Origin of the sequence: Pseudomonas sp. ATCC 43928, from assembly GCF_005938665.2 — a bacterium.
GTDB lineage: Bacteria > Pseudomonadota > Gammaproteobacteria > Pseudomonadales > Pseudomonadaceae > Aquipseudomonas.
This window is the reverse complement of sequence record NZ_CP041753.1, coordinates 6,405,527-6,462,244: the sequence shown is the minus strand read 5'-3', so window position 1 is coordinate 6,462,244 and position 56,718 is coordinate 6,405,527. Positions and strand designations below refer to the sequence as shown.

52 protein-coding genes and 2 pseudogenes (1 of these 54 running past the window's edge) are annotated in these 56,718 nt (G+C 57.6%); 29 read left to right on the top strand and 25 right to left on the bottom strand.

The annotated features are described in order from the left end of the window. Positions 1-7: 7 nt before the first annotated feature. Both FFH90_RS29870 and FFH90_RS29865 read left to right on the top strand, forming a co-directional pair. Positions 8-1,984 (top strand): methyl-accepting chemotaxis protein, encoded by a 1,977-nt coding sequence (locus tag FFH90_RS29870; protein WP_064621097.1) that lies wholly within the window; start codon positions 8-10, stop codon positions 1,982-1,984. 182 nt (positions 1,985-2,166) lie between these two features. Further along, positions 2,167-3,381 carry an aldose 1-epimerase family protein gene (locus FFH90_RS29865; protein WP_138866505.1) on the top strand — a complete coding sequence of 405 codons (1,215 nt, stop codon included), beginning with the start codon at positions 2,167-2,169 and terminating at the stop codon, positions 3,379-3,381. 6 nt (positions 3,382-3,387) lie between these two features. On the opposite strand, the pseudogene FFH90_RS29860 reads toward FFH90_RS29865, so the two are convergent. Beyond that, positions 3,388-4,038, bottom strand: a pseudogene (locus FFH90_RS29860) (ATP-binding protein); the annotation flags it as partial. A 114-nt stretch (positions 4,039-4,152) separates the two neighbouring features. Here FFH90_RS29860 and FFH90_RS29855 point away from each other — a divergent pair. From FFH90_RS29855 to FFH90_RS29835, 5 genes are all read left to right on the top strand, one after another. Next, on the top strand, positions 4,153-4,839 hold the full coding sequence (locus FFH90_RS29855; protein ID WP_138866504.1) for a TnsA endonuclease N-terminal domain-containing protein: 687 nt from the start codon (positions 4,153-4,155) through the stop codon (positions 4,837-4,839). Beyond that, positions 4,836-6,758, top strand: a complete 1,923-nt coding sequence (locus FFH90_RS29850; protein ID WP_138866503.1) for a Mu transposase C-terminal domain-containing protein — start codon at positions 4,836-4,838, stop codon at positions 6,756-6,758. The genes FFH90_RS29855 and FFH90_RS29850 overlap by 4 nt, the downstream gene beginning before the upstream one ends. After that, entirely contained in the window at positions 6,755-7,645 is an 891-nt protein-coding gene (locus FFH90_RS29845) for a TniB family NTP-binding protein (RefSeq protein WP_138866502.1), read from the top strand. Before FFH90_RS29850 ends, FFH90_RS29845 begins: the two co-directional genes overlap by 4 nt. Then, entirely contained in the window at positions 7,537-8,712 is a 1,176-nt protein-coding gene (locus tag FFH90_RS30810; protein ID WP_138866501.1) for a TniQ family protein, read from the top strand. The genes FFH90_RS29845 and FFH90_RS30810 overlap by 109 nt, the downstream gene beginning before the upstream one ends. Before the next feature lie 508 nt (positions 8,713-9,220). Then, positions 9,221-10,183: a hypothetical protein gene (locus tag FFH90_RS29835; RefSeq protein WP_138866500.1), complete on the top strand. Its 963-nt coding sequence runs from the start codon at positions 9,221-9,223 to the stop codon at positions 10,181-10,183. Here FFH90_RS29835 and FFH90_RS29830 read toward each other — a convergent pair. From FFH90_RS29830 to FFH90_RS29815, 4 genes are all read right to left on the bottom strand, one after another. After that, entirely contained in the window at positions 10,177-10,584 is a 408-nt protein-coding gene (locus FFH90_RS29830; RefSeq protein ID WP_138866499.1) for a hypothetical protein, read from the bottom strand. The two genes, FFH90_RS29835 and FFH90_RS29830, sit on opposite strands and share 7 nt — an antisense overlap. A 24-nt stretch (positions 10,585-10,608) precedes the next feature. Then, entirely contained in the window at positions 10,609-12,345 is a 1,737-nt protein-coding gene (locus FFH90_RS29825; RefSeq protein ID WP_138866498.1) for a hypothetical protein, read from the bottom strand. Positions 12,346-12,945: 600 nt separating this feature from the next. After that, positions 12,946-15,159 carry a S8 family peptidase gene (locus tag FFH90_RS29820; RefSeq protein WP_138866497.1) on the bottom strand — a complete coding sequence of 738 codons (2,214 nt, stop codon included), beginning with the start codon at positions 15,157-15,159 and terminating at the stop codon, positions 12,946-12,948. Then, entirely contained in the window at positions 15,156-16,328 is a 1,173-nt protein-coding gene (locus tag FFH90_RS29815; RefSeq protein WP_256663650.1) for an AAA family ATPase, read from the bottom strand. The genes FFH90_RS29820 and FFH90_RS29815 overlap by 4 nt, the downstream gene beginning before the upstream one ends. 347 nt (positions 16,329-16,675) lie before the next feature. Here FFH90_RS29815 and FFH90_RS30490 point away from each other — a divergent pair, with 347 nt between their 5' ends. After that, positions 16,676-16,897, top strand: a complete 222-nt coding sequence (locus FFH90_RS30490; protein WP_256663649.1) for a hypothetical protein — start codon at positions 16,676-16,678, stop codon at positions 16,895-16,897. A gap of 418 nt (positions 16,898-17,315) precedes the next feature. On the opposite strand, the gene FFH90_RS29805 is transcribed toward FFH90_RS30490, so the two are convergent. From FFH90_RS29805 to FFH90_RS29780, 6 genes are all read right to left on the bottom strand, one after another. After that, positions 17,316-18,185 (bottom strand): hypothetical protein, encoded by an 870-nt coding sequence (locus FFH90_RS29805; protein ID WP_218573879.1) that lies wholly within the window; start codon positions 18,183-18,185, stop codon positions 17,316-17,318. 185 nt (positions 18,186-18,370) lie between these two features. Next, complete coding sequence (locus FFH90_RS29800) at positions 18,371-19,633, bottom strand: HEPN domain-containing protein (RefSeq protein WP_138866496.1); 1,263 nt, start codon at positions 19,631-19,633, stop codon at positions 18,371-18,373. Between the two features lie 384 nt (positions 19,634-20,017). Further along, positions 20,018-21,055, bottom strand: a complete 1,038-nt coding sequence (locus FFH90_RS29795) for a ComEC/Rec2 family competence protein (RefSeq protein ID WP_138866495.1) — start codon at positions 21,053-21,055, stop codon at positions 20,018-20,020. After that, on the bottom strand, positions 21,055-22,317 hold the full coding sequence (locus tag FFH90_RS29790; RefSeq protein WP_138866494.1) for a hypothetical protein: 1,263 nt from the start codon (positions 22,315-22,317) through the stop codon (positions 21,055-21,057). Before FFH90_RS29790 ends, FFH90_RS29795 begins: the two co-directional genes overlap by 1 nt. A 200-nt stretch (positions 22,318-22,517) precedes the next feature. After that, positions 22,518-23,693 (bottom strand): caspase family protein, encoded by a 1,176-nt coding sequence (locus FFH90_RS29785; RefSeq protein ID WP_168206191.1) that lies wholly within the window; start codon positions 23,691-23,693, stop codon positions 22,518-22,520. Between the two features lie 235 nt (positions 23,694-23,928). Then, the gene (locus FFH90_RS29780) at positions 23,929-24,135 is read right to left on the bottom strand and encodes a hypothetical protein (protein ID WP_138866492.1); all 207 of its coding nucleotides are present in this window, start codon (positions 24,133-24,135) and stop codon (positions 23,929-23,931) included. Positions 24,136-24,358: 223 nt separating this feature from the next. Here FFH90_RS29780 and FFH90_RS29775 point away from each other — a divergent pair, with 223 nt between their 5' ends. From FFH90_RS29775 to FFH90_RS29765, 3 genes are read left to right on the top strand one after another with little or no spacing between them, the layout of a single operon-like run. After that, positions 24,359-26,032 (top strand): caspase family protein, encoded by a 1,674-nt coding sequence (locus tag FFH90_RS29775; protein ID WP_138866491.1) that lies wholly within the window; start codon positions 24,359-24,361, stop codon positions 26,030-26,032. Continuing rightward, positions 26,029-27,021 carry a serine protease gene (locus FFH90_RS29770; protein WP_138866490.1) on the top strand — a complete coding sequence of 331 codons (993 nt, stop codon included), beginning with the start codon at positions 26,029-26,031 and terminating at the stop codon, positions 27,019-27,021. The genes FFH90_RS29775 and FFH90_RS29770 overlap by 4 nt, the downstream gene beginning before the upstream one ends. Continuing rightward, positions 27,018-28,232, top strand: a complete 1,215-nt coding sequence (locus tag FFH90_RS29765) for a hypothetical protein (RefSeq protein WP_138866489.1) — start codon at positions 27,018-27,020, stop codon at positions 28,230-28,232. The genes FFH90_RS29770 and FFH90_RS29765 overlap by 4 nt, the downstream gene beginning before the upstream one ends. A gap of 200 nt (positions 28,233-28,432) precedes the next feature. On the opposite strand, the pseudogene FFH90_RS29760 reads toward FFH90_RS29765, so the two are convergent. Next, positions 28,433-29,278 (bottom strand): annotated as a pseudogene (locus FFH90_RS29760) (YifB family Mg chelatase-like AAA ATPase); the annotation flags it as partial. Positions 29,279-29,618: 340 nt separating this feature from the next. On the opposite strand from FFH90_RS29760, the gene FFH90_RS29755 reads away from it, so the two are divergent. Continuing rightward, a complete protein-coding gene (locus tag FFH90_RS29755) occupies positions 29,619-29,882 on the top strand; it encodes a HigA family addiction module antitoxin (RefSeq protein WP_018927527.1) in 264 nt (87 codons plus the stop codon). Positions 29,883-30,115: 233 nt separating this feature from the next. Here the strand turns inward: FFH90_RS29755 and FFH90_RS29750 are convergent, their stop codons facing one another. After that, positions 30,116-30,376: an accessory factor UbiK family protein gene (locus tag FFH90_RS29750; protein ID WP_008007559.1), complete on the bottom strand. Its 261-nt coding sequence runs from the start codon at positions 30,374-30,376 to the stop codon at positions 30,116-30,118. Positions 30,377-30,792: 416 nt separating this feature from the next. Here FFH90_RS29750 and glnK point away from each other — a divergent pair, with 416 nt between their 5' ends. The 4 genes from glnK to sutA all read left to right on the top strand — a co-directional run bounded on the left by glnK (position 30,793) and on the right by sutA (position 33,568). Beyond that, the gene (glnK, locus tag FFH90_RS29745) at positions 30,793-31,131 is read left to right on the top strand and encodes a P-II family nitrogen regulator (RefSeq protein ID WP_002555808.1); all 339 of its coding nucleotides are present in this window, start codon (positions 30,793-30,795) and stop codon (positions 31,129-31,131) included. 35 nt (positions 31,132-31,166) lie between these two features. Next, positions 31,167-32,504, top strand: a complete 1,338-nt coding sequence (locus FFH90_RS29740; protein WP_018927528.1) for an ammonium transporter — start codon at positions 31,167-31,169, stop codon at positions 32,502-32,504. Between the two features lie 212 nt (positions 32,505-32,716). Then, entirely contained in the window at positions 32,717-33,142 is a 426-nt protein-coding gene (locus tag FFH90_RS29735; RefSeq protein ID WP_018927529.1) for a secondary thiamine-phosphate synthase enzyme YjbQ, read from the top strand. Positions 33,143-33,244: 102 nt separating this feature from the next. Continuing rightward, entirely contained in the window at positions 33,245-33,568 is a 324-nt protein-coding gene (sutA, locus tag FFH90_RS29730; RefSeq protein ID WP_018927530.1) for a transcriptional regulator SutA, read from the top strand. Between the two features lie 81 nt (positions 33,569-33,649). Here the strand turns inward: sutA and FFH90_RS29725 are convergent, their stop codons facing one another. Genes FFH90_RS29725 through FFH90_RS29700 form a run of 6 tightly spaced genes read right to left on the bottom strand, consistent with a single transcriptional unit; the run spans position 33,650 to position 38,260 of the window. Then, positions 33,650-34,357, bottom strand: a complete 708-nt coding sequence (locus FFH90_RS29725) for an HAD family hydrolase (protein WP_019650117.1) — start codon at positions 34,355-34,357, stop codon at positions 33,650-33,652. Continuing rightward, on the bottom strand, positions 34,354-35,253 hold the full coding sequence (gene xerC / locus FFH90_RS29720) for a tyrosine recombinase XerC (protein ID WP_018927532.1): 900 nt from the start codon (positions 35,251-35,253) through the stop codon (positions 34,354-34,356). The genes FFH90_RS29725 and xerC overlap by 4 nt, the downstream gene beginning before the upstream one ends. 2 nt (positions 35,254-35,255) lie before the next feature. Then, positions 35,256-35,981, bottom strand: a complete 726-nt coding sequence (locus FFH90_RS29715) for a DUF484 family protein (protein ID WP_007941280.1) — start codon at positions 35,979-35,981, stop codon at positions 35,256-35,258. A 13-nt stretch (positions 35,982-35,994) separates the two neighbouring features. Further along, positions 35,995-36,825, bottom strand: coding sequence for a diaminopimelate epimerase (gene dapF / locus FFH90_RS29710; RefSeq protein WP_018927533.1), 831 nt, complete (start codon positions 36,823-36,825; stop codon positions 35,995-35,997). Between the two features lie 4 nt (positions 36,826-36,829). Further along, positions 36,830-38,077, bottom strand: a complete 1,248-nt coding sequence (lysA, locus tag FFH90_RS29705; RefSeq protein ID WP_018927534.1) for a diaminopimelate decarboxylase — start codon at positions 38,075-38,077, stop codon at positions 36,830-36,832. A gap of 9 nt (positions 38,078-38,086) precedes the next feature. Beyond that, entirely contained in the window at positions 38,087-38,260 is a 174-nt protein-coding gene (locus FFH90_RS29700; protein ID WP_007941283.1) for a lipoprotein, read from the bottom strand. Between the two features lie 238 nt (positions 38,261-38,498). Here FFH90_RS29700 and cyaY point away from each other — a divergent pair, with 238 nt between their 5' ends. From cyaY to rnk, 3 genes are all read left to right on the top strand, one after another. Continuing rightward, positions 38,499-38,831: an iron donor protein CyaY gene (gene cyaY, locus FFH90_RS29695; RefSeq protein ID WP_019580500.1), complete on the top strand. Its 333-nt coding sequence runs from the start codon at positions 38,499-38,501 to the stop codon at positions 38,829-38,831. Positions 38,832-38,835: 4 nt separating this feature from the next. Beyond that, a complete protein-coding gene (locus FFH90_RS29690) occupies positions 38,836-39,054 on the top strand; it encodes a DUF1289 domain-containing protein (RefSeq protein WP_081625749.1) in 219 nt (72 codons plus the stop codon). 244 nt (positions 39,055-39,298) lie between these two features. After that, complete coding sequence (rnk, locus tag FFH90_RS29685; protein ID WP_007941285.1) at positions 39,299-39,709, top strand: nucleoside diphosphate kinase regulator; 411 nt, start codon at positions 39,299-39,301, stop codon at positions 39,707-39,709. 5 nt (positions 39,710-39,714) lie between these two features. On the opposite strand, the gene FFH90_RS29680 is transcribed toward rnk, so the two are convergent. The 3 genes from FFH90_RS29680 to FFH90_RS29670 form a co-directional block, all read right to left on the bottom strand. Continuing rightward, positions 39,715-42,561: a class I adenylate cyclase gene (locus FFH90_RS29680; RefSeq protein WP_138866488.1), complete on the bottom strand. Its 2,847-nt coding sequence runs from the start codon at positions 42,559-42,561 to the stop codon at positions 39,715-39,717. A gap of 207 nt (positions 42,562-42,768) precedes the next feature. Further along, entirely contained in the window at positions 42,769-43,014 is a 246-nt protein-coding gene (locus FFH90_RS29675; RefSeq protein ID WP_007894898.1) for a TIGR02647 family protein, read from the bottom strand. A 179-nt stretch (positions 43,015-43,193) separates the two neighbouring features. Further along, on the bottom strand, positions 43,194-43,478 hold the full coding sequence (locus FFH90_RS29670; RefSeq protein ID WP_018927538.1) for a hypothetical protein: 285 nt from the start codon (positions 43,476-43,478) through the stop codon (positions 43,194-43,196). Positions 43,479-43,603: 125 nt separating this feature from the next. Here FFH90_RS29670 and FFH90_RS29665 point away from each other — a divergent pair, with 125 nt between their 5' ends. Beyond that, positions 43,604-44,263, top strand: a complete 660-nt coding sequence (locus tag FFH90_RS29665; protein WP_064621064.1) for a glutathione S-transferase family protein — start codon at positions 43,604-43,606, stop codon at positions 44,261-44,263. Positions 44,264-44,370: 107 nt separating this feature from the next. Here FFH90_RS29665 and argH read toward each other — a convergent pair whose 3' ends face one another. Then, entirely contained in the window at positions 44,371-45,765 is a 1,395-nt protein-coding gene (argH, locus tag FFH90_RS29660; protein ID WP_019580504.1) for an argininosuccinate lyase, read from the bottom strand. Positions 45,766-46,227: 462 nt separating this feature from the next. Here argH and FFH90_RS29655 point away from each other — a divergent pair, with 462 nt between their 5' ends. The 7 genes from FFH90_RS29655 to FFH90_RS29625 all read left to right on the top strand — a co-directional run bounded on the left by FFH90_RS29655 (position 46,228) and on the right by FFH90_RS29625 (position 52,784). Then, positions 46,228-46,974, top strand: coding sequence for a LytTR family DNA-binding domain-containing protein (locus FFH90_RS29655; RefSeq protein WP_086944358.1), 747 nt, complete (start codon positions 46,228-46,230; stop codon positions 46,972-46,974). A 136-nt stretch (positions 46,975-47,110) separates the two neighbouring features. Further along, on the top strand, positions 47,111-48,052 hold the full coding sequence (gene hemC, locus FFH90_RS29650) for a hydroxymethylbilane synthase (RefSeq protein ID WP_111453033.1): 942 nt from the start codon (positions 47,111-47,113) through the stop codon (positions 48,050-48,052). Then, positions 48,049-48,816, top strand: a complete 768-nt coding sequence (locus FFH90_RS29645; RefSeq protein ID WP_111453032.1) for a uroporphyrinogen-III synthase — start codon at positions 48,049-48,051, stop codon at positions 48,814-48,816. The genes hemC and FFH90_RS29645 overlap by 4 nt, the downstream gene beginning before the upstream one ends. A 16-nt stretch (positions 48,817-48,832) precedes the next feature. After that, a complete protein-coding gene (locus tag FFH90_RS29640) occupies positions 48,833-49,987 on the top strand; it encodes a uroporphyrinogen-III C-methyltransferase (protein ID WP_018927544.1) in 1,155 nt (384 codons plus the stop codon). Beyond that, positions 49,984-51,222 (top strand): heme biosynthesis protein HemY, encoded by a 1,239-nt coding sequence (locus FFH90_RS29635; RefSeq protein WP_111453030.1) that lies wholly within the window; start codon positions 49,984-49,986, stop codon positions 51,220-51,222. Before FFH90_RS29640 ends, FFH90_RS29635 begins: the two co-directional genes overlap by 4 nt. Positions 51,223-51,583: 361 nt before the next feature. Then, positions 51,584-52,135: a disulfide bond formation protein B gene (locus FFH90_RS29630; protein ID WP_018927546.1), complete on the top strand. Its 552-nt coding sequence runs from the start codon at positions 51,584-51,586 to the stop codon at positions 52,133-52,135. 178 nt (positions 52,136-52,313) lie between these two features. Then, the gene (locus FFH90_RS29625) at positions 52,314-52,784 is read left to right on the top strand and encodes an Rsd/AlgQ family anti-sigma factor (protein WP_018927547.1); all 471 of its coding nucleotides are present in this window, start codon (positions 52,314-52,316) and stop codon (positions 52,782-52,784) included. Between the two features lie 61 nt (positions 52,785-52,845). Here FFH90_RS29625 and FFH90_RS29620 read toward each other — a convergent pair whose 3' ends face one another. Next, complete coding sequence (locus FFH90_RS29620) at positions 52,846-53,511, bottom strand: FKBP-type peptidyl-prolyl cis-trans isomerase (RefSeq protein WP_018927548.1); 666 nt, start codon at positions 53,509-53,511, stop codon at positions 52,846-52,848. A gap of 192 nt (positions 53,512-53,703) precedes the next feature. On the opposite strand from FFH90_RS29620, the gene FFH90_RS29615 reads away from it, so the two are divergent. Further along, positions 53,704-54,897: an AlgP family protein gene (locus FFH90_RS29615; RefSeq protein ID WP_138866487.1), complete on the top strand. Its 1,194-nt coding sequence runs from the start codon at positions 53,704-53,706 to the stop codon at positions 54,895-54,897. On the opposite strand, the gene FFH90_RS29610 is transcribed toward FFH90_RS29615, so the two are convergent. Continuing rightward, positions 54,894-55,358 carry a TIGR02444 family protein gene (locus FFH90_RS29610; protein ID WP_111453027.1) on the bottom strand — a complete coding sequence of 155 codons (465 nt, stop codon included), beginning with the start codon at positions 55,356-55,358 and terminating at the stop codon, positions 54,894-54,896. The genes FFH90_RS29615 and FFH90_RS29610 overlap by 4 nt on opposite strands. A 50-nt stretch (positions 55,359-55,408) precedes the next feature. Between FFH90_RS29610 and FFH90_RS29605 the strand changes: the two genes are divergently transcribed. Further along, positions 55,409-56,718 carry the 5' portion of an ATP-binding cassette domain-containing protein gene (locus FFH90_RS29605; RefSeq protein WP_064621055.1) on the top strand. It continues 601 nt past the right edge of the window, so 1,310 of the gene's 1,911 nt are visible here — the first part of the coding sequence; it begins with the start codon at positions 55,409-55,411; its stop codon lies off the right edge, out of view.

Sequence of the window (56,718 nt, the reverse complement as noted above, 5' to 3'; positions counted from 1 at the left end):
AGCTGTCATGTCTCAACCTCGTGCTCGGATTGCCTCACAGCTGGGTCTTGCGCTTGCCGTGATACTGGCGATTGTCATCAGCGGCAGCACCGTGTTTGCCCTGCGCTCGCTGGACGCCGCCAACCTCGCCACCCGCGAAGAGCACCTGGCCAGCGAGGCGAGGCTGCTGGCCGATCAACTGAGTACGTTCCACGGCACGTTGCGTGAGAGTACCCAGCGCCTCAGCGGCCTGTTCGAGAAGCGCTTCAGCGCCGGTTTGAGCGTGCATCCGGATGAGCCGGTGACCGTGGCGGGCGTGCAGACCCCGGGCCTGCACCTGGGTGGCGAAGTGTTGAACAACAACTTCAAGGAAGTGGATGAGTTCAAGCAAATGACTGCCGGCGTTGCGACGCTGTTCGTGCGCAGTGGCGAAGACTTCATCCGGGTCAGCACGTCCCTGAGCAAACAGGACGGCACCCGGGCCATCGGCACATTGCTGGATCACGCTCACCCGGCTTATGCGCGCTTGATGGCCGGGCAGAGCTACGTCGGTCGCGCCTTGCTCTTCGAACGGTCCTACATGACTCAGTACACCCCCGTACGCGACAGCGGCGGTAAGGTGATTGCCGTGCTGTTCGTAGGATTCGATTACACCGACGCCCAGAACGCCCAGTTCGAAAACCTCAAGCGCTTCCGCATCGGCCAGACCGGCTCCCTGGCGCTGCTCGATGAGCAGAACAAATGGCTGGTGCCGATCGCCGGTGTGCAAGCGTTGGACGTGGCAGCACCGGCCATCGTCGGTCTGGCCAAGACACCGGGCAAGGGCGATTTCTGGAGCGACACGTCGCAAGACTTCTACAGCATTGCCGTGCCGTTCGAAGGCGGCCCATGGTCGGTGGTGGCGAGCATGCCGAAAGCGGAAATCCGCGCGGTGACCTGGAGCGTCGGCATTCGTCTGGCCATCGGCAGCCTGTTGGCGATGTTGCTGGCGGTGGGTTCGGCGGTCTGGTTGTTGCGCAGCAAACTGGCGCCGCTGGGGGATCTGGTGCGTCAGGCCGAAGCCTTGGGGGCCGGTGATTTGAGCGTGCGCCTGAACGTGTCGAGCAACGACGAAATCGGTCAGTTGGCCCGCGCTTTCAACCAGATGAGCCAGGCTTTGTCGACCATGGTCGAGCACATTCGTAGAGCCTCGGAAGAGGTCAACAGCCGCGCCCAGGCGTTGTCTGGCTTGTCCGGCGGTGCCTATGAAGGGATGGAGCAGCAGTCCGGCGAAATCACCAGCATGGCCGGCGCCGTGGAAGAATTCAGCGCCACCTCGCTGAACATCGCCGACAACATGGGCAACACCCAGCGCCTGGCGCAGGAAAACGCACAGCAAACCCAGATCGGTCGTACGTCGATGGACGAAGCGTCCTCATCCCTGGAGCAAATCGCCGGTGCGCTGAACAGCACCGCGACGGTAATCAACACCTTGGGTCAGCGCTCCCAGGAAATCGGCGGCATCGTCGGGGTGATCACCGCGATCGCCGAGCAAACCAATTTGCTGGCGCTCAACGCTGCCATCGAAGCCGCCCGTGCCGGTGAACAAGGTCGTGGGTTTGCGGTGGTGGCCGATGAGGTGCGCAACCTGGCTTCACGCACTCGCCAGGCCACTGACGAAATTTCCGGGATGATCCAAAGTATCCAGCAGGAAACCGGCAACGCGATCAGCACCATGGAGCAGGGTAACGTGCTGATGCAGGAAGGCTTGTCGCGCAACGCCAACGTCGCCTCAGCCCTGGCGCGAATCGATGAGCAAAGTCGCTCGGCCGGTCAGCAATTCGCCGCCATCACCACCGCGACCCAGGAGCAAAGCAGCACCGCGACCTTGCTCAGCAGCAACCTGCAAAGCATTGCCTTGGCGAACAGTGAGCAGCGGGAAGTGGTGTCGAACCTGGCGGTGACTGCCAAAGAGCTGGAGAAGCTCGCGGCGGACTTGCGGCATGAGGTTGACCGGTTCCGCTGAGGCACCTCCGAAACAGCCATCGCGAGCAGGCTCGCGATGGCATCAACTCGATTCTGCGCGTTATCCACAAGCCCCGTATCGACGATCATTTGGCATTTGCCGTCGTGATCTCGATTTTTATGCTTGCTGAAACGTTTCTTCAAGTTTATAAAAATGGCACAACTCCAAGAAAGGCTGCTGCCATGACCCCGCTCAAACTCTTCGTTGCCCTCAGCGCACTGTCCGCTGCTTCCCACGCCATGGCCTGGGATTACGTCCTGCTCGATACCGACAAAGCCGCCCAGAACTGGCAGATCACCAGCCAGCAACTCGGTGTGAAAACCGACAAGCCCTTCTCCGTGACCCTGCGCACCTTGCATGGCGGTCGGCAGGAGGGCGTCAGCATTGTCGACATCGATAATGGCGCGATGAAACTCTCGGTGGTGCCGACTCGCGGCATGAACGTGCTGCAAGCTTCGGTCGGCAATGTGCGCATGGGCTGGGATTCGCCGGTCAAGGAAATGGTCAACCCGTCCTTCATCGAACTCAACGGTCGCGGTGGCCTGGGCTGGCTGGAAGGTTTCAATGAACTGGTCACCCGCTGCGGCTACGAATGGGTCGGCCATCCCGGCATGGACAATGGCGAGCTGCTGACCCTGCACGGTCGCGCCGCCAACATCCCGGCCAACAAAGTCACCCTGCACATTGATGAAAAACCGCCATACGCCATCAGCCTGCGCGGTGAACTGAAAGAGCAGGCATTCAAGAAAGTCGACTTCTCCGTCGCGACCGAACTGGTTACCGAGCCCGGCAGCGTCGTGTTCGCCCTCAACGACACCCTGACCAACAACGGTGATTATCCGAAGGAATACCAGGCGCTGTATCACAGCAACTTCAGCACACCGTTCCTGGAGCAGGGCGCCCGCTTCGCCGCGCCGGTGAAGCAGGTCTCGCCGTTCAACGACAAAGCCAAGGGCGATCTGGCGGATTGGCAAACCTACCGCGCACCGACCAAGGACTACGACGAGACGGTTTACAACGTGGTGCCATATGCCGATGCCAAGGGCGATACGTTGACCGTGCTGCATGACAAGGCCGGCAGCCTGGGTGTCTCGGTCGGCTTTAACACTCAAACATTGCCGGTGTTCTCCCTGTGGAAAAACACCGATACCCAGGGCCAGGGCTATGTTACGGGGCTGGAGCCGGGAACGAGCTTTTCCTATAACCGCCGGTATCAGCGGCCACTGAACCTGGTGCCGACAATTGCGCCGAAGGAACAGAAGCAGTTCCGTATCAGCTACAGCTTGTTGGCGGATAAGGCGGCTGTGGATAAGGCGTTGAAACGGGTGAGCGAGATTCAGGGCGGGCGCGAGACTGAAGTGCGGCAGACGCCGTTGGTTGATCTGACCAAGGGGTGACACGGACTAGAGCGTTGTTGGCCGATATTGCAGCGCTTCGGCCAAGTGTTCGCGTCTGATCCCGTCGGCTTGTTCAAGGTCCGCCAGCGTGCGCGCGACCTTGAGCAGTCGATGGGCCGCTCGCAACGACAGCGTTAAACGCTCGCAGGCGGATTCCAGCCAGTTTTCATCGGCTGTGGATAACTTACAGTGCCGGCGTAGGCCTGGCAGGTCGAGGAAGGCATTGGCGCAACCCTGGCGTTTGTGTTGCCGCTCTCTTGCATCAGCAACCAACTCGGCGGCGGTGGCTGTATCGTCGCCGGGTTTCAACGCAGGATTCAACGCCGTGGCCTCACGAGCAACCGTCAGGTGCAGATCGATGCGGTCCAGCAGCGGCCCCGACAGTTTGTTGCGATAGCGCTGCACCATGTCCGGCGTGCAGGAACAACGACCACTTGGCTCGCCAAGATATCCACAGGGGCAGGGGTTCATCGCTGCGACCAGTTGAAAGCGCGCCGGAAAGCGTACGCGGTCCTTGGCACGGGAAATCACGATGTGGCCGGATTCCAGTGGCTCTCTCAACACCTCCAATACCTTGCGATCAAACTCTGGAAGCTCATCGAGGAACAACACGCCATGGTGGGCGAGAGTGATTTCGCCGGGTTGCGGTTTCGAGCCGCTGTAGGCTTTCGAAATAAACGCGAAAGCGCTAGGCTAGGGCCATCTAAGCAGAGCGCCCCCTTTTCTAAATAGCTGCGACGGCATTTGAAAATAGATGCGACAGGATTAAAAATGGATGCAAATAGCTGCGACCAGCCTAAGCAGGTCCGAAAGATCAAACCGACTCGTCGTAGCGTCTCGGGGGTGATCCCTTTCCGCGATTCGGGTGGTATCCCATATGAGTCTCTTCTGGAAAGAGATTTTCTAAAGCGGATGCGGTTTTCCTCAGGCGTTTCTGCCGTCATTCCTCAGCCTGTAGAGATCGAGTTCATTGCCCCCAACGGGCGCCCTCATACGTACACCCCGGACTACCTCGTCTACTACCGCCTCGGTGACCGTCATTACGCAGATCACATCATGCCAATGCTGGTGGAAGTGAAGCCTGCCCACCTGTGGCGGGAGAGATGGCGGGATTGGTCGTGCAAGTGGAAGGCCGCGCGCCGTTACGCGGTTGATCGCGGTTGGCGGTTCTGCATCTATGACGAGTCTCGTATCCGTGGGCTGGCGCTCCAAAACATCGTTCATCTTGAGCGCTACGAGCGTATGGCCTTTGATCCCGAAGACATCGACCTCGTCATCAAGACATTGCGCGAGATGGAGATCGCCCCCGTGCACTACCTACTGGCCCGCCACTTCAACGGCATCTATCGCTCGACGGGCATTTCGTTGCTATGGCATCTCGTCGCCACTCGCAAGCTCGACTGTGACATCCGTGAACCACTGAACGAGAACCTGGAGCTCTGGGTGGCTACGCAATGAACATCTACGACATCAATACTGATGAGCACCTGATTCCCTTCGAGCCATCGCGCGCCCGGGTCGATATCCAGGTTGGCGCGATGGTTCGAAGAGAGAACCAGATTTTTCGCATACTGCAGATTCTTAATTTTGAGGTCGTGATCGGCGTCGAGGTAGAGTCTGGCCAGAGTGCTTCCCTTCGCATTTCCGAGCTCCACAGCGTGGAGCAGGAAAAGGTCGATGGCTTATACGTGAACTACGACATCGCCACGATTGGAAGCGATGAGTGGGCTGTCGCGCAGCAGCGGTTCGCTGTCATTAGCCCTCTGCTCAACCAGTCGGTAACGCCGCGTAGTTCTGTGGAGGCGCAAGCGAAGCTGGCGGGCGTAGATACAGCGACTGTTTACCGCTGGCTGGACCGGTACCAGAACTGGGGGGAAGTGCTTGCGCTAGTGCCGCGAAAGCGTGGCTGGAAGTCTGGAAATACACGCCTAACCACTCAAGGCGAACGTCTTGTCGAAGAGGTCATTGAAGAGCATTACCTCAGCAAGCAGCGCCCATCGATTCAGTCAGCTATTGCCGAGGTAGATCGACGGGCCAAGGCGCTTGGAATGAAACCACCAGGCGCATCCGCAATTCGTGCCCGAATTGCTCGCATCTCGGAAAAACAATTTCTTCGACGCCGTGGATTCGCAGACAAGGCTCGAAACCGATTTACCCCCGCTGTGGGTAAATTTCCTGGCGCAGACTATCCCCTATCTGTAGTCCAGATCGATCACACGCCGGTTGACTTGATCGTTGTGGACGACGTTCACCGGCGGCCCATCGGTCGCTTATGGCTGACCGTGGCAATCGACGTGTTCTCCAGGATGATTACCGGTTATTACTTAGCGCTGGAGGAACCATCGGAGATTTCCGTCGCGATGTGCATTGCTCACTCTGTGCTCCCCAAGGAAGAGTGGCTCGATGTACATGGCGTGAGGGGGCAATGGCCCGTCTGGGGATTCCCTCGGGTTATCCATTCGGATAACGGGGCTGACTTCCATACCGCCAACCTCAAGCGCTCTTGCTCCAACTACAACATCGAGAACGTATTCCGCCCGGTTGCACGGCCGAATTTTGGGGGACACATCGAGCGTCTACTGGGGACGTTCATGCGCACCCTCCACGAGTTGCCAGGGACCACGTTCAGCGGGATTGCTGCACGAGAAGGCTATGACTCGGAGAAAAATGCTGCTCTGACGATGGCCGAATTCGAAATGTGGCTAGTCAGGTCGATCCTCAAGTATCACCAGGACATTCATTCCGCGATTTACATGAGCCCTGCGCGGATGTGGCAGATTGGCTTCTTTGGTAACCGGGAAACCGACGCGTTGGTGGGTGTGCAACCTAGGCCTGCTGATCCGCTTACCGTCCAGCTTGATTTCTTGCCCTCATTCCAACGTACCGTGCAGCACTACGGCGTTCAGATTGATGTGTTTTATTACTCCGAGGCCCTGCGGCATTGGATCAATGCGACGGACCTTCAGACCGGACAAGCACGCAAGTTCGTGTTCCGACGTGACCCGCGTGACATCAGCACGATATGGTTCTTCGATCCTGTGTTGAAGCAGTACTTCAAGATTCCGGTGGCCAACCAAGCGTTCCCAGCTTCGACGGTGTGGGAGTTCAAGGCGGCCAAGAAAAAAGCCGTCAGCGAGGGGCGCGAGCACGTCGATGAGGCTCTGATAGCTCGGCTGATCTTAGAAAACCGCGAGCTCGTTGAGCAGGCGTCGGCAAATACCAAGAAGGCACGTAAACAGGCGCAAAAAACGCGAGTTCATGAAAAACGGGTCACGCCGGCGACAGTTGTTGCGATGCCTAAACCTTCACCTGCCATTGCCGCGGGGCTAGATGATCTGCTCCTGGACGACGTTGACCTGTTCGGGGATATCTCATGAGTGATTACAAGCACCTACTGCCTGACTTTTGGCCCGTTCTTCAGCTGTCTGATCGGGAGCGCGCGCTCTTTATGGATCAGCCTCGCTGGATCGGTTATCCGGCAGCCCACAGCGTATTGGATACCCTTGGCCAGTTGCTCGACATGCCCAAGCGCCCGCGCATGCGCAACCTGCTTATCACCGGTGAGTCGAACAACGGTAAAACGACGATCATTCGCCATTTTGTGGAAAAGCATGGTGAAGGCTACGTGAACGAAAACGCTGAACCTGTGCGTCCGATCATTCTTGCAGAGGCTCCTCCTTCAGCAGATGAGAAAGGTCTGTATGTCGCGCTTCTTGATCGTCTGTGGACGCCTTATCGAACCACGGACTCTGTGCTGACATTGCGTTACCAGGTCTTGCACATGTTTCGCGAGCTCCACGTCAAGATGCTGGTCATCGACGAGATCCATTCCTTGCTCACAGGCTCTGCGATCAAGCAACGCGAGGTCATGAATGCGATCAAGATGATTTGCAATGAGCTTGTCATCCCGGTTGTTGTGCTCGGTACCGAAGATGCTGTCCGCGTGCTGCACCACGATCCTCAACACAGCAGCCGCTTTGACGTGATGAAATTGGGCTCGTGGAAGCTCAACGCTGATTTTCAGAGGCTGTTGAAGGCATTTGAAGCGGTAATTCCGCTCAAGCGTCCCTCGGAGATATACAAGGCCGAGACGGCGCAGCTTATCCATTCGATTTCTGGCGGTAACATTGGCAACGTTCACCGCTTGCTGATCGAATGCGCGAGGGATGCGATTGCTTCAGGGCAGGAACACATCGACCGCGAGTTGATCGAGAGCAAGTCATGGCTGCGTCCTACACGTGGCATCCGCGAGTTGATGGGATAGACCCCAAGTGGCCAATCCCTCAGTCGCTGATGGCGGATGAGCTGTTTTCATCGTTTCTGATACGTAGTGCACTGGCTCATGGATGTTCCCCCATCGCGCTGACGTCGGTCATTTGGCCGGCGCAGCGGGTTTGGACGCTAGATCTTGACCGAGGCCCGGCTCCAAACAACTTGGAGGTGCTGTCGCGATTGAGTGGTATCTCAGTCCCGGTATTGCAATCAAGCACGTTGCAACCTGCTGCCCATTGCATTCTCAATTTATCCTCTCCACATTTCGGTGTTTGGCCCTGGGTCCTGGTCCTCGGATGCCGGAACAGGCGGCACGCAGGTGGTCTGCAGTGTTGCCCTTTGTGCATGGGGCAACCAAACCCGTTTTATCGAATCCAGTGGCGGTTGGCCTGGCATACGCGATGCTCACTGCACCGAACCAGGCTGATTGACTGCTGTCCGACATGCCAAGCGGCTCTGCACCCAAGCCTGTTGCAACAAGGCGGATCCATTGCTTACTGCCACTTCTGTAAATCACCGCTGACCCGAAGTGTGCAAGCCGACGTCAGTGAAGGAGCAGCAGCATTTCAGCACTATGTGGATGACATGGTTTGGTCGGGCACCTGGTACGGCCACCTGCAGCTCTCGTGTTGCGAGTGGCTAGGCGTCGCCAGGGCAATGCTCAGTCTGGTGAGGTCTGCCTCTGGAGCGACACCCCACGCACAGGAAGTATTTTGTGAGGTGATGGGCACCAGTGTACTTCCGGAACCAGCCCACTTAGGCCTGCCGTTTGAATACCTATCGGTAGGTGAGCGGGAAAGACTTCTGGAGGTCGTTTGGTCGATAATGCGAGCCGGCCCTGCCCGATTCCTGGAGGCTGCGAGTGCAGTATTCCCACCATCGGCATTACGATCGTTTGCCAAAGGTGCTCCACGATTGATGGCGCTCGTTCCCTCCAAACTTACGTCTCGCCATTGCACGATTAATCGGAAAGTGACCATGGCCGGCACACAAAAGCCTCAAGCAGTGCTCAGAAGTTGGCTTCGCTTGATTAGAAAGATTAAAAGAGATGGTCTCTGAAGAATTGACTCAGTTCACGCCGTGCGACGAGTGCAGTCGCGCTATGCCGAAGACGAAGAAGATCCATCAAGGGAAGCGTTACTGCGCAACCTGCTATCCACGGCTGTTCAAGCGCAGGATGTGTGGTGGGTGCGGAAATTTTGCCAGGCTACCAATCTTCGATCTGGCAGCGCGCTGCACCGGATGCGCACGAGACAAGCCTTGCGTGCGCTGCGGCAGGCGGGATTTCAAGCTGGGATGTATGACGCCTTACGGTCCAGCCTGTAAGTCTTGCGTCCCCTATTTTCGCGAGCCTGAGCAGTGCGAGGTGTGCGGAAAGGTTTCGAGGCGACTGGCGACCAATACTCAATCGGGGTTGCGGTCTTGTCCAACGTGTAGCGGTCCTGCTGCGGCTACCTGTACAGCGTGCCGGCGTCATCGGGTTTTGGTGCAGGGCGAATCAGGGAGCCTGCTTTGCCGGCCCTGCCATGAATTAGGCAATATCGACTGCGGTACCTGTGGGCAATCCATGCCGGCAGGTAAAGGCCGTGAGTGCGACGATTGCTATTGGCTTCGTACCTTTAACGCCCGGTTGACCATCGACGTGGCTGGTTTCAGCACGGCCACAATGTCCAAGGTGTTTGGTGATTTCGGCGCATGGCTGCTCAAGGAAACGGGACCTCAGCCTGCTGCCCTGAAGATCCATCGACACTTTATGTTCTTCAGCGAGATGGAAAAGCATTGGGGCCAGCTGGCGACCTACGAGCAGTTGCTTGAGAGTTTCGGAGCCTCAGGCCTTCGCAAGGCCGAGTTGCCCATGCGTTGGCTGCGGGCTGTGGGGAGAGTCGTGGTAGACGAGGTAGCACGCGAGCACCATACCGAAATGCGGCGAGTGGCAGACCTGCTGGAAAGCGTTGTTGAGCCTAACTTTAAGGATATTCTGAAACGGTACCATGCAAACCTCCTGGTCAAGGTTGAGCAAGGCGGGGCCAGTGTGCGTTCGGTCCGGCTTGCGCTGAGGCCCGCGGTGGATTTGCTTCACCTGGCCGGAAGCCAGGGCGCTGCAATGCCAACCCAGCGCACGCTGGAGCATTTTTGGCATAGTTCTCCAGGGCAACTGGCGGCCGTCACCGGTTTCGTCAACTTTCTCAATCGAACATTCGTGTTGAAACTCGAGTCGCGTCCGGACAAACGCTTGATGGAAAAGGCCCGGCGCCGGAAAAAGGAAAAAGCCTTACGTCTGTTGATAAGTGAGCGGCAAGAAGGCGGCGCCTTCGAGCGCAAATGGATTGCGGCAGCTTTGGCGTATTTCCACGGCATTTCCAAGGTATCTTCGCAGCGACTGACCTATGTTGCGGCTGATTACAAGGCTGTACCAGGATTCAACGTAACCTACGGCGGCGACCTGCTCTGGGTGCCGTCGTGTGATGGTTTTCCAAGCTTAGGAGATGGCAAGGAAGGCCCCGATGAGTCGGGGCATCCGGATCAATGAATGTCCATGTAAAAGCTCAGTGGTCCGGTTTTGCGGCCGCCTTTACCGAGCAGTACATAGAGAGTGTTTTTCGTTAAAAACCAGCCTGGCTCCTCGAAGTAGAACTCAAACGTGCTGCGCACCCAGTTGCCGTACTGAAACCGCCCCTTGCTGTCCAAGATCACGTGCCGCGCGTAGAGAAATGTGGGACTAAAGCTCTTGGCTTTGAAAGCTATCAGCTGGCTCGGTGAGGGAGTGAGGTCTATCAGGACCCAATCCTCCACCAGGCAATACGGTTTCCCGGGAAACTTTTTCCCTGCCAAGGCGCATGCGTCATCAGAAGTCGTCTGAATACCGTCCAGTACCCTATCTCCGCCTGAAAGCAGGTCGCCCAAGTCGTTTAAATCCATCATGTTGCCCATGACGCAGTAAAGGTCTTGGCTAGTTTAGGTCAGGCTAACCCCTACGTCTCGGAAGGCGTTGATCAGAACCGTGCGATGAAGAATTCTCTCCTCGTGGGGGCTGTGATTGAAGAATTTCGCCTTATCGGGAAACAGATGCTTCAAATTCCTGACGACGCCGTTTTTGAATCGGATCACTGAGCAAAATTCTTCGACGAAATCTTGGAGCTCCTCATAGTTATTGAGATGCGATGGGAAAAGAACCCCCGCGAATGACTCGATTTCTTCGTCTCCTTTCTGCCTGCGTTGCAGCTCAATCAGAAAGTAGCGATCGCTGGCTATTTTGATCCTGACAATCATCACGCCACGAGGTTGTTTTGTGATGGTATCGAGGTATGCCCAGGATATCGGTTTACCTGTTTGGTGATCGTGCGGATCCAGAGCGATCAGCTTTGGCTCGCCATCGGCCTTGAAGCGCTCGGACGGGGTATACCAATGCAAATCGGTCACCTGTTGGTTGGTGGCAGCGATGTCGTGTAGCGCGCGCCAAACGTCGCGCAGAACCCCGCGCGACTCCAACACCGCATCTGCCTCAAGAAGCAATTTACCCGTCTGCTTGCCAGAGCCGGTGCCCTTGCCGGTCGAATGGGTATTGGCATCGGGCGGATTGGGGCCACGACGCCCTGTGTTTGCTTTGACAGTGTGGGGACTCTTCTTGATCTTTCGCTGCGAGCCGAGCGTCTTGAACGGCGCTGTTTTCACAATGGTAGTTTCGGAGTGATAATCAGGGTCTAGCTGATCTACAGCGGCAATAAACTCATCGGCAAGGGCCGTTCTTACGGGCCTGGGCATTACAGTTCGGCCCGTGCCGTCAATGCCCTGATCGGTATCGAAGTTCAGGCGCTGCAACACAATTTCATCGCCTGGAGGCTCGCTGCATCCGGTGATGTCCAGGCACAAGAATGTGTTGCCGCCGTTGATCCAAAGACCTCGTCCTTCGATTTGTGCCGGTCCTTTGAACCATGGGGCGACCTTCAAAAGAACGGGCTTCTCCGGGCCCGACGAAAGCACCTGCGAATTGACCAAGCGTGACTGGTGCGCGGTGTAAGGGTCATACATGAGGTGCGCCAGATAAACTGCGTCCCCATCTCGCATGTGCCTTGACGGCCTGATGATCCATTCATGCTCATCGGGATTGGGCGTATCGTAGAACGCAGAGAAGACGTCGTTCCAGGGAAGTGCCGTCAGCGCACGGCAGACCTCGCTGTTGCGTGCATAGGCCCTCACGAGGAATTCAACACAAGGCACTAGCATATTTTTGCCATCGCCTAGATCGAAATCCAGAAGCCAGCATTTGTCTCCGTCTTGGTAGAGAAGCGGGTAATCGGTATTGCGGAATGTCTGGGGAAGCCTTTGCTTTCTCGCTTCATACCGCGACGTATACCGCCATCCCGTAAGTTCTGTGAAATCCACTTTGCTCGCATCAATGCGGGTGAGCTCGGTATCAGACACACATTTGCCCTGTCTCCAGATCGTGCCAATCCGATAGTAGGACAAGTGGCTCAGAGGGATTTTCACCTGCTTGAAGTCGCCTGGCCGGTCGTTGGCATCCAGTTCTCGGAAAAGGGCGATCACGTGAGGAACTGTCCGTTTTTTTCCGTTCTGCTGAACCGGACCGTACCACCAAACGATGACATCACCGGTGAGCGCTTTTACACCCGCGTTCTCTCGAAAGTCGGCGCGCGGGTAGGAAAACTCAACCCTTTTGATAGGACCTAGCAACCTCAAATCTCCACTGTGCTGCAACTGGCCTGACCCACGTGCTCCACGCAAGGTGCGGCCAAAACCTCTGGGATAGAGGCACATTGCTATTCATGTTGCGACGAGCGGTAGGAAATTTGCAAGCGCCCTAGCGTTGTTCGCACGGTATGCCGACTGCTCTAGCAAGCGGTATGCGTGTTCTTTTTTCAAGGGAATCAATGGATCTTGGCCACCGTCTCAGCACGCGCACGGTAGTGGTCAATGGCCAGGGCTTTACCTGCTACGTGCGGGGTACAGCAACAGTCACACCCTCGCCAGTGCAGGATGACCGGTCGGCGCTGACGGAGGCTATGCCCCAAGCGTCGCCGGTCGAAGTGCTGAGCACTGGAGCCCTGAACCGGACGGATCAGTGCTGTGGCCATCGGTGGTGTTACTGCCAGAACCTCGGGGTCTCTGCTCAGATCCGACAAGGCGTGGCGCGGGACGCGCTCGACAGCGAGTGTGGCGAGACCCGGCGAACCGGCTGATGCGGAGCGCCTGATCAATTTGCCCGTGCCGAGCGGCTTTCTTAAAACAATATACCTTTCCATCCGTTCAATTGAGAGATCCAGTGTCGGCGTTCTACACACGCACAGGCAGCGAGACCTGGGGCTGGATCGGCACTAGCGTATCGGCGTAGGCTTTCAGAATGTCCGCATACAGATCTGGATGCTTTGGGGCCTCCACGGTGATGATCAGCGCATACCTGATCTTCTCAGCCTTGTCGGCGGTGCCTCCCTTTTCCCGCGCGTTGTAATGGATGTCGAACGTTGCATTGTTCAACGTAGTTCCACGCATCCTCTTAGAGTCATGGAGAACGGTTTCCCACTTCCCCGAATCCGAACGGCGTTCCTCCTCGGTGGCAAATTTCTTTTTCTCAAAGAAAGATTTTGTAGCGGCGTTGTTCTTGCCCTCTTCGACTTTGTCCTTGTTGGGGCGGAAGGTCACCTCAAGGCCGGCTCGCGTGTACGAGGCTGAATCTTGAGGGTCAGTGCCGCACGCGAAGGAGAATGTGGCCTTCAGGGTAACCATACCGCTGAGGGAGCCTCCGGGGAGTGGGATAGGTGCGCGGATGTACTTACCCGGTTTCAACTCACCTTGGTAGACGATCCTCGCCACTCCTGGTGGGCAGGTAATGATCTCCATAAGGTCTTCTGGGACTTTCCCCCAGCCAACGTCTATCGGTTCGTGCCCGTTCTTTTGCGCAGCGTGAACCAGCAGCGCCTTGATCGCTAAGGGGGATAGCTCCTGACCCAATACAGCCCGGACGCCGACGGCACTACGGAGGATGTATGGGGCTGCAAAACTAGTCCCCAGCAACGGAACCAGTGAGGGTTTTTTGCCTGGGATCAGTGCGTGGAAGTACTGTTTACCGCCGCCGAATGCCATGAGATCCGGTTTGATGACGCCGGGGCTACGTCCTGGTCCCCTGGCGCTATACGGCGCCCGAGCCCAGGAAGAGCTTGTACAATTGGCCGCACCCACCGTGATCGCGTTCACGCAATCCGAAGGGACCTGCACGCGATCAAGTTGAACGATCGAATCCCTCGTCCCGTTGTTGCCCGCAGCGATGGTCATGAACGTGTTGCCATCGCTAAGCAAGTCGTCGATTACCGATGTCCAGGCATGCACATCGTTATCTTCGATGGCCACATCGGGGCCAACACTGAGGTTGATGAACTCATATTGCCGTGAAAGCAAAACCTCTTCGATATGTCCAAGGGTGCGATAAAGCTCCAAGGGATTTTCGAGGCTGGCCCCTTCGTCGAGAACGCGCAGGTGGTCAACGTAAGAGTAAGGACGGGATGCAGTGCCTTCAGGCTCGATTGGTCCAAAGAGGAATGCTGAGGTTGCTGCAAGTCCGTGTTCCGGCCCTTCGGGATCATCGCCGGCATTTTCATCCAGCACCCGGTAGCTTCGCAGCCATTTTCCAATGGTGTGATCTTCAGGCAGGCCAGCGTCGAGAATAGCAACCCTTGGGTCGGCCGAGAGAGGGGCCTGAGTGGGAAGCGTGCAATCGACGGAAGGACCGCCTCGCTTGGTGGCCGGCAGCAGTCCGCGCATCTTGGGAACCGGGCGGATCACTCGGACGAAGACGAACTGCGCCAGTTGAAGGGCCTTGCTTTGTTCGCCTTCTACAGGCACGAACCACAGGTTGCCCACTTCGAAACTGAGCTCACTGTGGACGATCAGGCCCAAGCCTGAAGCGTAATCTATGAATGACTCTTGGATGAACGTGCTGTCCTTGTCCGGCAGCAAGTGGATTCCGAACTCGTAGTACTTGTCGTTCTTCGTCCCAGCATTGACGATCCGTTCGCTTGGCTCAAAGGCGAGGATGTTCTCGATATGAGTGAGGTCGTCGGCCTCTTCAGAGTCTTCTTCAACTTCGTTCATCCAGTTGCTCAATGCCCGAAAAGCATTGCGCTTGCCTGCAACGAAAATCTCAGTGGTCGAGCACTCATGTGGCGCTATCTTGCGAGTCCAGCTTTCAGGGGTGACCCTGACTCGCCTGCTCCCGATGGATTCAAGCCCGGTTGCGCGTAGCAAATCAGTCGGGAAGAACGAACGAGCAATATAGCTTGGATTCAGAATGAGTCGAGCAACGCCAAAGTCATGCGGACAGGCAATTGGAGGAAGCTCGTTCAGCGATACCGACGCGACCTTCGCCTGCCCCGTCAGCCGCTCGCGCGCACGCTCTAGCGTGTATGCTTCAGCCTTATCCATTTTCCTCTTCGGGCCCTTAATGTCCCGTGTCAGAAGTTCGCCACGACCAATGAGAAAATTCGTTTGGTTCATGCAGTGGTTCTCGTCCTTGATGCTCGTTTAGCAGGGGCGGTCTCTGCCTTTCGATGCTTGCGAATGGTATCTCTGCTGACCCCGGTGATTTCATGGATCGCACGCTGGGATAGAGAGGTTTGGCTGTCCAGTAATACGGCAAACTCGATCAGCTCTACTCGGCCCAAAGCGGCCGCTTTTTGACCTGCCAGATCTTCAATCAATTTTTGCGGACTGCCGCCACCCAGAGCCAGCGTGCGGCGAAAGCGCTGTATCTCACGCTCAATATCACTAAAGGATTGATTTTGGAAGGCGTACGAAAGTATCTCGATCCATTTCTCAAATTTGTGTAGGTCGGGCCCGAGAAAGCGCCGGATCGCGATTTCGACCGTTTGTGCGTCAGGCGACTTGAACTCGACTATGAGATCGAAGCGGCGCCATAGAGCGGGGTCGATGAGTTCGGGGTGGTTGGTTGCAGCCAGTAGCAGGCCTGTTGAAGGCCACTCGTCCACCTCTTGCAAAATCACCGTCACAAGCCGCTTCAGTTCGCCGATGTCGCTTTCATCGCTGCGACGTTTGGCAATTGCATCGATCTCGTCGAGAAACAGCACAGAAGGGGTTCGCTTCGCGTAATCAAGAGCCGCTCTTATGTTCGCGCCACTCTTGCCCAGCAAGCTGCTCATCACAGTGGTCAGATCAAGGACAAACAGCGGTACACCAAGTTGAGCGGCAATCCAGCGTGCCGTAATCGTTTTTCCAACACCCGGCGCACCCACAAAAACTGATGATTTCGTGGGGTGGAGACCCAGAGCTGCTAGTTTCTTGATCTGCTTCCGCTCTTTAATGAGTTGAGCAAGAGGATCAACAACGGAGGCTGCCAGTAACGGTGCAGGATATTCCGGCCCATCGTTGAAGATTTTGAGTAGCGACAAGCGGGACTCATCATCGACCGGAGCGTGGGCGCTACCCTCCGTTTTGGTAGAGGGGTTTTCTCGGCGCATAAAGGTAGACGATCCGCTAGGTGCAATCGTGCGCAGGTAATTATCGAGCTGCTCCGCCAAGCTTGGTTCGCTGTTTCGATACTGCCTGACGAGCCGGGCGACGAAGAGCCTGACATCATCAGTTTTTTCACTCAGGGCCAATCGGGCAACCTGGGCTAAATCTGATTTTACTTTCGTCAATTCTTCCATAGTCATCATAATTGGCTGATTTTAAAGGGATATTTAATTGTATGAAAGTGGGCTAGATTATAGCACGGCTGCGTAGGCTTCGTCCGCTGGCTGACGGAAATGCTGAGCTGGGCTCTGGGTGTAGCTGACGAATGGGGGTAGAGAGGCGGGGCGTTTGAGGTCTTGATATTCCGTAGGGGGATGCCATATTGATATCGCCCTGGTTGTGGGTGACCAAGGAGTTGACTATTCCGTTGCTAGAACGATCTGACCTGCGATACGAGTACGATTGGAGTGCTTCACCTGGTGACAATCCCAAGCTTATTGAGGACGACTCGCACCATCTCAGCAGGAGGGAGGGTTACGAGATGCTTCGTTACCTGAATGGCTTGCGTTTTTCGGAGGACGTGAAAAGCGTTGTTTACGGCAAAGGTAAAGATATTTCGATTGAGGATCGTTTGTACGTCGAGTGGATGCTGAAAGAGCAATACAAGTCGACTGCTCCGGGCCGCGGGACGGTTACCACATGGATCAATGCAAACTGGCGGCCTCTGAAAAAGGTATTCACAAGGCTCAAGCCTAAGCGTTGAAAAAACACGCGAAGCCCTGGCTGGGCCTTCAGAGTGATCTTAGTGGCTTAGCGGTCAGTGCAGATGTTGACCTTGCTGGCCGACCTTGTCCCCCCCCCCCCCACGGCGCTCAAGTGGCGGGCGGCGAAGGCAGCATGATGTATGGGCAAATCGCGTATAGATAAAAAATCGACACCGCGCTCCACGGAATCGGAACTCAACTACATCACTCAGTGATGATCCCGGAATACATTGAGATTGGGTTGATAGGAGCCAAATTATATCTGTCTGGATGGACAGCCCCCGCTTTTACCAATCGATCAAATCGGTCATTCGCTTCCGCTAGTCGTTGAGCGCGTTCTGCCGGCCTATGCGCGAGCTCTCGTGCTAGGACATCCGCTATACGTTTGTCGAGTGTCATAGTCCAACCTCGTGGCGATCAATTGTAGTGGAGCATGAAAGCTGACTGCTGCCGTTCTGTGTGTTCAGCCAAGAGTTCTGAGTAAACCCGCAGATTCTGCCTGAGCGCTGCGTCGTCAGTATAGTCTTCGATCTTGAGTTTTAGACTGCCGGTCAAGGTGTTGATTCCGATCATTCTGCCGTGAGAATGCCACCGATTGTTGTCGCTAAGATCTCTGGCAATCTGCTCAGCCCGCGCCTCTTTCTCCTCAGGGGTGACCACTGAGCCAGGATTTGTGCATTGGTGTTGCGTCCAGTCTTTGAACTTGTATTTTACCAGCCACTGCTTCAGCAGGTTCACCGACAGATCCCTGGCTTGCTCATACCTTCGTAAGGTTGCCAAATCGAGCCTCTGAAGCATTACAAGCTCAGCGTCCGTCATTCGATTCTGTGCTGATTTTTCAATTAGTTCGTTAACTTTGTCTATGTAACCCAGGGCAGGAACAAGCTGACCGTTTTCAAGAGGCACTTGGGGGTCGATAGGTCCAAGAGACGACGTGTAATCCATGTAGATCCTGTCACCAGACATGCAAAAGATAGTTCCTGCAGACATAGCCGCAGTGGCGACGACAAAAAAAACCTCAGAAAAATGATGGCGAGTGACCTCTACCATCTTCTCCACTGCCTCCACGACACCGCCTGGTGTGGCGAGCACAATGCAGATACGGCCTGGAACATGACTATTCGTTTGAACCTGTCCTACGACCGTTTCAATCGCGTGAACGTACGTCCCAAGCACGGCGGGATGAATAGGTCCCGTATACGCAAGGATGGGGCACTCGAAATGGTTCGATATCAGCGCTCGATAGTGGCTCAAGGCCCCCATAATGTGGTTGTCGAGACTGGGCACGATGCGCTCTCATCAGAACTGGGTAACCCAACTGTAGATGATGGCTAATGATAATCAAGGAATTCGCCTAGCGCTGCTCCTTCAGTTAGTTTTCCAAAGTCTTAGGGGGCGTCCTTGCGCGTCATGAAGGTATCTGACCGGCACTTTCTAGGATGAAATACCGATCGCGCGAACATTTGTGTAATTTAGCCAGCCTCCGTTTCTACTTGAGACAAAGATTTCAAATGCTTAAAAAATCTCGTTTCTAAATTCGCACGCTCTTCCTCCATCAGCAAATCTCTATGAAGCTTAAAGCATTCAAGAATAGCAGTAGCTGCGATATCCCTTGCTTGCTCCAAGGCCTCACCCCTCAGATCGAATTTGCCGTGATGAACAATATCAGACCTCTGTTTGTAGAGATCTTTGACTAAATTGCTATATTTTTCTTGCTCATTTTTCATGTAGCATAGTTTTGATATATAGCAAGCTAGAGTTTCTTTAATTTTGCCCTTGTCAGAACTCGAGAATAAAGACTCAATAGCAATTATGTAAGATAGGAAACTCATAACATGATCTCTACCATTTAAGCCCTTTGAAAAAAAATACATGGCGCTGCGTATCCTTGCAAACACTTTGTCAGCAGCGTAGAAAATCCTATTTGAGAAAAATTCAAAATCATTTTCTTTTGAAAAGTCACGGAATCTTTCCGAGTACTGAAACTCTAAGCGCGACGGCTGCGTCAGTGGGTGATAATCTATAGTGCCTGCATTTCTGTTAACAAAAAACGCGTGATGGATATTCTTGGTGCTCGAAGGCGCTATAAAATTTGGTGAGCCTGAAAGAACTGAAAAAATCTCGAACACTCTGCAAAAATAATTGAACTTTTGAATGGATGAGTAGTTCCTGCTTTCTTCGGATCCATAAACTTCAAAAGCTAGGAAAGCGTCATTTTTCAACGCGCCATCACTATATTTTTCAAAAGTCATATAGGAATAGCTCTCATCGCAAAGTTTCTCAAAACCAAATTCTTCTTTTAGGAAGGTTTTCAGCTCAGAGTGCCCGCCTCTCGCTTCAACAAGCTTGAATCGGCCAATATGCGATATGCCTTTTACGCTTGGGCCCCGACTCAGGAATCTGTTAAATCTAAGCGGGAATATTGAAACCCAGTCGCGAGTGTGAGTTGTGTCCTGTATGTATTTAAGGAGGCCATTGAATATCTCCTCAGGGTCTCTGAGTTTGTGTCCGACTATCATGTAGTGCAAGGTTGAGTTAAAGAACTCGCAATCAAGATGTGTATTGGCGTACTCGGTTTCGAATAAAGCACGGTACAGCGGTTCATCATATTCAAATATCGAGTACGATCCAGGGTATTCTTCTTGGTCGCTACGGTTCAGGTCTTTGACATATTGCTCCATAAGATACTTAAGTCGACGAACCACAGGCTTAGCCTTCAATAACTCACGCTCCATGTACCCACCTCAAAATTTCACAATTAGCAATCGAGTGCTTGATTTTTAGCTTTTAGCTGTAGGCTTAGTGGCGAGCCTTACCAGGCAAACTTCTTATGAGCGCTCCAGGCCACAAACAGACTGGGGCACATGCGTTCAGCCAGCCGATGTATCTATAACCCCGCTGGGCCACTAGTTCGCGCAGATCATTGGCGGTGTTTACCCGTAGTCCAGACGCTCGGCAAGCTTCCTCCGCATTGGCCTTGGTACGAACAACGTAGCGGCACGAATGCAAGGACAAGCGTGTCACATTTATTTTGAAATCCTGCACTTAAAAGGTAGAGTGCGGGGCTCGGAGTCATTAGGTCGGAGCTAAAGCCTCTATGTTTTGTCAGTATGGGAAAGCTAAGGCAGAATATCGACAGCTATATACCCATCTGCACCGTAATAGGTATTGAATTTATATAAGTTGTTTTCAGATGTACGCCATGGTGTCGTAAATTTTGTTTCGTAATTAAAGTATAAATTTGTGTTTTTTGGGGATCGAGTTATTATCCTGGCAATTGCCTCTTGGTCCGGGTGCTTGAAGTAGTTTCCATTGGTGGAAAATACCCAGTTGCGGCATTTCAAGGTTTCAACCAGTTCATTTGAAGTATTTCCCTGGCTACCATGATGTGACGCTTTTACAACTGAAAATCCAGTAAGCTGAGGGTGCTTGAGTTGGTAAAGTCGTAGTGACTCAATAAGGCGTTTAACGTGAGCGTCGCCCGTTAGGAGAACGTGCTCCCCTTGGTATTCTGCGGCAATAGCTATGCTGGAGCCATTGGGTTTGGTTGTGTCGCTTTTAAAGCGTGACTTTGCGAGAAAGCTTAAATCTATTGGCGTAGATCCGCCCAAATGCTCCCAACCGTCTGGGGCCTTGTCTATAGTGTCGTCCCAAGGCTTTGCAAGTGCTTCAAGCTGCTGGATATCAGGCGATAAGACGGTTAAGGTCAAACCGCCTGTTAACGTTATTGTCGGTAGTGTATCCCCCAAGACCGCGATTGGTTTTTTTTGGAAGCACAGGTTTTTAGGGATTTGGTGATCTCTGATTAGGTTTGTTAGTCGCTCGCCATCTAATGCTCCAAATATCTCAAATTCTGATTTTTCTGGAGTGTAGTTGAGGTTGCTTCGATCATTGAACCATATTTCCTTTATTAATTCGCGAAAGTCCTTGTTCTTGAGTAATTCAACGGCGCCTTCTATATGGTCTCGATCGATGTGTGTGACGATGAAGAGCTCAAATGCTCCTCTATTCAAGTTGTGAGTTTTTGCGTAATTGAGCACCTTGCTCGCTGTTTGTGATCGGCCGCCATCAATCAGTATTCTATGGATGGAGCCTTCTCCCCAACTCAGGATAAGACAGTCACCCTCGTATGCAGGCAGAGATTCTAGTTTAAACATTAGTTTCTCAGCAGTGGCAGCACAAGTGGATGTTTTATGTTTAGGTCAGTAAATACTTCTTGTCTGCTTAGGAACTGCGTAGTATTCGAGCTTATCTTTAGCGCTATTGAGCTGTTAGGTTTGTAGCCTTCGGGCGTATAGGAAGAGCCATGTCCGCGTTTTTGTATAATGGTGAATGAGGTAAAGGCTTGGCTCAAGTCCATAGAGCGAGCAACTCCTCGAATTTTTTTCAGCATTTCTATACATATGGGGCAATCGATCGATGTTTGCTCAAGGCAGTCAACCAACCAGATTACACCTGTTGTGAAGAATGGAATCCCACGAGAGATTGACTCGTAAATCAGTTCATGCGCTTCCGCAATGTTTTCACGCCCGCCTTTGCGTACTAGCCAGCGTGCACGAAGTATTGCACCGTCAGGTAAGTTAGGGAATCGCTCAGCGAGGTTGTTAAGCCACCTTGGCCAATCGTCTGAATCTTCTCCCTCTTGAGTGGACATTAAGATGTACCCACCCATCGCTGCAGCCAGCGGGTTCTCCATTTTTTCAAATAGCGCTTCCTCAGCCTGCTTTAAGATCTCCGCTGCAAGATGAATGCGGCCGCTATTCATGTAGGATAATAAGCTACCCCATCGCCCATCAATTAAGTTTGGAGTAAATTTTAGTTGATTTTTGTCTTGCTGAACTATGATCTCGAATAGAGCGCGTTCTGAGTGGTTCCAGTCCCACGGCCAAGGTAGTGAGATTATGCGAGACCCAAACTCTCCCGTAATAGAGGCGCAGAGCCTTTTCCCCCCAATGGCAGTTCTGTCAATATACGGGCGACTCTCCTGGGATATTTTGATACGTTGTGATGATGAGAAAACAGTACCTTCAGTTATAACAGACAATCCAAGCGAGTCGCCAGAAAGAGAAATTGTTGAGTTAACGTTTTTTTCTCTATTTTCGTATCGATCCAAAAAATAATCATACCAGTCATCCCAACTTGCGGGGTTGAACGATTGTGGTATGTTTGCGCTTTGCGACTCCGCAACAACGCCGATCGTAACCGTTAAGTCTGGCGAACTCGGTCGATAGCTCAGGTGCTTTCCAAAGTCTAGAGACCTCAAACTTCTCGACGAGAAGCCTGTAAATGTGAAGTCGGGCCGGTCCAATTTCGCTATGCCACGCAATATAATATCGTGTTCTTCGTTGGGCTTGATAGTAATCTCATCGATCAAGGTCTCCCCCGAAGGAAGCGTCGCCTCGACATCATAGTCACCCACCTTTAGTCTCGCTGAGGCTGAGTCGCGCGGGTCTACAGATATGGGGGCTATGACAGTTATTCGAGGGCGAGACTGGTCAGTACGTCGGCCAGACTCAGGGTCTTCTAGAGTCGGTCGAAACTGCACCGGAACTCCATACTTGATAGCTGTGTCGCCAGATGTTTCGACGCGAACAAGTACCTTTCCTTGACGATTACGCATTAAAGTAACCTCGCTCTCTTCCAAGTCGGACGAGCTTCCTGCTTTACACTCGCTATTCGACTGCCGTTATGCACGAGTGTGAAGTCGTATTTTCCAAACGGGAGTTCCAGCTCAATTTCAATTTCATCATGGGTGCAAGAGCGTGATAACGGCTTGCCGCCAACTGAGTAGTGAAGGTCACCAGGGCCGCAGGGGGTACCCCCATCTCGGTATAGATAGACCGGAGAAATAGGGTCTTTAGGGAGGCAATGAAGGACAAAGGCCCGTGCTTGTCCGCCCTGTGGTTGCTGTGGATTGGAGAAGAACTCATTTGTCAGTCGATCAGAGATGTGTGCCATAGCTTCTAGTAGAGAGTAGTTGTTGACGCTCCATTCACCGCTATCATCCCGGGCGGCCATCCCGCGCATCGCTTTCAAGAAAGCTGTAGTGAAAATACTGACGTTATTTGCACGACTCAAGGCAGGTTCGTCATTGCCAGTAGCGAAAAAGAGAGGTGTGTTAACTTTTGATTGGTAGTTCGCGCGCGGATCTGCGATTACGTGTATGGGTGTGCGTCCCGCTACGGCTCCAGGCGATACTAGGTCTCCGTGGGGGCGTCGGCACGCATCGATAAAGTAAAGTTGTTCTGCCGCAGCACACTTGGCCATTCCAAGCACGAATTTTCCAAGGTCTAGTGCACTATCCCATCGTGCTTGGCGGGAGAAGTCGAAATCGGACATTAAAAGCGACGACTCCTGCGCAAAGCCGTAACCATGTCCACAAAACATAAAAATTAACCGATTATTTTCATCGGTATTTCCACGATCAAACCAATGCTCTACCGACACCGAGAAATTGTTGTAATCAGGGTCTAGTAATTGGCGAGCGCCTGAAGGTGTGAGGAACGGTGTAGGTATTTCCTCACTTACCAGCAGCGCTACGCTGCCAAGAGGAGCGGGTGGATAGCGGTATTCATCAATGAACCAGTTCGCGAGAGCCCTTGCCGAAGGGGATGGGGAGGTGAGTTGGCTTAACTCAGCTCCCGGAGATTCCCGAGGTCCGTCAATAAAGTATGGATAGTGCCCCACCCCAACGATTAGCACGTGCGTGCGTGGGCCTTCGCCCTCTTCAGAGTACACAACGCAATCTGGCCCGACAGGCTCAAGCTCCTCGTCTCTCGGCGTTTGTTCTGACATTCGATCAAACTCCATCTCTAATTCCGTCAGAAAATTCCTTTTCGCTCTGCATTAGGTTTACTCAGGCTGCTATATGATATCAATGTGAGATTACGGTAGCCGGCGTGTGAGTCAAGTGGCACGACGTATGAATCTTGGTGATCTCAGCAGCTTAGAAAGCTCGTGCTTCGGCTTACTTTGGCAAGCTGCTTTAGAGAGTAGCCACCCTCATCAAGAGGATTGGTGGCCGAAGCCATTACTTGATGGAAAATGCAGGGGGGCTAATACGTTGGCGGCGCTGTTCCCCCTTCGACTCGCGCATCACTTTCTTAATGCGTTCAGCTGCTGCTTCAAGATCACCAGGTGATGCGAGATTAATAGCGTGCAGCAGCGCCTCGAGTCTCTCCCGCTTCCGGTTCATTATTTCAGCGAAGCTACTCTCCGGCTGGATAAATTCACTCATTGCTCAGTCTCCAACTCGCACCCTTTGAGGTTAGCACGGCGGCTACGCCAGGCCATCCGAATGATGGATACAAAGCGGCACTGGCAGAGGTTAAAAGTGCGGCGGGCGCTGCTGAGTACGCAATTGATTCAAGTGCTAAATATTCTATTCATTCCTGGTTGCTGGCTATTTAGTGGCTAATCTTGCTTTGAGTCAGAGCTGGGTTGGGCCACGGAGGGGTGAAATGACAACCTTTTTTCATTGCGCAAGGAAACATGCCGGGCCGTTTCTATGGTTTGTGGGCGTGGCCCTGTATGGGAGTGCTGCGCTTGCCGATCTGCAGATCCCCGCTGTTCCGGAATTGGCAAGCCTACCGGCCTGGGCCCAGGAGCGGGTGGCGCCGGTCAAGCGCGCGCTGGTGGTGGGCATCAGCGTCTACAAGCACGCCAACCCGCTGAGCACGCCGCTGTACGATGCCGAACTGGTGTCCGATGCGCTGAAGCGGCTTGATCCGCAAATGGCGGTGACGCAACTATCGGGCAACGATCTGAGCCGAGATGAGCTTCTGGAGCGATTCGAAAATTTCAGGGATAGCCTGCGCCCTGGAGACATCGCCCTGGTGTACTACAGCGGTCATGGCATCGAACTCGGTGGCATCAATTACCTGGTACCGGCAGATGCCGAGCTCAGCCGGCCGGGCGACGAGACCTCGACCTATATCAGCTTGCCCTACCTGATAAACGAGATTCAGGGCACGGGTGCAGGCATCACGGTGATCATCCTCGATGCTTGCCGGAGCAATCCGTTTTCCGCGCCGGTAGCCGATGAGGAATACCTCGATCCCAAAAAGCCAATACCTGCGCCGCCTATGCAAGCCATTGCCAGCAATCAGTACCTGCCGCTAAAGACGCCGCCACAGCAGACCCCAAAAGGGTTCCTGGTGGTGTTTGCCGCGCAGGCTGGCCGACCATCGTACAGCTTGCTCATCGGCGATGAGCCGAAAATGGGCAGTATCTTCACACGCAGCCTGCTGCAAGTGCTGACCACAGAGAACAAGCCTGCATCTTCAGTGTTCAATCGAACCAGCGGTGTTGTTATACGTTTGACCGCGAATCGGCAGGAGCCGCTGATCGCCAGCTCCAACGCCGGCGAAATCATGTTCATGGACAATCAGAACCTGGCCAAGGAAGAGCTGGAAACCTGGATTCGTGCTGTCGCCAGTACATCCGACGACGAGCTGATCTATTTCCTCAATGAATTTGTCGACTACTACCCGGCCGGGCCATTTACCGCAGCTGCGCGCAAACGCCTATCGCTGTTGCAGGCCACTCACGAGGCGTTCTCGCGTTCCGTGGTCAGTAGCGAGCGAGATGTCGGACTGTTAAATGGATCTCTCAAGACCCCCGCAGTGAAAGACCGCTTCAACACCAAGGCCTTCGCCCGTTACGACGTCAATGTCAGGGATCTGCCCAGAGGCGGGAATTCCCGGGTGCTTGGCGGTCTCAAGCGGGGGCAGCAGGTCGAGGTCCTGCATGGCAAGACACCTCGCGGCTGGGCGCAGGTCATGCTGGAAGACGGCCAGATTGGCTATGTCGGTAGCGTCTCGGCACAGAACAAACCTGTCGAGGTCATCAGTCTTGCCGCCAGTGAGCTGCCGGCTTCGGGCGATCTGGCAATGCTTGAGCGCTGGCGTGGGTCTCTGGAACAAGGCCGTTCCAGCATCGAGATCAAGGTGGGCTCGATCACCAACCCAAACCCTACCCAGGCTTCGCGGATCGCATTGCTGCAGGGGCTGCGCATTCGTGCGCTGATCGAGGCGCAAGGGGTGGCCCGTTCGCACCTGGCGCTGCGTCTGGCCAGCCCCGATGTGCCGATGGACACCGTGACTATCAGCCTGATGAAGGAGGGCGCGCTATGAATGCTCGACTGTTGCTTGCGGCATTCCTACTGCTGTGCGCCAGCAGCGCGTCGCGAGCCGATCCGTGGACCTGGCCGGCACAGGTCAGTGGCTCCGAACCGCTGCGCAACCTTTATCTACTCGATCGCTACGGGGTCCAGTTGCTGGAGCCGAAAATAGTCGGTGGCGAGGAAGCCAGGCTCGGTGATGATCCGTGGCAGGTCGCGTTGATTGGCGGCGACAACTTCGGTCCGGATCGCCGCCCGTTCTGCGGCGGTGTGCTGGTCGCAGATACCTGGGTGCTGACGGCTGCTCATTGTGTCGACGACAACACCCGGCCAGCCCAGGTTAGTGTGCTGGTCGGCGCGACAGACGTTGGACCGAACGGCGGCGCCCGGCGTGTCGAAGTGCGTCGGATCATTCTGCACCCCCTTTACCTTTCGGGCAAACCGCCGCGCCATGACCTGGCTCTGCTGGAGTTGGCCTCGTCAGCTGCAGGTAGATTCACTGCGGCTATTGCCACGCTGCCGATGGAGGACGAGGCGAAAGCCTTGGCCGGTCAGGCGACCGCCAGGGTGACGGGGTGGGGGGTACTTGGCGCCGGCGACGAGTACGGGGTGCGCCAGCTGCGTTTCGTCGACCTGAAGATAGTCTCCAACCGCAATTGCAACGATCGTGTCGCCTACAAGGGGCGGATCACCGACTACATGGTTTGTGCCGGTTTCGCCGATAAGCTCGAACCCAAGGACTCCTGCCAGGGTGACAGCGGCGGACCTTTGACCCTGAGGCTGGCTGGCAAGCGCTACCTAGCTGGCATTGTCAGCTGGGGAGATGGCTGCGCGATAAAGGAGCGGCCGGGTGTGTACACGAGGGTCGCGCGTTACAGCGCGTGGGTCGCCGATTGCCAGCAAGGCAAGGCGTCCTGCACCTCACCGACCTTCAGCGTGGTCGAGCACGCAGGAGCAGAAAGAGCAGTGCCGTTCTCAGAACAACAAGGAGCAAGACGATGAAGGCAAGAAACGCTGTAACGTTGCTCGGCGGCGCGCTGTTGCTGGCAGGCTGCTCGCATCAGGCGGAGCAGGAGTTCACACCGGCCGGCCCGGTAGCCGGGCTGCAGGTGGCGATCGGCGACTGTATGGTTGTCAGACCGGCGCCAACAGCAAAGACAACAGAAGAGGGCAACAAGGAACTGATGACCGCTCTGGCCACAGCCCTCATCAGCCAGGGTGTCAACTACCTGGGACGGGCGGCGACCGCGGCCGGGGAGGCCAAGACCTGGACTACACAGGGCGCACGAAACTTCCAGGCCACCGCGAGTGCATTTCCGCAATGCATACAGGTAGTGCGCGGTCAGTTCTTCACCGAGGGGCCGGGGCAGACGGCATGGAGCCCGCCTGGCAACTCCGGCTGGCCGAGCAATACCAAGGCTGAACTCGATGCGCGTGGACTATTCCTTACCGGGATGCCGGACTTTCTTTTCGAAGCGCAAATTGTGCCCTCGCAAGACCTGACTTCGTTTGCCATTCGACCTGCCATCGCCACCTACCTGACACCAATCGACACCCGATTCCTGCGCCCGGGCAAGGAGCGCAATATCGCCCTATTCTTTGCCATCACCCCGCCGGGTACCAAGCCGACGCTGGACAGCAATCCGGGGGCCACCTTGGTGCTTGGCACGCTGCAACCGGCGAGCACTCGCCGCTATTCAGTCAATGGCCCAGTGACAAGCCCTTATGAGTCGCCTTGGTTCACCCTGACGCTCAAGGATGCCTACAAGCCGCTGACCCTGTCCGTACTGATGAGCGAAACACAGGGTGAACAGGCATTTCTGGCATTCATGGGGTCGTTACTCAGCGATCCGAAGGTGATTGCGGCGGCCAATGCAGATCTTGCCAATCAGTTAGTGCCTCCCGTACGGCAGGCCAATGAACTGGCGGCAGATACCAAGCAGTACGAGTCCGATAGCAAGCGAGAAGGCTTCTATCTGACGGCACGCGAGAAGCTGCAGGACTGCGCCGACGCGAAGGACCCCACTGCCATGCGCAAGGCGGCCAAAGAAGCCGTGAGTGCGATGCGCCAATACTTCGTCACAGACTCTGCAACACGCTCACCAAAAGGCAACATCAGTAAAAGCCTGATTGCCAGGATCGATGTCGAAGGAACGGCGAGCAGCTTGAAAAGCAGTTGTCAGTCTGTGCTCAAGGGCCTACCGGAAGATTGATACTTTCCGATCGCGGTTGCGAAGATGAGGCTTATCTTATGACCGAGGCGCTAGCGAAGACGCAGCAGTTTTTCTGGTAGGAGCTGGGGTAGTCCCTCGGTAGAACAGGAAAAATCGCCATCTCATCAGCCCGCCAGCGTTGCGGGCTTTTTTTCATCGCAGCTATTTCGAAAATTTCGCATTTATTTCAGAAGCCCACAGCCGCCGCCCACCAATGCAGGGCCTGAAGCGGAGTGGTGGGGCTGTCGGAAGGGGCGCTGTGGCCAATGACTCAGCGGCACACAACTGGCGACCGATTGAATCGCCGCGACTTCCAGTGCTTCACTCTCGGCCAATGGCGGTAACAGCCCCGGCAGACGACTCGCCAACAACGTTTTTCCTGTCCCCGGCGGACCGCTGAACAGCAGGTTATGAGCCCCCGCCGCTGCAATCAGCAAGGCTCGCTTGGCCGCCAGTTGTCCCTGAACTTCATTCAAGTCGGGATAGGGTTTGCTGGCGTAGAGCAAACCGTTGGAAGCGTAGGGTTCGATGGGCGTGTGACCATTGAAATGCGCGACCGCTTGAAGCAGATGATCCACCGCAATCACCTTCAACCCCGACGCCAGGCAGGCTTCTTCAGCGTTCGCTCGCGGCACCACCAGCGTGCGCCCGGCCTTGCGTGCCGCCAACGCCGCCGGCAACACCCCGCGAACCGCACGCACCGCGCCCGACAGCGCCAGCTCTCCCAGGCACTCCACGTCATCCAGCGTCAACGTCGGCACCTGCACGCTGGCCGACAGAATCCCCAAGGCAATCGCCAGATCGAACCGCCCGCCGTCCTTCGGTAAATCGGCGGGTGCGAGATTCAAGGTGATGCGCCGCGCTGGAAATTGCAGCCCCGAATTGATGATCGCGCTACGCACCCGGTCCTTGCTTTCCTTCACCGCCGCCTCGGGCAGCCCGACCATGGTCAGCGATGGCAAGCCGTTGGCCAGATGCACTTCGACGGTGACGGCGGGCGCATCCACGCCGACTTGGGCGCGGCTGTGGACGATGGATAGGGACATGGTCGTTCCTTGAGCTGACGGGGGCCGCTTCCTGCGGGTTTTTGAAGGGTAGTCGTGGGCAGATGATTTAGCGTTGTGGCGGAGTAACCAAACTTTCGCAGGATGTTGCTGGGCGAGCTGATTCCAGTCAGTTAAGTCGTAACGCAATCTGTACCAGCCTTCGGCAGCTGCTACACAGGTTACGTCGCGGCTGGTATTTGGGCGTAATCAACTGAGGAGCTAGTTTTTTTGTAGGACCGGGCCTGGATAGATGAAGGACTTCGGTGAAAGAGCTCGGACGCTCTTGTCGGATCGGGGTGGCTGCTTATGATCACAGTTGATCAAGCCCTCAGGAGGGGAGATGAGCAATTCTGGAATGCGGCCGATTCATCCTGGCGAAATCCTTGAAAAGGAGTTTCTTGAGCCAATGGGCATTACGGCGGCTGGTTTGGCTAGCTCGTTGAATGAGGTTGGAGATGAGGTGAGTGCCCTTGTGATGCAGGAGAGCGATGTAGGCCCTGATCTTGCCGAGAGGCTTTCCATTTACCTGAACACCACGCCCGAACTCTGGCTAAACCTGCAATCGACCTACGATCAGCGCAGGGCCGAAATCGAGCGTGGTTGAGCTTCGGGTGCTTGCATCACCCGCGAAGCACGCTTCCACCAAGAGGCATTGAGCGGACGGCGGCGGAGGAAGTTGCCGGGATGTTCGCGGGGCTTAAGATCAAAAGATCGCAGCCTTCGGCAGCTCCTACGGGGTGGTTGTTCCAGCGCGGGGCGGCTGGAACACCGTGGTGACTCTAATCGCGAGCAGGCTCGCCCCCACAGTAGATCCCATTGCCATGGGAACCGGCGGGGTTATTCGGTGGGTGGATTGAGCTTCGCTTCCAGCTCCGCCACTTTCGCTTCAAGGCTCTCCAACCGGGCGCGTGTCCGTGCGAGCACGACCATCTGGCTGTCGAATTCTTCACGGCTTACCAGATCCAGTTTGCTGAAGCCGCTTTGCAGCAGGGCCTTGAACTGGCTTTCGATTTCGCTTTTCGGCAGTGGGGTGTCGCCGCTGAAGAGGCGGGAGGCGGTGCCGCTCAGGGCGTCGAGGAAGTCTTTTGGCGCGAGCATGGGAAATGTCCTGTCAACAATGGCGGGCAGTGTACCACGCAGTGTCTATAGTCAATCTCGAAGGCTGGGATGCACGCTTTTCGCGCATGCGAGTGGACAGCCACGCACTGTTGTTGTGCGTAACCGTGGCGTCAATCGGCTGGAGAGGCCTGCGTTAGCGGCCAAGGGCTTGAAATCAATGGCTTTTGGATAGATGGCAAGCTTTCTGCTTAGTCGCTGGTGACCCATGCACTGATGCAGTCGCTGTGACGAATGCAGTGCGCCAAGCGGAACGGGGGAAGTTTCGTGCGGAGTGGTTAGCTGGCGTCGGACGGGCAGGTAAAGCCGACGATGCGTTACAAAGCCAGGCACTGCGCTTAGACTTGAGTCGGGTTTGTTTTCCTGGGGCAAGTCCACCAATTCGGGAGAGAGTTTTCATGAAGCTAGTCACTGCCATCATCAAGCCGTTCAAACTGGACGACGTGCGCGAGTCGCTGTCCGAGATCGGCGTGCAGGGCATTACCGTTACTGAGGTCAAAGGCTTCGGTCGGCAGAAGGGTCACACCGAGCTGTATCGCGGCGCGGAGTACGTGGTCGATTTTCTGCCTAAGGTGAAGATCGATGTCGCCATTGACGACAAGGATCTGGACCGGGTTATCGAGGCGATAACCAAGGCCGCCAACACCGGCAAGATCGGTGACGGCAAGATCTTCGTGGTCAATCTGGAACAGGCGATTCGCATCCGTACCGGCGAAACCGATACCGACGCAATCTAAGCCGCCACAAACCCAACGCCCCAGGAGAAAACAAAATGACTCTGCGTAAATTCGCAGGGCTAGGAGCCCTGTTGTCCATCGTAATGCCTGGCCTGGCCATGGCGGCAGATCCGGTGGCGCCTCCAGTCCTCAATTCCGGCGATACCGCCTGGATGATGACCTCGACAGCCCTTGTGCTGTTCATGACCATCCCCGGCCTCGCGCTGTTCTACGGCGGCATGGTTCGTTCCAAAAACGTTCTTTCGTTGATGATGCAATGCTTCGCCATTACCGGCCTGGTCACCATCCTGTGGTTCCTTTACGGCTACAGCATGGCGTTTGACACAACGGGTATGGAAGCTAACGTCGTCAACCTCAATTCGTTTGTCGGCAGCTTCGCCAAGGCATTCCTCGCCGGCATCACGCCTGCCAGTATTACCGGCCCCGCGGCGCTGTTTCCCGAGGCGGTGTTTGTCACCTATCAGATGACCTTCGCCATCATCACCCCCGCGCTGATCGTCGGTGCTTTCGCCGAGCGGATGAAGTTCTCCGCAATGCTGGTGTTCATGGGGATCTGGTTCACCCTGGTTTACGCGCCGATTGCGCACATGGTCTGGAGCGGTCCGGGTTCGCTTTTGGGCGACTGGGGCGTGCTCGACTTCGCAGGCGGCACCGTGGTGCACATCAACGCCGGTGTGGCCGGGCTGATCGCCTGTCTGGTACTGGGCAAGCGTAAAGGCTTCCCAACCACCCCGATGGCTCCGCACAACCTCGGCTATACCCTGATGGGTGCCGCGATGCTCTGGGTTGGCTGGTTCGGTTTCAACGCCGGTTCCGCTGCCGCAGCCAACGGCACTGCCGGTATGGCCATGCTGGTGACTCAGATCGCTACCGCCGCCGCAGCCTTGGGCTGGATGTTTGCCGAGTGGCTGACCCACGGTAAACCGAGCGCACTGGGTATCGCTTCGGGCGTGGTGGCCGGTCTGGTTGCGATCACTCCGGCGGCGGGTACCGTTGGCCCGATGGGCTCGATGATCATCGGTCTGGCAGCGGGCGTGGTGTGCTTCTTCTGCGCCACGACTCTGAAACGCAAAATGGGTTACGACGACTCCCTCGACGCTTTTGGCGTGCACGGTATCGGCGGTATCCTCGGCGCGATCCTGACGGGTGTGTTCGCTGCACCGTCCCTGGGTGGTTTCGGCACCGTCACCGACATCGCGGCTCAAGTCTGGATTCAGTGCAAAGGCGTGGGCTTCACGGTGATCTACACCGCGATCGTCACCTTCATCATCCTCAAGGTGCTGGACGCTGTCATGGGTCTGCGCATCACCGAGGAAGAAGAAGCAGTCGGCATCGATCTGGCGCTGCACAACGAACGCGGCTACAACTTGTAAGCACGCCTATAAAAAATGCCCGGCTTGCCGGGTATTTTTTTGTCTTGATTTTGTCAGTGAAGGAAAGGCTGAAAGGTTTTTTCATACACGTTCAGGGGCGTTTACAACGGGTGTTTTTCTGCGGCCAATGGCTTACACGATTGAAGGAATATTAGGGCCTTTGTTTTTTCCCAGAGCGCGCTAGAATGCGCCCCGAACGTGCGGAGAACTGTATGTGGCAACAGACTCTGATTACCCTGCGGGCACGGCCCCGGGGCTTTCATCTGGTAACGGACGAGTTACTCGCCGGCTTGCCTGAACTCAAGGCGTGTCGGGTCGGTCTGTTGCATTTGTGGCTACAGCATACCTCGGCGTCGTTGACCATCAACGAGAACGCCGATCCGGCGGTACGTCGCGACTTCGAACGATTTTTCAATCGTCTGATCCCACAAGGAACGGACGACTATGAGCATAACGACGAAGGCCAGGACGACCTCCCGGCGCACTTCAAGGCCAGCGTACTTGGCTGTCAGCTCAGTTTGCCGATCTCGGCAGGCCGACTGGCGTTGGGAACCTGGCAAGGCGTTTATCTGGGCGAGCACCGTGATCATGGCGGTGCCCGTAAAGTCCTCGCCACCGTGCACGGTGAAGGGGAATAAACCGCTGGTCACCAGCGGTGGTTGAATTTTTTCCGGCGGCCTTCGACAGAAGGCAAAGCTGGGCTATAACTAATCTGCTTTTCGCAAGTCATGAGGTAGAACATGAGCGACGATGATCTGGAAAACGACGACCTCGAAGTAGGCGACGACGACGAAACCGAAGAAGGCCTGGAAGCGGCGGCTGAAGACGTCGCTGAAGACGACGGCGGTGATGTGCCCGTTCCGACTGCCAAAGGCAAAGCCAAGGCAGCGGTATCGGTCGATGAGCTGCCGAGCGTTGAAGCCAAGAACAAGGAACGCGATGCCCTGGCCAAGGCCATGGAAGAGTTTCTGGCACGGGGCGGCAAGGTGCAGGAAGTGGAGGCCAATGTGGTCGCCGATCCTCCCAAGAAGCCTGATAACAAGTACGGCAGCCGGCCTATCTAAGCGCCTGCTTCCTGCTTGCTGAAAAAAGCCCGCCGTCGCTGCGGGCTTTTTCATGGGTGAAAATCAAAAGATCGCAGCACCTCAAATATCGACTGAGTTCCAGCGGGCGAGCAGTGCAGGCAACTCGGTCAAACTGCGAATCTCGGCATCCGGCGCCTTCTCGGCTTCCCACACTTTGCCCGCCGGGTTAAACCAGATCGCTCGCAACCCCGCCTGCTGTGCTCCGGCAATGTCATCGCCAGGATGATCGCCGATATGCACCGCGGTTTCGGCGGTCGCGCCGCCCCGTTGCAACGCTTCATGAAACAGTCGCGCATCCGGTTTGGCGATGCCGATGTCTTCGGCGCACAGGGCAAACCTGAAGTAATCCGCCAGGCCCAGTCGGCGCACATCGGCGTTGCCGTTGGTCACTACACCGAGGGCGTAGTGCTTGGCGAGTGTCTCCAGCGTCGGCTCGACTTCGGGGAAAACTTCCAATTGATGCCGGGCATGCAGAAACACTTCAAAACTTTGATCAGCCAGGTCTGAGGCTTGACCATGGTCGTAACCAGCCTCTTCCAGAGCATGAAAAAGTACCCGCCGACGCAGCGCACTGATTCGGTGCTTGAGGTTCGGCTCGTTGCTCAACACCCGCTCGCGAATCGACCACAAATGCTCCACCGGCACCGCGCCCAGGTTCGGCGCATGCTCGGTCAGCCATTCACGCAATATGGCTTCGGCGCTGGCGATTACCGGGGCGGTGTCCCACAGGGTGTCGTCGAGGTCGAAGGTGATCAGTTGGATGGTCATGAATCATCGCCTTTAATGCGTTTGGCCCGTGGATGGGCGCTGTCGTAGACCGTCGCCAGGTGCTGGAAGTCCAGATGGGTGTAGATTTGGGTGGTCTTGATGTCTGAGTGGCCGAGTAGCTCTTGCACGGCGCGCAAGTCCTGAGAGGACTCCAGCAAATGGCTGGCGAAAGAGTGTCGCAACATGTGCGGGTGCAGGTTCTGCCCCAGCTCGCGCTCGCCGGCGGCCTTGACCCGCACCTGAATCGCCCGAGGACCGAGGCGCCGACCTTGCTGGCTGACAAACACTGCGTCGTCCGCCGGGTTGGTCATGGCCCGCAACGGCAGCCACAGTTCCAGTGCTTCGCGAGCCTTTTTACCCACTGGCAACAGCCGGGTCTTGCTGCCTTTACCGAGGACCTGGACCATGCCGTCAGCCAGGTCCAGCTGATCGAGGTTGAGCCCGGTCAGCTCCGAAAGCCGCAAGCCGGAGGAGTAGAACAACTCCAGAATCGCCTGATCCCGACGGGCCAGAAAATCATCCTCCACCGCGCCTTCCAGCAGTTGCAGCGCACGGTCGGTGTCGAGGGTTTTCGGCAGACGACGCTCGCCTTTGGGCGGTGCCAGGCCGTTGGCCGGATCGTGGTCGCACAGGCCTTCGCGGTTCAGATAATGATAGAGCCCGCGCACCGCCGACAGTAGCCGTGCCAGGCTGCGGGACGATTGGCCTTGTGCATGCAAGCGGGCGATCAGGCTGCGCAGCCGCTGGATATCCAGTGCGGCCCAGCTGCCGATGTTCTGTTTGACGCACCAGCCAAGCACTTTATCGAGGTCGCGGCGGTAGGCGTACAGCGTATGCGGCGACACTTGCCGCTCACTGCGCAGGTGTTCGCAGTAAGCGTCCAGTTGCCGTTCCACGATCAGCGTACCGAGCGCAGGGAGTTGTTGACCCGTGGCAGTACGCGACCCATGACTTCGGCGATGTAGCTGAGGAACAACGTGCCCACCGAACTCTTGTAGTGCTGAGGATCGCGGCTGGCGATGGCCAGAACACCGTGGATGCCCTGGTGGCTGATGGCGACGACGGCGGTGGAGCCGATCTGCTTGCGCTGTTCTTCGCCGAACAGGAAGTCCAGTTCATGCTCACGCAGGCTGCCGCAGACGCTCTTGTCTTCCGAGAGCAGGCCGCCGATGGCCGTTTGTGCGTCGGCGTGGGTGACCCAGCGGCCTACCGGCATCGGGTTGTCGCCCAGCAGGATCAGGCTGACGAAGGGCACCTGAAAGTCCTGGCGCAGGCTGTCTTCGACGCCGATCACCACGTCTTCCAGGCTGGTCGCATCCATCAACGTGAGAATCAGACGGCGGGTCTTGTCGAACAGGCGATCGTTGTCGCGGGCCACGTCCATCAAGTGCGAGAGACGATGACGCAACTCGATGTTGCGATCGCGCAGAATTGTCATCTGGCGTTCGACCAGCGAAATGGTGTCGCCGCGCTGGTGCGGAATGCGCAGGGCCGGGAGCAGTTCTTCATGCTCGATGAAGAAATCCGGATGAGCCTCCAGGTACGCGGCAATCGCCGCCGCCTCAAGGCTTTCGGAAGGGGATTCGTCGGGCTGTAGGGCGGGAACCTGGGGCTTGTCGGTCATGGATTTCGCTCACTCAAAGACGCACTTGTCCTTCGTATACGCGTACTGCCGGGCCGGTCATCATGACCGGTTGGCCAGGGCCTGCCCATTCAATGGACAGGCGCCCGCCGGGCAGGTCGATCAATAGCGGCGAATCCATCCACCCCTGGCTGATCGCGGCCACCGCGGCAGCACAAGCGCCGGTTCCGCAGGCCTGGGTTTCCCCGGCCCCGCGTTCCCAGACGCGCAACTGCGCGCGGTTCCGGTCGATGACCTGGAGAAAACCGACATTGACCCGCGCCGGAAAGCGCGGGTGATGTTCGATTTTCGGCCCCAGTTCATGCACCGGTGCTTTGTTGATGTCGTTGACCCGCAACACGGCATGGGGGTTGCCCATGGACACCGCAGCCAGTTCGACCATGGTGCCGTCGACGTCGACCTGATAGCTCAGGGCCTGGCTTGGGGCTTCGAACGGAATCTCGGCCGGCACCAGGCGCGGGGCGCCCATGTTGACGCTGATCTGGCCATCGTTGCGGATGTCCAGTTCGATGATGCCGCTTTTGGTCTCGACGCGAATCTGCCGCTTGGCGGTCAGGCGCTTGTCGAGCACGAAGCGGGCGAAGCATCGAGCGCCGTTACCGCACTGTTCCACTTCGGAGCCGTCGGCGTTGAAGATCCGATAGCGGAAATCCACGTCCGGGTTGCTGGGCGCCTCGACGATCAGCAACTGGTCGAACCCGATGCCGGTGTGCCGATCGCCCCATTGCTTGGCATGCTTGGGCAGAATGTGCGCGTGCTGGCTGACCAGGTCGAGAACCATGAAGTCATTGCCCAGGCCGTGCATCTTGGTAAAACGCAGCAGCATGGGGTTACTCCGGCAGCAGGCTTTCGCCAGCAAACAACTCGGCTACCGTCTCGCGGCGACGCACTTCGATTGCCTGATCACCGTCCACCAACACTTCAGCGGCGCGGCCGCGAGTGTTGTAGTTGGAACTCATGACAAACCCGTAGGCACCGGCCGAATGCACGGCCAGCAGGTCGCCTTCTTCCAGCGCCAGTTGACGATCCTTGGCCAGGAAGTCGCCGGTTTCGCAGATCGGGCCGACGATGTCGTAGGCACGCGCGGCGGTATCGCGAGGGCGCACGGCGGTAACGTCCATCCAGGCCTGGTACAGCGCCGGGCGGATCAGGTCGTTCATGGCCGCATCGACGATGGCGAAGTCTTTGTGTTCGGTGTGCTTGAGGTACTCGACCTGGGTCAGCAGCACGCCGGCGTTGGCAACGATGAAGCGGCCTGGCTCGAACACCAGCGCCAGGTCACGACCGTCGAGACGTTCGCGCACGGCCTTGATGTAGTCGGCGGCCAATGGCGGCTCTTCATCGCGATAACGCACGCCCAGACCGCCACCCAGATCGATGTGGCGCAGGTAGATGCCGCAATCGCCGAGGCGGTCGACCAGGCCCAGCAGGCGGTCGAGGGCATCGATGAAGGGCGGCAGGGTGGTCAGTTGCGAGCCGATGTGGCAATCGACGCCGACCACTTCCAGGTTAGGCAGTTGCGCGGCGCGGACGTACACGTCTTCGGCGTCGGCGATGGCGATGCCGAACTTGTTTTCTTTGAGGCCGGTGGAAATGTACGGGTGCGTGCCGGCATCGACGTCCGGGTTGACGCGCAGCGAGATCGGCGCGCGAACGCCCAGCTCGGCGGCGACTACTTGCAGACGCTCGAGCTCGTCGGTGGATTCGACGTTGAAGCAGTGCACGCCGACTTCCAGGGCGCGACGCATGTCGTCACGGGTCTTGCCGACACCGGAGAACACGATCTTTTCGGGGCTGCCGCCAGCGGCCAGTACACGCTCCAGCTCGCCACGGGAAACGATGTCGAAACCGGCGCCCAAACGGGCCAGGACATTCAGTACACCCAGGTTGGAGTTGGCCTTGACCGCAAAGCAGACCAGGTGAGACGTGCCGGCCAGCGCATCGGCGTAAGCCAGGTACTGGGCTTCGATGTGGGCACGGGAGTAGACGTAGGTCGGTGTACCAAAGCGTTCGGCGATGGCGGACAGGGCAACACCTTCCGCGAACAGCTCACCGTCACGGTAGTTAAAAGCGTCCATGGCGTTCCCTTATTGGTAGACGTCGTGTTTGTGTGCTTTCGACGGAGACTGTTGCGACGACTTGGCCTGCTCTGCAGGATCCTGGCTGTCATCGGGCAGGTACAGCGGGCCTTTTTGACCACAGGCCGATACCAGGCAGGCAACCGCGACGAGCGCAGCAAGGGAAGAGATCAGGCGCTTCATGGCGAAATCCTTGAAAATGCGTTAATTGCGCCGGAGTATACCGGCCACCCGGCAGCTTGCCTATGTGACGCGGCTCCCGTCCGGCGGGCCTTTGACTGTGGCGCAGTAACTTGTCCTGCGTTGCGCAGGGATATTTCGTACCGCACCTCGTCCTTGGTGGTTATTCTTTGCAATCATCGGGGCTCGCCCGTATCTTGCGGCGCTTGAGCGTGAGTAGACACTTTTTGAGGTTCCCGTAATGAGTTTGACTGAAGCCCGTTTTCACGACCTGGTCGATGCCACCCAGCAGACGCTGGAGGATATTTTCGATGAGAGTGACCTGGATATCGATCTGGAGAGCTCGGCCGGTGTGCTCACCGTCAAGTTCGAAAACGGCAGCCAGTTGATCTTCAGTCGTCAGGAGCCGTTGCGGCAATTGTGGTTGGCGGCGGTGTCGGGTGGCTTCCACTTCGACTACGACGAAGAGAGCAAGCGCTGGATGTGTGACAAGAGCGACGAGCAACTGGGTGAGATGCTCGAGCGCATCGTCAAGCAGCAAGCCGACGTCGAACTCGAATTCGAAGGTCTGTGAGATCGTGACCCAGCCTGCGCCCGTTCGCCCGCCCAAACCGCTCTATAGCAACGTCAGCCCGGCAGTGCCTTCGCCGTGCAGCGGTGTGTGCCGGCTGGATGAGCAGAAGGTTTGCCTGGGGTGTTTTCGGCATGTCGAAGATATCCGCGAATGGCGCTCGGCCGATGATGAGCGGCGGCGGGTGATTTGTGCGCAGGCTGTACAACGCAAGATCTTGGCTTAAGGGCTTTTGTGGCGAGGGAGCTTGCTCCCGCTCGGGTGCGAAGCAGCCGCAAGGTTTTTAGGGCCGCTCCGCGCCCCAGCGGGAGCAATGGTCAGCGCTGGGCCGTGGTCGCCCCCGGCTTGTTTATTTATTGAGCTGTGATAGTGTCCAGATACGCCTCAACCCATCGAGGCTCGTGAAAACCCCGCCTTTTTCTGGCGGGGTTTTGCTTTTTTCGTGCAGAAGAAAGGAGTCTGCCCTGATCATGACCGCACCTTCCATCACCCTTACCCGTCTGGACGTGCAACGTCTGGAGCGCCTGATCGACAGCCTGGATGACTCGCTGCCGGGCGTTATCGCGCTGCAAACCGAACTGGATCGCGCCGATACCCTGGTCGGTCACGAAGAGGTGCCGGCCGATGTCGTGACCATGAATTCTAAAGTGCATTGCCGCGAAGAAAGCAGTGGCAAGGACTACCACCTGACCCTGGTCTACCCCAAGGATGCCAACGCCGACGAAGGCAGGATTTCCATTCTGGCGCCGGTGGGCAGTGCGTTGCTCGGCCTGAAGGTTGGCCAGCACATCGACTGGCCGGCACCGGGTGGCAAGACCCTCAAACTGACCCTGCTGGAAGTTGAATCGCAGCCTGCCAATGGCGGCGCGTTCCCGGAATGAACCCCTCAGACCTGCTCGAGCGCCTCGTTCAATGCGCGCTCCAGGTCGGCCTTGTAGCGCAAATACAGATTGCTTGAACTCTGACCATCACCGAGCAGGCCCGACAGGTCCAGGTCGGTGATGTAGCAGCGATAGCGTTCGGTCTCGCGGCGCTGTTCGACGATTTCCCGGGCGACCACGCTGAACAGTTGGTCGCCATGTTCCAGCTCTGAAAATTCCCGCTGATTGCAATACAACGTGACTTGCACCTGTCCCGGTGCGGCTTTGCCGACGATCGCCTGCACGTCATAGAACGGTTTGTTGACCGGGGTTTGCGGCGCCGGTCGGGCTTCGACCCGACGCGCCCGCGCGGTGCCTGAAGGCAATAACTGGTAATACAAAGTCTCCAGGCTCAGCGGCTGGGCGGCGTCCATCGGTAGCAAGGCGTCGCGCCGGTACTGGATCGATTGCAGAAAACGTTGCAGCGGCACCAGCAGGCTTTGTTCGTCGTGATAGGGCAAGCGTTGTTGCCACAAGGCATTGAACTCATCCAGTACGTACAGATCGGCCTGGTGTTCGTTGATCCGGTAGAACACCTGAACGCAGTCGGGTTGCCCCATGGGCAGGATCAGCGCCAGGTCGTGGTCTTCCAGTGCCATCGGGTCCAGATGCAGCGGGCTGTAGCTGGCCAGCTCTTCGCCAAGGTAGTCAAACAGCGCCGGCAGCGTGGCGAGGGCAACGTGATTGACCTGGCCGGGCACCAGCTCCAGCACGTGGTAATGCTGCTGGACCTGAATCAGGTAGCGATGATTGAGTTTGCTCAGCAGCAGGTTTTGCGCGGTATCGAGAACTTCTTCGACTCGTCGGGCTATGAATTGCGCGCGGTTGTGGCAGAAGCAACGTACCCGCAGCTTGGGCTGCTGTGGCCCGTCCGGCAGGTTGTTGAGGTAATCGCGCAGGCAGTCGAGCAGGGCATGGGGACCGTCAAAGCGGCTGACCAGCACCTCGTTCCAGCTGTTTAGCGTGACCTGATCCAGGGTCAGCACCAGATTTTCCCGCACGCCGGCGTAGCTCAGGGAATCGGTGCGCTCGGTGGTCATCAGGATGTTCATGTCGCGATGGTGCTTGAGCGGATCGACGCCGACGTTCACCAGAATCAGTATTTCGCTCGGCACGCTGGCGCGCAGCAAAGGCTCTTCGGCGACGGTGGTCAGGGGCAGGGCGATGCTTTGCTGCAGGCTGCCGAGCAGGTTGAACAGTTCGAACTCGCTCAAGTCGCTGGTGCCGGGGTGCAGGGCCAGGCGGGTGCTGCTGTCGATCACGCCGTTACGGTGACACCAGGTGAGCAGTTCGAGTAACTGGCGGCTGCGCTTGATCGGCGCGAAATGCTCCCACTCATGAGCGGTCAGGCTGCCGTTGTACAAACCCCATTGGGTTTGCCCCGGCTCTCTCTTGTTCGGGGCCTGCACCAGCGTCAGGGTGTCTTCGGCCAGATCGGGGGCGATGCCCGGGTTGATGCATTCGATCTTGTCGGCCTTGCGCTCGAAGGCCGCGTACAACCGCCGGCCCAGCACATTGAGGTCGCGCTTGTTGATCAGGCTGACGGTCTGCTCGTTACGGGCAAACTGTGTCAGGAAGCGGTAGCTGTAATTCAGTTCGCCGACCAAGGCACGGCGCTCGGCGCTGACCTGGCGGACTTTCCACTGGCTGCGGCTGTCGAGCAACGCCAACTGACGCTGATCCCAATGCCATTCGTGGGCCAGACGTTCGAGCAGCGAACGCTGCCAGCTCTGGGTGCGACCGCTGCTGCCGGTGAGCTTGCGATTGACCTTCAGGTACAGCGCACGACGTACCAGTTCGAGCCGCTCCGGTTCGCCCCGAGCCGTGAGGTATTCCTCGATGCGCCGGTAAACCACCATGTACGGGTCCAGTTCATCGAGGTCCAGTCGATTGGCAAACACCGCCTGTTTGAAACGCAGGCTCAGGCAGTGGACTTTCGGGTGTTCACTGGCGTAGACCTCGGTCAGCAGCAGTTTGAGCACTGATTTGTAGGGCGATTCGATGCCTTTGAACAGCTGCCAGAGCCCGGCACCGATGAACTCCCCGGGAGGGATGTACGCCAGATGCCCCAGGTCCAGGGTTTCGTCGGCACGGATGAAGCGTTTGGAAAGCAGCGTGTGGGTGTAACGGTCGTACGCAGCCTCTTCGTAGACCGGCACCAGCCACCAGATGGGGGTGCGTCCGGCCAGCCAGATCGCGGTTCGATAGAACTCGTCCAGCAGCAGATAGTGCTGGGTGGTGCCACAGTCTTCCGAGCTCAACTGCGTATCGCGCTCGCCGAGCACGAAGCGGGCCGGGTCGATCAGGAAAAAGTGCGCCTCGGCGCCCTGGCTGGCGGCCCAGACTTCCAGCAACTGGCATTTCTTGCGCAGTTCAGCGAGCTCGCTTTCGCTCAGGTCCGGCCCATGACAGACCCACACGTCCATGTCGCTCTGATCGGCCTGGGCCAGAGTGCCGAGGCTGCCCATCAGGAACAGGCCGTGAATGGGGCGCGGCGGATTGCTGCCGTGGCGCGGTTTGTAGGAAAACGAGCGGGTCAGGCGTTGGGCTTCGGCGAGGGTGTTGGTGTCGGGGTCGTAATTCGACAGGCCGGCCGGGGTGCTACCCGAAACGTAACCCGGCAATAGCGGATGATTGACGTGGAAAAACAGCGGCAGCAGGGTCAGCACCGTTTGCTGGCGGGTCGACAACCCTTCCATCGCACGGGCCATGCGACCCTCGTTGAGCTTCAGGAAACGGGCGCGCAGCTGGCTGAGAACCTTGCGATCGATTCCCTCGTCCAGATCGGGGCGGATTTCATGGGTGCGGGTCATGTCAGCTCAATCCGGCTCGCGGGGCTCGGACGCAGGAGGGCTCAGGGTGAGGGGCAGTTTAGCGCCTCGGCCCCGGGACTTTTAAGCTGATTTTGTTTTCCTGGCGTCAGATTTCTATCGTTTGGCGACGGCAGGTAACAGGGCCAGTCATCAAGTGTGCCCGCGGAAATCCCGTGACAGAGCTTTCCGTGGGCTATGCAGTGATGCTCAGGCTGTTTCCCGCACGGACAGAATGGTGAGAACGGTTTGCACGTTTTGTGCGGCGTCACGCCCCAGGCTGGTCAGATAACCGCCATCGGGCTGGGTGATCAATTCTTTGTCGAACAGTCTTTGTGCGGCGGCAATGGCTTTCGGGGCAGCGGTCTGATGAATTTTCAAACCTTCCTGGGAACTGTCCAGGTTGAAGAGTGCGAGGATTTCCAGTTCGGCAACCAACTCAGGGGTAAGCGACATAAGGACTCCAGACTTTCTAGGAATTAGACGATAGCGTCCCTAAGGTGAACCCGTCGGTGAGGCATGTCCAGTGCTGGCAACAGGGTTTTTCTCCCCGAGAGGCATTCCCCGGAGGGTGATAAGGACAGCGGGGGTGGTTTCTGTAGGAGCGAGCGCGCTCCTACAGGGGGAGGGCGGGGTTATTGCTTTTCCGGCGGCAACTCTGGCAGTGCGCGCAGCGCCGTTTCATACCATTCGGTGTCGAATGCACGGTCCTCATCGAGCATAGCGTCGATCTCGTAGGCCAGCACATGGGCCATCAGGTTGAGGATTTCTTCACGCTCGTAACCCACCAGGGTCAGCTTGTTGAAGGTTGCCTTGGCCGCTGGCGGGTTGTCGCTTTCGATCTGGTTTTCGATTGCTTCGATCAGCGTCGTTTCGGCGAATTCTTCTTCGTCGTTGTCGATGTCGTTTGGCTCGCTCATGGCAGGCTCCTCAAGGAAAGGCGGCCAGTTTACCTGCATTCAGCATTGTGATGCTGCTGGCAAGAAGTGCCTGGGCGTTCTATAACTGGCGCTGCCAACCCCCTGCACGGCCTGGAGGCTATGTAATGCTCAAGCTTTATGGATTTTGCGTCAGCAACTACTACAACATGGTCAAGCTGGCGTTGCTGGAGAAGGGACTGCCGTTTGAAGAGGTGCCGTTTTACCCAGGCTCCAGCCCCGAGGCGCTGGCCATCAGCCCGCGCGGCAAGGTTCCGGTACTGGGCGTCGAGCAAGGTTTCGTCAACGAAACCAGCGTGATTCTCGAGTACCTCGAGCAGAGCCAGAAAGGCACACCGCTGCTGCCGAGCGAGCCCTTCGAGCGAGCGCAGGCGCTGGCTTTGGCCAAGGAAATCGAGTTGTACATCGAACTGCCAGCGCGAGCCTGCTACCCCGAAGCGTTTTTCGGCATGTCAGTGCCGGAAGCGATCAAGGACAAGACCAAGGCCGAGTTGCTGCTGGGGTTCGCCTCACTGGGCAGGCACGGCAAGTTCGCCCCTTACGTGGCGGGCGACCGTCTCAGCATTGCGGATTTGTATTTCCTGTACAGCGTGCCGATGGCTTGTGCCGTGGCGCAGAAGCTGTTCGATATTGATCTGCTGGCTGAGATGCCGGCGGCCAGGGCGCTGCTGGAGCGTCTGGGGCAGAATCCGAACGTGCAGCGAATTGCGGCAGAAAAGGGCGCAGCAATGCCCGCGTTTCTGGAGATGATCGCGTCGAAGAAATAGATTGTGTAACGATCTTGAGAATGCCTTCGCGGGCAAGTCTCGCGCATGAGGGGTACGGTCCCCTGTAGGCGCGAGCGGTGCGGCGATCCGACTTGCCCGCGAAGCTTTTAACGGCTGGCGAGCAATGCCTGACCGCGAGCCACGGCAGCCTTGACCTGTGCCGGCGCGGTTCCGCCGATATGGTCACGGGCATTCACCGAACCTTCCAGGGTCAGCACGGCAAACACGTCCTGCTCGATCTGGTCGCTGAACTTGCGCAGTTCTTCCAGGCTCATTTCCGCCAGGTCCTTGCCGCTGTCTACGCCGTACTTCACCGCGTGGCCAACGATCTCGTGGCAATCACGGAACGGCAAGCCGCGGCGTACCAGGTAGTCGGCCAGGTCGGTGGCGGTCGAGAAACCGCGCAGGGCCGCTTCGCGCATCATCGCGTGCTTGGGCTTGATCGCCGGGATCATGTCGGCAAAGGCCCGCAGCGAGTCGCGCAGGGTATCGGCGGCGTCGAACAGCGGTTCCTTGTCTTCCTGGTTGTCCTTGTTGTAGGCCAGGGGCTGGCCTTTCATCAGGGTCAGCAGGCCCATCAGCGCGCCAAATACCCGGCCAGTCTTGCCGCGAACCAGCTCCGGCACGTCCGGGTTTTTCTTTTGCGGCATGATCGAGCTACCGGTGCAGAAACGGTCCGGCAGATCGATGAACTGGAACTGTGCACTGGTCCACAGCACGAGCTCTTCGGAGAACCGCGACAAGTGCATCATCGCGATGCTCGCGGCCGAGCAGAACTCGATGGCGAAGTCGCGATCGGACACGTTGTCCAGGGAGTTGCCGCCAACAGCGTCAAAGCCCAGCAACTGAGCGGTGTACTCGCGGTCGATCGGGTAAGTGGTACCAGCCAGTGCAGCACTGCCCAGCGGCATGCGGTTGGTACGCTTGCGGCAGTCCACCAGGCGCTCGTAGTCGCGGCTGAGCATTTCGAACCAGGCCAGCATGTGGTGCCCGAAAGTCACCGGCTGCGCGGTTTGCAGGTGGGTGAAGCCTGGCATGATGCTGCCGGCTTCGCGCTCGGCCTGCTCCAGCAAGCCTTTTTGCAGGCGGGTGATCTCAGCCAGGATCAGGTCGATCTCGTCACGCAGCCACAGACGAATGTCGGTGGCGACCTGGTCGTTGCGGCTACGGCCGGTGTGCAGCTTTTTACCGGTCACGCCGATGCGGTCGGTCAGGCGCGCCTCGATGTTCATGTGCACGTCTTCGAGGTCGATGCGCCAGTCGAACTGGCCGGCCTCGATTTCACCCTGGATGGTCTTCAGGCCATCGATGATGCTGTCGCGCTCGGCATCGGTCAGCACGCCGACCTTGGCCAGCATCGTGGCGTGGGCGATCGAGCCCATGATGTCGTGGCGATACAGGCGCTGGTCGAAGGTGACGGAGGCGGTGAAGCGGGCAACGAAGGCGTCGACGGGTTCACTGAAGCGGCCGCCCCAGGACTGATTGGTCTTGTCAGTGCTCATGAATTCGCTCGTATCGGCTTGAAGAAAGATGGCGTGGAACGCTGACGCGGATAATAACAGGGTTGCCAATCCTGTCGCTGACACTGGTCGATACGTTTTTTTCTCATGGGGCGATCCATACTCGAAGCCAGCGATGCGCAAATTGCGCAACGATATTTCTCATTTGAGCAATATCGTCGCGGCAACCGTCTACAGTTGGACAGTAGGATCAGCGCACTTCTCGATGCTGCAGCTGACTATAGAGAGAAGAGGGGTGTTCATATTGTGTATCAGCAAACCTTATGGCGATGCCTCGCCAACGCGGGCCTGGGCCGTCAGTCACCCGGCAGATGAAAATTTAGCCGCCGGTCTTGCGGCACTTTTTGGCCCTCGCGCTAGTCTTAGCGTGGATCGCGGTGACGGACGTCACTTCACCTGTCTACGCTATCTTTGTGCGAGACTCACGCAGGAATCCAGCGCAATATGAATGTCCTGATCGTTGATGACGAACCCCTGGCCCGCGAGCGCCTGAGCCGAATGGTCGGCGAACTCGAGGGATACAACGTCCTGGAGCCCAGCGCCACGAATGGCGAAGAGGCGTTGGCACTGATCGACAGCCACAAGCCGGATATCGTACTGCTCGATATTCGCATGCCGGGCCTCGATGGCCTGCAAGTGGCGGCACGATTGTGCGAACGCGAAACCCCGCCCGCCGTGGTGTTTTGCACAGGGCCCGATGAATTTGCCGTGGAAGCCCTACAGGCCAGCGCCGTGGGCTATCTGGTGAAGCCAGTGCGCACAGAACAGTTACATGAAGCATTGAAAAAAGCCGAACGCCCCAATCGCATCCAGCTCGCCGCCTTGACTCGTCCCGCCGCCGAAACCGGCAGCGGCCCACGCAGCCATATCAGCGCCCGCACCCGTAAAGGTATTGAACTGATCCCGTTGGGCCAGGTGGTCTACTTTATTGCCGACCACAAGTACGTGACCTTGCGCCATGAAGGTGGCGAGGTGCTGCTGGATGAGCCACTCAAGGCCCTCGAAGACGAATTTGGCGACCGTTTCGTGCGGATCCACCGCAATGCACTGGTCGCCCGCGAACGCATTGAACGGCTGCAACGCACCCCCCTGGGGCATTTCCAGCTGTTTCTCAAAGGCCTGAACGGCGACGCCCTGATCGTCAGCCGACGCCATGTGGCCGGCGTGCGCAAAATGATGCAGCAGCTTTAATCCGCCATTCAGGGCGGATTTCTACCCTGTTTTCGGACCTTGAGGGCCAGGGAGGCCATGCAGTTTCTGATACAAGTCAAAGTGGATTTGGCTGAGCTGTTATTATCTGCCGTATCTATTCAGTACGGATTGATCCATGTCCTCTCGCGAAATCCGCATCGCCACCCGCAAAAGTGCTCTCGCCCTGTGGCAGGCCGAATACGTCAAGGCTCGTCTGGAACAGGCCCATCCGGGCCTGCTCGTGACGCTGGTGCCCATGGTCAGTCGCGGCGACAAGCTGCTCGATTCGCCCCTGTCGAAAATCGGCGGCAAGGGCCTGTTCGTCAAGGAGCTGGAAACCGCGCTGCTGGAAAACGAAGCCGACATTGCCGTGCACTCCATGAAGGACGTGCCGATGGACTTCCCCGAAGGCCTCGGTCTGTTCTGCATCTGCGAGCGCGAAGACCCGCGCGATGCATTTGTCTCCAATACCTTCGCCAGCCTGGATGAGTTGCCACCAGGCAGCATCGTCGGCACCTCCAGCCTGCGCCGCCAGGCTCAGTTGCTGACCCGTCGTCCGGATCTGGAAATCCGCTTCCTGCGTGGCAACGTCAACACGCGCCTGGCCAAGCTCGATGCCGGCGAATACGACGCCATCATCCTCGCCGCGGCGGGTTTGATTCGTCTGGGCTTCGAACACCGCATCACCTCGGCCATCAGTGTCGATGACAGCCTGCCGGCCGGAGGCCAGGGCGCGGTCGGTATCGAGTGCCGTAGCGCCGACACTGAGATTCATGCACTGCTCGCGCCGCTGCATCATCAGGATACGGCCATCCGCGTGACCGCTGAACGTGCCCTCAACAAACATCTGAATGGCGGCTGCCAGGTGCCGATCGCCTGCTACGCCGTGCTTGAAGGCGAGCAGATCTGGTTGCGTGGCTTGGTGGGCGATCCGAACGGCGGCCTGCTGCTCTGCGCCGAGGCCCGAGCGCCACGCAGCAAGGCCGAGGCCCTGGGCGTGCAAGTGGCCGAAGACCTGCTGAGTCAGGGCGCCGACGCCATTCTCAAAGCAGTCTACGGCGAGGCTGGGCACGAGTGACTGGCTGGCGCCTGCTGCTGACGCGCCCTGCGGATGAATCGGCGGCGCTTGCCTGCGTGTTGGCTGACGCGGGGGTTTTCAGTAGCAGCTTGCCGCTTTTGGACATCGAGCCGATGCCGGCCTCTGCCACAATGTGCGCAGTGATTCAGGACCTGGATCACTATTGCGCGGTGATCGTGGTCAGTAAGCCGGCCGCCAGAATCGCTGTCGAGCTGCTCCACCAGCATTGGCCGCAACTGCCGGTTCTGACGTGGTTCAGCGTCGGCGCGGCAACGGCGCAGATCCTCGAGGCTAACGGGCTGGATGTGAGTTTCCCGGCCGACGGTGATGACAGCGAAGCCTTGCTTGAACTTCCACGATTGCGCGAGGCTATCGCCCGTCCCGATCCTCGGGTGTTGATCGTGCGTGGGGAGGGTGGGCGCGAGTTGCTGGCTGAGCGTTTGCGCGAGCTTGGTGCTAGTGTCGAGTATCTGGAGTTGTACCGACGCGGCTTACCGCAGTACCCACCGGCAGCGTTGCCTGAGCGGATCGAGGCGGAACGCTTGAACGGGCTGGTGGTCAGCAGTGGACAGGGTTTTGAGCACCTGCACCGATTGGCTGGCGATGCCTGGCCGATCATGGCGCGGTTGCCGTTGTTTGTTCCAAGCCCCAGGGTCGCCGAGCTGGCACGCGCCGCCGGGGCCCAAACAGTTGTGGATTGTCGTGGCGCCAGTGCCGCGGCCTTGCTGACGGCGTTACGGGAGCACCCCGTACCCGTTTTCTAATGCAAAGGATGGATACGTGAGCAAAACAGCCTTGCCTAAAGATGACGTCCAGCCGGTGCTCGATGCGCCGGTAGAAGCACCGGTTGTAACCGGGCCACCTGCTACTGAGCCGCGCCGAGGCAATGGGCTGGCAATCGTCGCGCTGCTGTTGGGCGCTGCCGGTGTTGCCGTGGGCGGTTGGGGAGTCTGGCAGGTGCGTCACCTGCAAGCCGATAACCTGCAACAGTTGAGTCAGGTACAGGCGTTGAACGATCAGGCGCAGAGCCTGAAGCTCAACGAGCAGCGTCTGACCGCTCGCCTCGAACAAATGCCTGCCGCCGAAGAGCTCGATGCGCGCAGTCGCTTGGTCACTCAACTTCAGGGCGATCAACAGCGTTTGAATCAACGCCTGGAAACCGTCCTCGGTGCCAGCCGCAAGGATTGGCGTCTGGCCGAGGCTGAGCATTTGCTGCGACTGGCCAGCCTGCGTCTGTCGGCGTTGCAGGACATCAGCAGCGCCCAGGCCCTGGTGCAGGGGGCCGATGAGATACTCCGTGAACAGAATGACCCGGGGGCTTTTGCCGCTCGCGAGCAAGTGGCCAAAACCCTGGTGGCCCTGCGCAGTACCGAACAGCCGGATCGCACCGGGTTGTTCCTGCGACTGGGTGCCTTGCGCGATCAAGTGATCAGCCTCACCGAACTGGCGCCCGAGTACAAGGACCGTGGCGAATCCCTGCTGGGCCTGACGGCCGATGGCGACGGCGCCAGTCGCTGGGCGCAATGGTGGGATCAGATCTCGCGTTACATCCGAATCGATTTCAACGCCGACAAGAATGTCCGTCCATTGCTGGCAGGGCAGAGCCTGAGCCAGGTGCGTCTGGCCCTGAGCCTGGCGCTGGAACAGGCGCAGTGGGCCGCGCTCAACGGTCAGGCTGCGGTCTACACTCAGGCGCTGACCGAAGCGCGGGACGTGCTCAAGGGTAACTTCAACCCGGACAACCCTCAGAGCAAGATCATGCTGGAGCAGGTGGCCGAGTTGAGCAAACAGCCAGTCACGGTGGTCACGCCGGATCTGACAGGCACGTTGAGCGCCGTCCAGGCTTACCTTGAGCGACGCAACGTCAACGCCGAGGACTCAGTGAAACCTCTTGGCAAACCTGCCGCGAGCACTGCGCAGGAGGCCACACCATGAAGCGTCTCTATGTGATCGTGTTCGTGGTCATCGCTGCCGCCGCCGCTTTGGGGCTGGCGATTGCCGAGCATTCCGGCTACGTGCTGATCGCCTACAAGAGCTTCCGTTACGAATCGAGCCTGTGGGCAACCCTGGCCTTGGTGGCCGTGCTGTGGCTGGTGTTCTGGGGCATCAAGGCGCTGGTCGAACTGGTGACGACTTCCGGTGGGGTGGTCAACCCATGGTCGCGGCGCAATCGCAGTCGACGGGTGCAAGTGGCGATCGAGCACGGCCAGCTGGATTTGGCCGAGGGCCGCTGGGCCAGTGCTCAGCGTCACCTGTATCGCGCGGCAGAAGCCGAGCGTCAGCCACTGCTCTACTACTTGGGTGCTGCCCGCGCCGCGAACGAACAAGGTCTCTACCAGGAAAGCGATAACTTGCTGGAGCGCGCTTTGGAGCGACAGCCCCAGGCCGAGCTGGCGATTGCCTTGAGTCATGCCCAATTGCAGACCGACCGCGGCGACACCGACGGCGCCCTGGTCACCCTGCAGGCCATGCACGAGCGTCATCCTCATAACGTCCAGACCCTGCGCCAGTTGCAACGCCTGCATCAGCAGCGGGGCGACTGGTCGGCAGTGATTCGCTTGCTGCCGGAGTTACGCAAGGACAAGGTGCTGCCGCCGGCCGAGCTGGCTGAACTGGAGCAACGCGCCTGGGGTAAGAATCTTTCGTTGGCGGCGCACCGGGAAGAGGACGGAACGGTCGGTTTGCAATCGCTCGCTCGTGCCTGGCAGCAGCTCACCGCCGCTCAGCGGCAGGAACCGCAACTGGTGCTCGCCTATGCCGAGCAACTGCGGCAACTGGGAGCGCAGGTCGAGGCCGAAGAGGTTCTGCGTACGGCTCTCAAGCGCAAATACGACAGTCATCTGGCACGCCTGTACGGTCTGGTTCGCGGTAGCGATCCGGCCAGACAGCTGCACACCGCTGAAGGTTGGCTCAAGGATCATCCGGCCGACCCGAGCCTGTTGCTGACGTTGGGCCGTTTGTGTCTGCAAAGCAGTCTGTGGGGCAAGGCCCGGGATTATCTGGAAAACAGTCTGCGTGTACAGCGTAATCCTGAAGCCTGCGCCGAACTGGCGCGGTTGCTGGCGCAATTGGGTGACACTGAACGCAGTAATCAGTTGTTCCAGGAGGGCTTGGGCCTGCTGGACGAGCGCTTGCTGTCGGCTCCGCTGCCGGTGCCGGCTCATGCTTGATGCCGGCCTGTAGCCGCTGCCGAAGGCTGCGTTCGGCTGCGCAGCAGTCGTAAATCAGGCGCCGCAGTCGGATCAGGTGAGTCGTGTTAAACCGATTACGACTGCTGCGCAGCCGAACGCCGGCTGCGCCAGCTGCTACAGGGGGAGTCGTTCGTCAGGGCAATCCAACCGCTCCGAGTCTGCCACTGTTTTTGAGTTGTGGTCCTGGTCTGGCAAAGTCCTACAGCGGACTACATCTTATCCTCTCGACTCTGTCGGGAATTCCCTACACTTCTGGTGAAGTGTCCGTGCTGGCCTGCCTTGAAAGGCTGCTGCGCTTTCCTCTACCGTAACCGCTTGTCTCTACAGTTACGGAAAAGCCATGTCTTTGGCCTGCTCACGCTCCTTGTTTTTCATGGTTTTCATTGCAGGTGCCCTGGCCTTGGGCGTTTCCTATTACCTGGAATATGCGGTCGGCCTCAAGCCTTGCGGGTTGTGCCTGTTGCAACGGGTTTGCCTGGCGCTGCTCACGGGTGTCTGCCTGATGGCTTCGGTGCAGGGGCCTGGTCGCTTCGGATCATTCCTGTATTGGTTACTGGGTCTGCTATGCAGTGTGGCGGGTACCGTCACGGCGTGGCGGCAGGTTGTGTTGCAGAGTGATCCGGTGCATCAGCTCTCGGCATGCTCGCCCAACCTGACTGATCTGTTTGCCAGTACGCCCTGGTTGTGTGCCTTGCAACGGTTGTTCAAGGGAACCGACGACTGCGCGGAAATTTCCTGGACGCTGTTCGACCTGAGTATCCCGGAATGGAGCCTGTTGTTCTTCGTTGCGATGATGATTCTGGGCGGGTATCAATTGCTGCGCCTTGTCTGGATCGCCTGTCAGCGACCGCTCAGCGGCGAGTCGTCGCACCGGGTATTGACGGGCGATTAAACACTTGTATGAACTTTATCTCCTGCGTACCTTGAAGCCATAGGCGCGCGGGCATAATCTGGCCCGCACGTATCATTGGAATTATGTTGCTCGTTGCTGTTCTGCCTGACCAAGACCGGATGTGCCGAGTCTTGGTCAGGCGTAGAACGGCATGACCCATTAGGGAAGAGAGATCGCCATGTTAGATAGTTGTCAGAATGCTCAGGAACGCTGGGGTGGGGTTCATAAGCTCATTGACCGCTGGCTACAAGAGCGTGAAGAGTTGGTAAAGTCGTTCCACGACTTGCGAAATGCCAAACCGGCTTTCGCCGACAAGTCCTTGAACGGTCGGTTCTGCGAGATTCTTGTCGATTACGTTTCTGCCTGGCACTTCGAAGTGAGTGAGCATCTGGTCAATGAGGCCAAGGCCTTTGGCGACGATGGCGGCCTTGAACTGGCGGAGCAGATCAACCCGCGTATCGACGTGAGCACCGAGATGGCGCTGTCGTTCAATGATCATTGTCACAAGGGTGACTGCAACGACACCGAGCGTTTCGCCGAAGCGCTGGAAAAGCTGGGCAGCCAACTGCGTGAACGCTTCGAACTGGAAGATTGCCTGATCGAAGTGCTGCACACCGCCCACAAGGAAGAGAGTTCGGTTCAGGCCTGAACCCTTCCCGGCTAGACACTGAAAACGGTGCGCAATGCGCACCGTTTTTCGTTTCCGGCATTCAGCTTGTAGCACCACGCAATTCGACTTCGAATACCAGCGGCGTGAACGGCGCGATCAAGTCGCCGGCACCGTCGGCGCCATAGGCTTGCGCCGATGGAATTACCAGGCGCCATTTTGCGCCGACCGGCATATTTTGCAGCGCGCTACGCCAGCCGCTGATCACGCTATCAAGACTGAACCACTGCGGCTGACTGTTCTGATCGAACACGGTGCCATCAGGTAGACGACCGATATACAGCACCTGGACTTTGCCGTTCGGTCCTGCCTTCGCGCCAGTTCCGGGAGCCAGCTCGGTCAGCAATACTCCATCTGCCAATTGACGGACGCCAGGTTTGGTTTTTTCCTCATCGAGAAAGCGCCGCTCTTTTTCGAGGGCAACTTCGCTTTGCGCGACGGCGGGTTGCTCGGCGACCTGGGCTTCGTGCTCGGCAAGAATCTGTTCGATCTGCTCGTCTTTCAGCGCTAGCGGCTTACCTTGGTAGGCTTGCTGCAAACCTTCGAGCAGTGCCTGAAGTTGCAGGTCCGGAACCTCCTGGCGCAAGCGTTCGCCAAGGCTCGCACCCAAGCTGTAAGCGAGATCGTGAGCGTCATTTGTGGTGGTTTTTTCGGCGGCCTGGACCACGGAAAAAAACATGCACAGCGATAAAAAAAGGTAGCGCGACATAGGCACTCTCCGACCTGAGATGCGCAGGATTATGCCAGTGTGAATGCTCTCGAAGGTGAACTGGTTTTGCGTAAGCGCAGAACATTTTTACTTCGTTGCAACGCAGCGCTTTCGATACTGTCAACATGCCCTAGCGGCGGTTGCAGCAGAGGTCTAGTATGAGCCGCATTCACGTCAGCCAGGAGGTAAACCATGTCGGCCACCAAGAAGCCAGTAAATACTCCGTTGCACTTACTCCAACAACTCTCGGGCAGCCTGCTCGAGCACTTGGAAAACGCTTGTTCCCAAGCCTTGGCTGATGCTGAAAAACTGCTCGCCAAACTGGAAAAGCAGCGCGGAAAAGCGCAGGAAAAACTGCATAAATCCCGCACCAAATTGCAGGACGCTGCGGCGGCCGGCAAAGCCAAGGCACAAGCCAAGGCCAAAGATGCGGTGAAAGAACTTGAGGACCTGCTCGACGCCCTCAAGGCTCGTCAGTCCGAAACTCGCAGCTACATCCTGCAACTCAAACGCGACGCTCAAGAAAGCCTGAAACTGGCCCAGGGTGTCGGTCGTGTCCAAGAGGCTGTCGGCAAGGCGTTGTCCCTGCGTTCGGCCAAGCCAGCCGCGGCACCTGCGAAGAAAGCCGCTGCCAAACCGGTTGCTGCAAAAGCACCGGCCAAGCCTGCTGCGGCTCCTGTTAAAAAAACCGCCGCCAAAGCACCGGTAAAAGCTGCAGCGAAACCAGCCGCAAAACCTGCGGCGAAAAAACCAGTCGCTGCCAGCGCTGCGAAACCAGCAGCTAAAACGACAGCTGCCAAACCTGCCGCTAAGCCAGTCGCTGCCAAAACAGCTGCCGCTAAACCCGCTGCCAAAACCACGGCTGCCAAACCCGCCGTGGCGAAAACTGCAGCTGCCAAACCGGCCGCTAAACCTGCTGCAAAACCAGCAGCCAAAACTGCCGCCAAACCTGTCGCGGCTAAAACCGCTGCAGCCAAGCCTGCAGCCAAGCCTGCAGCCAAGCCTGCTGCAAAACCGGCGGCGAAACCTGCTGCAAAAACTGCAGCCAAACCCGCCGCTAAACCGGCTGCCAAAACTGCTGCTGCGAAACCTGCCGTCGCTGCCAAGTCAGCCACTGCCGCCAAACCAGCTGTAGCGAAACCAGCAGCCAAACCTGCCGCTGCCAAACCGGCTGCAAAACCTGCCGCCAAGCCAGCAGCAAAACCGGCCGTGAAAAAGCCAGTCGTTGCTGCAAAGCCGACTGCCGCACCTGTTGCCAAGCCAGCAACCCCGGCCCCGGCCCCAGCTGCATCGGCTTCGCCGGCTCCGGTAGCCACTACCTCGACAGCTTCGCCTGCGCCAGCGGCATCGTCGAGCACCAGCACTACCCCAACCAGCGCTTCCTAAGTGCCGGTTACCGCGACGCGCAGCTGATGCAGCGCGTCGCGGCTCAGGTTGGCGGCGCCTGCTGCCATACCTTCCAGCCAGGCCGTTGGATCGGTCGCTCCACACTGCGGCCAACTCTGCGCCAAACGCTCCAGTCGCAGCAACAAATGCCTTTCGGCTTCCATCTCCAGTGTCTTCACTTTTTCGCGCAAATCATCCAGACCGGCATCCTCGCTGGCAGCGGCTTTCCATTGCTGGCGCAAGGTGCGTAACGGTTGCACGACATCCACGTCCCAAGGCCCGGCTACATCGCGTAGCAGCTGCAAGCGTTGTTCGTTGCAGGCGACTCCACGTTGCCCCAGCCACAATCCACAGAGCAGCAGGCACACATTCACACCCGCTGCCTGCAATTGCAGGCAGGCGTGTTCAACGCCGGGAAGGGCGTAAGTGTCGAGGGAAAAGCTCCACAGGTCAGAGGACATAGTGCTACTCGCGCCAGTTGCGAGCGAAGCTGGTAGACTCCGCCGCCATTATGATTCGACTTCAGAACCTGACTTTACAGCGTGGCCCGCAACGTCTGCTAGAAGACGCCGAGCTGACCCTGCACGCCGGCCACAAAGCCGGCCTCATCGGTGCCAACGGCGCCGGCAAATCGAGCCTGTTCGCCTTGCTTCGGGGCGAGCTGCACCCGGACTCGGGTGACTGCTTCCTGCCGGCCGACTGGCGCATCGCCCACATGCGCCAGGAGGTCGACACCCTCGAGCGCCTGGCGGTCGACTACGTGCTCGATGGCGACCTGCGCCTGCGTCAGGTGCAACGCGACCTGGCGGCGGCCGAAGCGGCCCATGACGGCGCCGCTCAGGCCCGCCTGCACTCGGAGCTCGACAGCGCCGATGGGTACACCGCCGATGCCCGGGCTCGCAAGCTATTGGCGGGCCTTGGGTTCACCAACGAGCAAATGGACCGGCAAGTAGGAGATTTCTCCGGTGGCTGGCGGATGCGTCTGAATCTGGCGCAGGCTTTAATGTGCCCCTCGGACCTGTTGTTGCTCGACGAACCGACCAACCACTTGGACCTCGACGCCATCATCTGGCTCGAAGAGTGGCTCAAAAGCTACCCCGGCACTTTATTGCTGATTTCCCACGACCGGGACTTCCTCGATGCCGTGGTCGATCACGTAGCTCACGTCGATCAACGCAAGATCACCCTGTATCGCGGCGGTTACACCGCGTTTGAGCGGGCCCGTGCCGAACGTCTGGCACAGCAACAGCAGGCGTACGAGAAGCAACAGGCGCAACGTGCGCACATGGAAAGCTACATTGCCCGCTTCAAGGCCCAGGCCACCAAGGCCCGTCAGGCCCAGAGCCGGATCAAGGCGCTGGAGCGGATGGAAGAGCTGTCCGCCGCGCACGTCGATTCGCCGTTCGATTTCGTCTTTCGCGAATCGCAGAAAATCTCCAGCCCGCTGATCGATCTATCGGACGCTCGCTTGGGTTATGGCGAAAAAACCGTGCTGGAGAAGGTCAAGCTGCAACTGACCCCTGGCGCGCGGATCGGTTTGCTCGGCCCCAACGGTGCCGGTAAATCGACCCTGATCAAGAACCTCTCCGGTGAGCTCGAGCCATTGGCGGGCCGACTGACCCGGGGCGAGAACACCGTGGTTGGTTACTTCGCCCAGCATCAACTGGACTCCCTCGATTCCAAGGCCAGCCCGTTGCTGCACTTGCAGCGCCTGGCGCCAACCGAACGTGAGCAGACCCTGCGTGACTTCCTCGGTGGTTTCGACTTCCGGGGTGCACGTATCGATGAGCCGGTGTTGAATTTCTCCGGTGGCGAAAAGGC

Bases quoted from the DNA above. Each gene is read 5' to 3' on its own strand.
- FFH90_RS29635 (WP_111453030.1), top strand. From the start codon at position 49,984: ATGAAGCGTCTCTATGTGATCGTGTTCGTGGTCATCGCTGCCGCCGCC.
- FFH90_RS29870 (WP_064621097.1), top strand. From the start codon at position 8: ATGTCTCAACCTCGTGCTCGGATTGCCTCACAGCTGGGTCTTGCGCTT.
- glnK (WP_002555808.1), top strand. From the start codon at position 30,793: ATGAAGCTAGTCACTGCCATCATCAAGCCGTTCAAACTGGACGACGTG.
- FFH90_RS29855 (WP_138866504.1), top strand. From the start codon at position 4,153: ATGGATGCAAATAGCTGCGACCAGCCTAAGCAGGTCCGAAAGATCAAA.
- argH (WP_019580504.1), bottom strand. From the start codon at position 45,765: ATGAGCACTGACAAGACCAATCAGTCCTGGGGCGGCCGCTTCAGTGAA.
- FFH90_RS30810 (WP_138866501.1), top strand. From the start codon at position 7,537: ATGCGCGAGGGATGCGATTGCTTCAGGGCAGGAACACATCGACCGCGA.
- FFH90_RS29765 (WP_138866489.1), top strand. From the start codon at position 27,018: ATGAAGGCAAGAAACGCTGTAACGTTGCTCGGCGGCGCGCTGTTGCTG.
- FFH90_RS29780 (WP_138866492.1), bottom strand. From the start codon at position 24,135: ATGAGTGAATTTATCCAGCCGGAGAGTAGCTTCGCTGAAATAATGAAC.
- FFH90_RS29620 (WP_018927548.1), bottom strand. From the start codon at position 53,511: ATGTCGCGCTACCTTTTTTTATCGCTGTGCATGTTTTTTTCCGTGGTC.
- FFH90_RS29725 (WP_019650117.1), bottom strand. From the start codon at position 34,357: ATGACCATCCAACTGATCACCTTCGACCTCGACGACACCCTGTGGGAC.
- FFH90_RS29715 (WP_007941280.1), bottom strand. From the start codon at position 35,981: ATGACCGACAAGCCCCAGGTTCCCGCCCTACAGCCCGACGAATCCCCT.
- FFH90_RS29755 (WP_018927527.1), top strand. From the start codon at position 29,619: ATGAGCAATTCTGGAATGCGGCCGATTCATCCTGGCGAAATCCTTGAA.
- FFH90_RS29615 (WP_138866487.1), top strand. From the start codon at position 53,704: ATGTCGGCCACCAAGAAGCCAGTAAATACTCCGTTGCACTTACTCCAA.
- FFH90_RS29625 (WP_018927547.1), top strand. From the start codon at position 52,314: ATGTTAGATAGTTGTCAGAATGCTCAGGAACGCTGGGGTGGGGTTCAT.
- FFH90_RS29750 (WP_008007559.1), bottom strand. From the start codon at position 30,376: ATGCTCGCGCCAAAAGACTTCCTCGACGCCCTGAGCGGCACCGCCTCC.
- FFH90_RS29680 (WP_138866488.1), bottom strand. From the start codon at position 42,561: ATGACCCGCACCCATGAAATCCGCCCCGATCTGGACGAGGGAATCGAT.
- FFH90_RS29845 (WP_138866502.1), top strand. From the start codon at position 6,755: ATGAGTGATTACAAGCACCTACTGCCTGACTTTTGGCCCGTTCTTCAG.
- FFH90_RS29775 (WP_138866491.1), top strand. From the start codon at position 24,359: ATGACAACCTTTTTTCATTGCGCAAGGAAACATGCCGGGCCGTTTCTA.
- FFH90_RS29665 (WP_064621064.1), top strand. From the start codon at position 43,604: ATGCTCAAGCTTTATGGATTTTGCGTCAGCAACTACTACAACATGGTC.
- hemC (WP_111453033.1), top strand. From the start codon at position 47,111: ATGTCCTCTCGCGAAATCCGCATCGCCACCCGCAAAAGTGCTCTCGCC.
- FFH90_RS29670 (WP_018927538.1), bottom strand. From the start codon at position 43,478: ATGAGCGAGCCAAACGACATCGACAACGACGAAGAAGAATTCGCCGAA.
- FFH90_RS29630 (WP_018927546.1), top strand. From the start codon at position 51,584: ATGTCTTTGGCCTGCTCACGCTCCTTGTTTTTCATGGTTTTCATTGCA.
- FFH90_RS29675 (WP_007894898.1), bottom strand. From the start codon at position 43,014: ATGTCGCTTACCCCTGAGTTGGTTGCCGAACTGGAAATCCTCGCACTC.
- FFH90_RS29610 (WP_111453027.1), bottom strand. From the start codon at position 55,358: ATGTCCTCTGACCTGTGGAGCTTTTCCCTCGACACTTACGCCCTTCCC.
- FFH90_RS29795 (WP_138866495.1), bottom strand. From the start codon at position 21,055: ATGTTTAAACTAGAATCTCTGCCTGCATACGAGGGTGACTGTCTTATC.
- sutA (WP_018927530.1), top strand. From the start codon at position 33,245: ATGAGCGACGATGATCTGGAAAACGACGACCTCGAAGTAGGCGACGAC.
- FFH90_RS29770 (WP_138866490.1), top strand. From the start codon at position 26,029: ATGAATGCTCGACTGTTGCTTGCGGCATTCCTACTGCTGTGCGCCAGC.
- FFH90_RS29800 (WP_138866496.1), bottom strand. From the start codon at position 19,633: ATGGAGCGTGAGTTATTGAAGGCTAAGCCTGTGGTTCGTCGACTTAAG.
- FFH90_RS29835 (WP_138866500.1), top strand. From the start codon at position 9,221: ATGCCGGCAGGTAAAGGCCGTGAGTGCGACGATTGCTATTGGCTTCGT.
- cyaY (WP_019580500.1), top strand. From the start codon at position 38,499: ATGAGTTTGACTGAAGCCCGTTTTCACGACCTGGTCGATGCCACCCAG.
- FFH90_RS29740 (WP_018927528.1), top strand. From the start codon at position 31,167: ATGACTCTGCGTAAATTCGCAGGGCTAGGAGCCCTGTTGTCCATCGTA.
- FFH90_RS29830 (WP_138866499.1), bottom strand. From the start codon at position 10,584: ATGGGCAACATGATGGATTTAAACGACTTGGGCGACCTGCTTTCAGGC.
- FFH90_RS29785 (WP_168206191.1), bottom strand. From the start codon at position 23,693: ATGTCAGAACAAACGCCGAGAGACGAGGAGCTTGAGCCTGTCGGGCCA.
- FFH90_RS29820 (WP_138866497.1), bottom strand. From the start codon at position 15,159: ATGAACCAAACGAATTTTCTCATTGGTCGTGGCGAACTTCTGACACGG.
- FFH90_RS29865 (WP_138866505.1), top strand. From the start codon at position 2,167: ATGACCCCGCTCAAACTCTTCGTTGCCCTCAGCGCACTGTCCGCTGCT.
- FFH90_RS29655 (WP_086944358.1), top strand. From the start codon at position 46,228: ATGAATGTCCTGATCGTTGATGACGAACCCCTGGCCCGCGAGCGCCTG.
- rnk (WP_007941285.1), top strand. From the start codon at position 39,299: ATGACCGCACCTTCCATCACCCTTACCCGTCTGGACGTGCAACGTCTG.
- FFH90_RS29850 (WP_138866503.1), top strand. From the start codon at position 4,836: ATGAACATCTACGACATCAATACTGATGAGCACCTGATTCCCTTCGAG.
- FFH90_RS29735 (WP_018927529.1), top strand. From the start codon at position 32,717: ATGTGGCAACAGACTCTGATTACCCTGCGGGCACGGCCCCGGGGCTTT.
- FFH90_RS29815 (WP_256663650.1), bottom strand. From the start codon at position 16,328: ATGGAAGAATTGACGAAAGTAAAATCAGATTTAGCCCAGGTTGCCCGA.
- FFH90_RS30490 (WP_256663649.1), top strand. From the start codon at position 16,676: ATGCTTCGTTACCTGAATGGCTTGCGTTTTTCGGAGGACGTGAAAAGC.
- dapF (WP_018927533.1), bottom strand. From the start codon at position 36,825: ATGCTGCTGCGTTTTACCAAGATGCACGGCCTGGGCAATGACTTCATG.
- FFH90_RS29700 (WP_007941283.1), bottom strand. From the start codon at position 38,260: ATGAAGCGCCTGATCTCTTCCCTTGCTGCGCTCGTCGCGGTTGCCTGC.
- lysA (WP_018927534.1), bottom strand. From the start codon at position 38,077: ATGGACGCTTTTAACTACCGTGACGGTGAGCTGTTCGCGGAAGGTGTT.